This is a genomic window from Streptomyces sp. NPDC079141, assembly GCF_040686775.1.
GTDB lineage: Bacteria > Actinomycetota > Actinomycetes > Streptomycetales > Streptomycetaceae > Streptomyces.
In genome coordinates, this window is record NZ_JBFBLP010000012.1 from 223,234 (window position 1) to 274,299 (window position 51,066).

General features: G+C 70.9%; 46 protein-coding genes (1 of these 46 only partly in view). 28 read left to right on the plus strand and 18 right to left on the minus strand.

The features are described from left to right. On the minus strand, nucleotides 1-103 hold the beginning of the coding sequence (locus AB0Q90_RS29040; RefSeq protein ID WP_363160966.1) for a DUF5937 family protein. 1,001 nt of this gene lie to the left of the window's left edge; the window shows 103 of its 1,104 coding nt (coding positions 1-103); it begins with the start codon at nucleotides 101-103; its stop codon lies beyond the left edge, outside the window. A gap of 153 nt (nucleotides 104-256) precedes the next feature. Between AB0Q90_RS29040 and AB0Q90_RS29045 the strand changes: the two genes are divergently transcribed. Further along, complete coding sequence (locus AB0Q90_RS29045; protein ID WP_363160965.1) at nucleotides 257-460, plus strand: hypothetical protein; 204 nt, start codon at nucleotides 257-259, stop codon at nucleotides 458-460. Here AB0Q90_RS29045 and AB0Q90_RS29050 read toward each other — a convergent pair. After that, nucleotides 450-1,604, minus strand: coding sequence for a beta-eliminating lyase-related protein (locus tag AB0Q90_RS29050; RefSeq protein WP_363161169.1), 1,155 nt, complete (start codon nucleotides 1,602-1,604; stop codon nucleotides 450-452). The genes AB0Q90_RS29045 and AB0Q90_RS29050 overlap by 11 nt on opposite strands. Nucleotides 1,605-1,875: 271 nt before the next feature. Here AB0Q90_RS29050 and AB0Q90_RS29055 point away from each other — a divergent pair, with 271 nt between their 5' ends. The 10 genes from AB0Q90_RS29055 (at nucleotide 1,876) to AB0Q90_RS29100 (ending at nucleotide 10,178) form a co-directional block, all read left to right on the plus strand. Continuing rightward, nucleotides 1,876-2,796 (plus strand): DUF2520 domain-containing protein, encoded by a 921-nt coding sequence (locus tag AB0Q90_RS29055; RefSeq protein ID WP_363160964.1) that lies wholly within the window; start codon nucleotides 1,876-1,878, stop codon nucleotides 2,794-2,796. After that, the gene (gene panC, locus AB0Q90_RS29060; RefSeq protein ID WP_363160963.1) at nucleotides 2,793-3,794 is read left to right on the plus strand and encodes a pantoate--beta-alanine ligase; all 1,002 of its coding nucleotides are present in this window, start codon (nucleotides 2,793-2,795) and stop codon (nucleotides 3,792-3,794) included. The genes AB0Q90_RS29055 and panC overlap by 4 nt, the downstream gene beginning before the upstream one ends. After that, nucleotides 3,791-5,503, plus strand: coding sequence for an L-aspartate oxidase (locus AB0Q90_RS29065; protein ID WP_363160962.1), 1,713 nt, complete (start codon nucleotides 3,791-3,793; stop codon nucleotides 5,501-5,503). The genes panC and AB0Q90_RS29065 overlap by 4 nt, the downstream gene beginning before the upstream one ends. Before the next feature lie 5 nt (nucleotides 5,504-5,508). Continuing rightward, the gene (gene nadC, locus AB0Q90_RS29070; RefSeq protein WP_363160961.1) at nucleotides 5,509-6,495 is read left to right on the plus strand and encodes a carboxylating nicotinate-nucleotide diphosphorylase; all 987 of its coding nucleotides are present in this window, start codon (nucleotides 5,509-5,511) and stop codon (nucleotides 6,493-6,495) included. A 16-nt stretch (nucleotides 6,496-6,511) separates the two neighbouring features. Beyond that, nucleotides 6,512-7,309, plus strand: coding sequence for a type III pantothenate kinase (locus tag AB0Q90_RS29075; protein ID WP_363160960.1), 798 nt, complete (start codon nucleotides 6,512-6,514; stop codon nucleotides 7,307-7,309). Between the two features lie 174 nt (nucleotides 7,310-7,483). Continuing rightward, nucleotides 7,484-8,143: a hypothetical protein gene (locus AB0Q90_RS29080; RefSeq protein WP_363161168.1), complete on the plus strand. Its 660-nt coding sequence runs from the start codon at nucleotides 7,484-7,486 to the stop codon at nucleotides 8,141-8,143. Between the two features lie 125 nt (nucleotides 8,144-8,268). Next, nucleotides 8,269-8,445 (plus strand): hypothetical protein, encoded by a 177-nt coding sequence (locus AB0Q90_RS29085; protein WP_363160959.1) that lies wholly within the window; start codon nucleotides 8,269-8,271, stop codon nucleotides 8,443-8,445. A 179-nt stretch (nucleotides 8,446-8,624) separates the two neighbouring features. Continuing rightward, nucleotides 8,625-9,065: a BlaI/MecI/CopY family transcriptional regulator gene (locus tag AB0Q90_RS29090; RefSeq protein WP_363160958.1), complete on the plus strand. Its 441-nt coding sequence runs from the start codon at nucleotides 8,625-8,627 to the stop codon at nucleotides 9,063-9,065. A 9-nt stretch (nucleotides 9,066-9,074) separates the two neighbouring features. Further along, nucleotides 9,075-9,623, plus strand: coding sequence for an amino-acid N-acetyltransferase (locus tag AB0Q90_RS29095; protein ID WP_363160957.1), 549 nt, complete (start codon nucleotides 9,075-9,077; stop codon nucleotides 9,621-9,623). Nucleotides 9,624-9,842: 219 nt separating this feature from the next. Continuing rightward, the gene (locus AB0Q90_RS29100; protein WP_363160956.1) at nucleotides 9,843-10,178 is read left to right on the plus strand and encodes an Lsr2 family protein; all 336 of its coding nucleotides are present in this window, start codon (nucleotides 9,843-9,845) and stop codon (nucleotides 10,176-10,178) included. Here the strand turns inward: AB0Q90_RS29100 and AB0Q90_RS29105 are convergent. Beyond that, the gene (locus AB0Q90_RS29105) at nucleotides 10,157-10,768 is read right to left on the minus strand and encodes an SCO3374 family protein (protein ID WP_363160955.1); all 612 of its coding nucleotides are present in this window, start codon (nucleotides 10,766-10,768) and stop codon (nucleotides 10,157-10,159) included. The genes AB0Q90_RS29100 and AB0Q90_RS29105 overlap by 22 nt on opposite strands. 430 nt (nucleotides 10,769-11,198) lie before the next feature. Between AB0Q90_RS29105 and AB0Q90_RS29110 the strand changes: the two genes are divergently transcribed. Then, on the plus strand, nucleotides 11,199-13,724 hold the full coding sequence (locus AB0Q90_RS29110; RefSeq protein WP_062033414.1) for an ATP-dependent Clp protease ATP-binding subunit: 2,526 nt from the start codon (nucleotides 11,199-11,201) through the stop codon (nucleotides 13,722-13,724). Between the two features lie 51 nt (nucleotides 13,725-13,775). Here AB0Q90_RS29110 and AB0Q90_RS29115 read toward each other — a convergent pair whose 3' ends face one another. The 3 genes from AB0Q90_RS29115 to AB0Q90_RS29125 all read right to left on the minus strand — a co-directional run bounded on the left by AB0Q90_RS29115 (nucleotide 13,776) and on the right by AB0Q90_RS29125 (nucleotide 20,733). After that, nucleotides 13,776-16,820 carry an NACHT domain-containing protein gene (locus tag AB0Q90_RS29115; RefSeq protein ID WP_363160954.1) on the minus strand — a complete coding sequence of 1,015 codons (3,045 nt, stop codon included), beginning with the start codon at nucleotides 16,818-16,820 and terminating at the stop codon, nucleotides 13,776-13,778. A 60-nt stretch (nucleotides 16,821-16,880) separates the two neighbouring features. Beyond that, a complete protein-coding gene (locus AB0Q90_RS29120) occupies nucleotides 16,881-17,513 on the minus strand; it encodes an HAD family acid phosphatase (protein WP_363160953.1) in 633 nt (210 codons plus the stop codon). 112 nt (nucleotides 17,514-17,625) lie between these two features. Beyond that, nucleotides 17,626-20,733, minus strand: a complete 3,108-nt coding sequence (locus AB0Q90_RS29125; RefSeq protein ID WP_363161167.1) for an NACHT domain-containing protein — start codon at nucleotides 20,731-20,733, stop codon at nucleotides 17,626-17,628. Nucleotides 20,734-21,104: 371 nt separating this feature from the next. On the opposite strand from AB0Q90_RS29125, the gene AB0Q90_RS29130 reads away from it, so the two are divergent. After that, nucleotides 21,105-21,695: a M23 family metallopeptidase gene (locus tag AB0Q90_RS29130; RefSeq protein WP_363160952.1), complete on the plus strand. Its 591-nt coding sequence runs from the start codon at nucleotides 21,105-21,107 to the stop codon at nucleotides 21,693-21,695. 3 nt (nucleotides 21,696-21,698) lie between these two features. Here AB0Q90_RS29130 and AB0Q90_RS29135 read toward each other — a convergent pair whose 3' ends face one another. Further along, nucleotides 21,699-22,280 (minus strand): TetR/AcrR family transcriptional regulator, encoded by a 582-nt coding sequence (locus AB0Q90_RS29135; RefSeq protein ID WP_363161166.1) that lies wholly within the window; start codon nucleotides 22,278-22,280, stop codon nucleotides 21,699-21,701. A gap of 127 nt (nucleotides 22,281-22,407) precedes the next feature. Here AB0Q90_RS29135 and AB0Q90_RS29140 point away from each other — a divergent pair, with 127 nt between their 5' ends. Beyond that, a complete protein-coding gene (locus AB0Q90_RS29140) occupies nucleotides 22,408-23,973 on the plus strand; it encodes an MDR family MFS transporter (RefSeq protein WP_363160951.1) in 1,566 nt (521 codons plus the stop codon). Nucleotides 23,974-24,067: 94 nt separating this feature from the next. On the opposite strand, the gene cseC is transcribed toward AB0Q90_RS29140, so the two are convergent. The 5 genes from cseC to AB0Q90_RS29165 all read right to left on the minus strand — a co-directional run bounded on the left by cseC (nucleotide 24,068) and on the right by AB0Q90_RS29165 (nucleotide 28,663). Then, nucleotides 24,068-25,402 carry a two-component system sensor histidine kinase CseC gene (cseC, locus tag AB0Q90_RS29145; protein ID WP_363160950.1) on the minus strand — a complete coding sequence of 445 codons (1,335 nt, stop codon included), beginning with the start codon at nucleotides 25,400-25,402 and terminating at the stop codon, nucleotides 24,068-24,070. A 12-nt stretch (nucleotides 25,403-25,414) separates the two neighbouring features. Beyond that, on the minus strand, nucleotides 25,415-26,119 hold the full coding sequence (gene cseB / locus AB0Q90_RS29150; RefSeq protein WP_363160949.1) for a two-component system response regulator CseB: 705 nt from the start codon (nucleotides 26,117-26,119) through the stop codon (nucleotides 25,415-25,417). 141 nt (nucleotides 26,120-26,260) lie between these two features. Next, complete coding sequence (locus AB0Q90_RS29155) at nucleotides 26,261-26,932, minus strand: hypothetical protein (RefSeq protein WP_363160948.1); 672 nt, start codon at nucleotides 26,930-26,932, stop codon at nucleotides 26,261-26,263. Then, a complete protein-coding gene (locus tag AB0Q90_RS29160; RefSeq protein ID WP_363160947.1) occupies nucleotides 26,920-27,459 on the minus strand; it encodes a SigE family RNA polymerase sigma factor in 540 nt (179 codons plus the stop codon). Before AB0Q90_RS29160 ends, AB0Q90_RS29155 begins: the two co-directional genes overlap by 13 nt. 286 nt (nucleotides 27,460-27,745) lie before the next feature. Continuing rightward, a complete protein-coding gene (locus AB0Q90_RS29165) occupies nucleotides 27,746-28,663 on the minus strand; it encodes an A/G-specific adenine glycosylase (protein WP_363160946.1) in 918 nt (305 codons plus the stop codon). A gap of 308 nt (nucleotides 28,664-28,971) precedes the next feature. Between AB0Q90_RS29165 and AB0Q90_RS29170 the strand changes: the two genes are divergently transcribed. Beyond that, the gene (locus AB0Q90_RS29170) at nucleotides 28,972-29,808 is read left to right on the plus strand and encodes a hypothetical protein (protein ID WP_363160945.1); all 837 of its coding nucleotides are present in this window, start codon (nucleotides 28,972-28,974) and stop codon (nucleotides 29,806-29,808) included. A 69-nt stretch (nucleotides 29,809-29,877) separates the two neighbouring features. Here the strand turns inward: AB0Q90_RS29170 and disA are convergent, their stop codons facing one another. Together disA and radA are read right to left on the minus strand one after the other, a co-directional pair. Next, nucleotides 29,878-31,002 carry a DNA integrity scanning diadenylate cyclase DisA gene (gene disA, locus AB0Q90_RS29175; RefSeq protein ID WP_363160944.1) on the minus strand — a complete coding sequence of 375 codons (1,125 nt, stop codon included), beginning with the start codon at nucleotides 31,000-31,002 and terminating at the stop codon, nucleotides 29,878-29,880. A gap of 81 nt (nucleotides 31,003-31,083) precedes the next feature. After that, nucleotides 31,084-32,493, minus strand: a complete 1,410-nt coding sequence (gene radA / locus AB0Q90_RS29180; RefSeq protein ID WP_363160943.1) for a DNA repair protein RadA — start codon at nucleotides 32,491-32,493, stop codon at nucleotides 31,084-31,086. A gap of 242 nt (nucleotides 32,494-32,735) precedes the next feature. Between radA and AB0Q90_RS29185 the strand changes: the two genes are divergently transcribed. Next, complete coding sequence (locus AB0Q90_RS29185; RefSeq protein ID WP_363160942.1) at nucleotides 32,736-34,460, plus strand: hypothetical protein; 1,725 nt, start codon at nucleotides 32,736-32,738, stop codon at nucleotides 34,458-34,460. A 6-nt stretch (nucleotides 34,461-34,466) separates the two neighbouring features. Here the strand turns inward: AB0Q90_RS29185 and AB0Q90_RS29190 are convergent, their stop codons facing one another. Further along, nucleotides 34,467-35,315, minus strand: coding sequence for a hypothetical protein (locus AB0Q90_RS29190; RefSeq protein ID WP_363160941.1), 849 nt, complete (start codon nucleotides 35,313-35,315; stop codon nucleotides 34,467-34,469). Between the two features lie 83 nt (nucleotides 35,316-35,398). On the opposite strand from AB0Q90_RS29190, the gene AB0Q90_RS29195 reads away from it, so the two are divergent. From AB0Q90_RS29195 to ilvD, 4 genes are all read left to right on the plus strand, one after another. Continuing rightward, the gene (locus tag AB0Q90_RS29195) at nucleotides 35,399-36,331 is read left to right on the plus strand and encodes a Ppx/GppA phosphatase family protein (protein ID WP_363160940.1); all 933 of its coding nucleotides are present in this window, start codon (nucleotides 35,399-35,401) and stop codon (nucleotides 36,329-36,331) included. Nucleotides 36,332-36,999: 668 nt separating this feature from the next. Further along, complete coding sequence (locus AB0Q90_RS29200) at nucleotides 37,000-37,824, plus strand: sugar phosphate isomerase/epimerase (RefSeq protein WP_363160939.1); 825 nt, start codon at nucleotides 37,000-37,002, stop codon at nucleotides 37,822-37,824. Then, on the plus strand, nucleotides 37,821-38,432 hold the full coding sequence (locus AB0Q90_RS29205) for a TetR family transcriptional regulator (RefSeq protein WP_363160938.1): 612 nt from the start codon (nucleotides 37,821-37,823) through the stop codon (nucleotides 38,430-38,432). Before AB0Q90_RS29200 ends, AB0Q90_RS29205 begins: the two co-directional genes overlap by 4 nt. Nucleotides 38,433-38,548: 116 nt before the next feature. Further along, nucleotides 38,549-40,402 carry a dihydroxy-acid dehydratase gene (gene ilvD / locus AB0Q90_RS29210; RefSeq protein WP_363160937.1) on the plus strand — a complete coding sequence of 618 codons (1,854 nt, stop codon included), beginning with the start codon at nucleotides 38,549-38,551 and terminating at the stop codon, nucleotides 40,400-40,402. Nucleotides 40,403-40,457: 55 nt separating this feature from the next. Here ilvD and AB0Q90_RS29215 read toward each other — a convergent pair whose 3' ends face one another. Continuing rightward, entirely contained in the window at nucleotides 40,458-42,557 is a 2,100-nt protein-coding gene (locus AB0Q90_RS29215) for a serine/threonine-protein kinase (protein WP_363160936.1), read from the minus strand. Nucleotides 42,558-42,737: 180 nt separating this feature from the next. Between AB0Q90_RS29215 and AB0Q90_RS29220 the strand changes: the two genes are divergently transcribed. The 5 genes from AB0Q90_RS29220 to AB0Q90_RS29240 all read left to right on the plus strand — a co-directional run bounded on the left by AB0Q90_RS29220 (nucleotide 42,738) and on the right by AB0Q90_RS29240 (nucleotide 45,150). Further along, on the plus strand, nucleotides 42,738-43,052 hold the full coding sequence (locus tag AB0Q90_RS29220; RefSeq protein ID WP_363160935.1) for an SH3 domain-containing protein: 315 nt from the start codon (nucleotides 42,738-42,740) through the stop codon (nucleotides 43,050-43,052). A gap of 75 nt (nucleotides 43,053-43,127) precedes the next feature. After that, nucleotides 43,128-43,418 (plus strand): SH3 domain-containing protein, encoded by a 291-nt coding sequence (locus tag AB0Q90_RS29225; RefSeq protein WP_363161165.1) that lies wholly within the window; start codon nucleotides 43,128-43,130, stop codon nucleotides 43,416-43,418. 82 nt (nucleotides 43,419-43,500) lie between these two features. Then, nucleotides 43,501-43,785, plus strand: a complete 285-nt coding sequence (locus AB0Q90_RS29230) for an SH3 domain-containing protein (protein ID WP_363161164.1) — start codon at nucleotides 43,501-43,503, stop codon at nucleotides 43,783-43,785. A gap of 43 nt (nucleotides 43,786-43,828) precedes the next feature. Then, the gene (locus AB0Q90_RS29235; protein WP_363160934.1) at nucleotides 43,829-44,323 is read left to right on the plus strand and encodes an EamA/RhaT family transporter; all 495 of its coding nucleotides are present in this window, start codon (nucleotides 43,829-43,831) and stop codon (nucleotides 44,321-44,323) included. Nucleotides 44,324-44,382: 59 nt separating this feature from the next. Next, the gene (locus AB0Q90_RS29240; RefSeq protein ID WP_363160933.1) at nucleotides 44,383-45,150 is read left to right on the plus strand and encodes a class I SAM-dependent methyltransferase; all 768 of its coding nucleotides are present in this window, start codon (nucleotides 44,383-44,385) and stop codon (nucleotides 45,148-45,150) included. On the opposite strand, the gene AB0Q90_RS29245 is transcribed toward AB0Q90_RS29240, so the two are convergent. Continuing rightward, nucleotides 45,114-46,547 (minus strand): SulP family inorganic anion transporter, encoded by a 1,434-nt coding sequence (locus tag AB0Q90_RS29245; protein WP_363160932.1) that lies wholly within the window; start codon nucleotides 46,545-46,547, stop codon nucleotides 45,114-45,116. The genes AB0Q90_RS29240 and AB0Q90_RS29245 overlap by 37 nt on opposite strands. Before the next feature lie 296 nt (nucleotides 46,548-46,843). On the opposite strand from AB0Q90_RS29245, the gene AB0Q90_RS29250 reads away from it, so the two are divergent. The 3 genes from AB0Q90_RS29250 (at nucleotide 46,844) to proC (ending at nucleotide 49,430) form a co-directional block, all read left to right on the plus strand. Beyond that, nucleotides 46,844-47,710 (plus strand): ABC transporter ATP-binding protein, encoded by an 867-nt coding sequence (locus AB0Q90_RS29250; protein WP_363160931.1) that lies wholly within the window; start codon nucleotides 46,844-46,846, stop codon nucleotides 47,708-47,710. Beyond that, nucleotides 47,707-48,507, plus strand: a complete 801-nt coding sequence (locus tag AB0Q90_RS29255; RefSeq protein ID WP_363160930.1) for an ABC transporter permease — start codon at nucleotides 47,707-47,709, stop codon at nucleotides 48,505-48,507. Before AB0Q90_RS29250 ends, AB0Q90_RS29255 begins: the two co-directional genes overlap by 4 nt. 110 nt (nucleotides 48,508-48,617) lie before the next feature. Then, nucleotides 48,618-49,430, plus strand: a complete 813-nt coding sequence (proC, locus tag AB0Q90_RS29260; RefSeq protein ID WP_363160929.1) for a pyrroline-5-carboxylate reductase — start codon at nucleotides 48,618-48,620, stop codon at nucleotides 49,428-49,430. Between the two features lie 48 nt (nucleotides 49,431-49,478). On the opposite strand, the gene trpS is transcribed toward proC, so the two are convergent. Beyond that, the gene (gene trpS, locus AB0Q90_RS29265; RefSeq protein ID WP_363160928.1) at nucleotides 49,479-50,498 is read right to left on the minus strand and encodes a tryptophan--tRNA ligase; all 1,020 of its coding nucleotides are present in this window, start codon (nucleotides 50,496-50,498) and stop codon (nucleotides 49,479-49,481) included. Nucleotides 50,499-51,066: the final 568 nt, after the last annotated feature.

Below are 51,066 nucleotides of genomic sequence, written 5' to 3' on the forward strand. Positions count from 1 at the left end.
GCTCGGACAGCGCGTGCAGCGCCATGCCGAGCTCGGCCAGGGGTGAGGGCACGACGGCCACCCTCTCCGGCCGCAGCCCCGCGATGTCGATCGTCACGCTCATGCCCTCATGGTGCACCCCGCCACTGACAACGCCGATCCCGTTTGACGTCCGCCGTCAATCGACGCGACTTCGCGGCTTGAGGGGCGCAGGCTGGAAGCACCGGGGCAGCCGCGGAGCCTTCCGGAGCCATCACCACGTCCCGAAGAGGCCGCCATGAGCATCACCCAGCAGTACCTCCTCGACACCTACCGCGCACGGCAGCACGGCGAGCCCGACCCGCCGGCGCCCGGCGCCCACGACCGGCAGGTCGTGCGGGAGTGGCGAGAAGTCCGGCGGTTCCGGGCGGTCCTCGCCGGCCGTCCGGTCCGCGGGCGGTGGTGGTCGGCCCCGGGCCGCGGGCCCCGCCCTACCCGCTGACCTCCTCGGTCAGCCGGGCGACGAACTCCGCGACCGCCGTGCGCACGTCGCCGGCGGTCCACTCCAGGCCGGCGGCCCGCACGTACACCTCGGTGCAGGACAGACCCGGCCCCTGGGCGTCCCAGGCGTTGGCGAACAGAAGGGTCTCCGTCTCCTCGCCCTGCCGGACTGCCGCGCGGGAGAGGGCTTCGCTGTCGTACGGCAGCCAGACCTGGAACTCGTTGGTGTGCGGCTGCTCGGGGTGGACGCGCGCCCAGGGCACTCCGGCCGCCGCGAACCCCTCGCGCAGCGCGGTGGCCACCACGCGCGCGTGGCCCACGTACTCGGGCAGCCGCGGCAGCTCCCGCTCAAGGCCGGCCAGGGCGGTCAGCGCCGTGGGGAACTGCTGGAACACCGAGCCGCCGTAGCGGTGGCGCCATGCCTTGGCCTCCTCCACGAGCGTTGCCGGACCGGCGAGGGCAGCGCCTCCGTAACCGTCCAGGGACTTGTAGAACGACACGTAGACGCTGTCCGCCAGGTCCGCGATCTCGTCCAGCGGGCGGTCGAAGTGGACGGTGGACTCCCACAGGCGCGCGCCGTCGAAGTGCACCACCGCGTCGCGCTCCCGCGCCGCCTCGACGGTTTCGAGGAGCTCCTCCCAGGAGGGCAGGACGAAACCGGCGTCCCTGAGGGGCAGTTCCAGCATCAGCGTCCCGAAGGGCTCGTCGAGGTCACGTACCTCGTCGGCGGTCGGCAGCCGCGGTTCACCGGTCACCCGGACCGGGCGCAGTCCGCTGACCTGGCTCAACGCGTGACGCTCGTGCACTTCGGGATGGGCCAGCGCGTGCAGGGCGACGGTTGCGTTCCCGGTGCGGCCCGCCCAGCAGCGCAGCGCCACCTGCTGGGCCATCGTGCCGGTGGGGAAGAACGCGGCGGCCTCCTTGCCGAGCAGCCCGGCGACCTTCTCCTCCAGGGCGGCGACGACGCCGTTGCCGTAGAGGTCCGCCTGCTCGTCCAGGTCGTACAGCTCCTGCGCCTGTTCCAGCAGGGCAAGGCGCTCGCGGAGCGTGCCCAGAAAGCCGGGGCGTGCGAGTACATGCTTCGCGCCCCTGTACGCGCTGATGCGCCGCTCTCGTAGGCGCTTGCGCCGTTCCTCGTCGGACATCTGTTCCGATGGGGGCGCACTCGGCCCCGGCGTCTGCGCGCCCCGCTCCACCGTGTCCGTGCCCTGCTCCGCCGTATCACTCATGCTCGGATGATGGCGCCCTTCGACGGACCGGGGCACTCGCATTTCCGAGGGCCGCCGCTTCTTGTGGCGACGACTCTCGGAAACCCACAGCCTGTGGACAACCGGACGCCCCTCGAACCGATCGCGTTAACATGACGAGAAATCGTCCGGTACCCAGAGCGGACTGGAACGGGAAGGCCGCCGTCGCGTGAGTACAGTCCAACAGCCAGATCCGAAGGACCGCCCCGCGCGGCTCACCGTCGGCGTCGTCGGCGCCGGTCGGGTGGGCCCCGCGCTCGCCGCGTCCCTCCAGCTCGCCGGGCACCGTCCGGTGGCCGTCTCCGGAGTCTCGGACGCCTCCCGGAGAAGGGCCGCGCAACTGCTGCCCGACGTGCCCCTCGTGCCGCCCGCCGAGGTCCTCCGGCGCGCCGACCTGGTCCTGTTGACCGTCCCCGACGACGCCCTGCCCGGCCTTGTCACCGGCCTCGCCGAGACCGGGGCCGTACGCCCGGGCCAGCTGCTCGTGCACACCTCCGGGCGATACGGCGCGAAGGTCCTGGACCCGGCCCTGCGCGCGGGCGCGCTGCCGCTGGCCCTGCACCCGGCGATGACCTTCACCGGCACCCAGGTGGACGTCCAGCGCCTCGCGGGCTGCTCCTTCGGCGTCACGGCACCCGAGGAACTGCGGCTCGCTGCCGAGGCCCTGGTCATCGAGATGGGCGGCGAGCCGGAGTGGATCGCCGAGGAGATGCGCCCGCTCTACCACGCGGCCCTCGCCCTGGGCGCCAACCACCTGGTGACCCTGGTCGCCCAGTCCATGGAGCTGCTGCGCGCGGCCGGAGTCGAGGCGCCCGACCGGATGCTCGGCCCGCTGCTCGGCGCCGCCCTGGACAACGCCCTGCGGTCCGGCGATGCCGCGCTGACCGGTCCCGTCGCGCGCGGGGACGCGGGCACTGTTGCCGCGCACGTCACGGAGCTGCGCAAGCACGCCCCGCAGACCGTCGCCGGCTACCTGGCGATGGCGCGCGCGACCGCCGACCGGGCGCTCGCCCACGGCCTGCTCAAGCCGGAACTCGCCGAAGACCTGCTGGGTGTGCTTGCCGACAGCACCAAGGGAGACGCGGGATGACCACCACCCTGCTGCGCACCGCCGACGAACTGCACGCACGCGCGCGTGTCGGCCACCGTGCCGTCGTGATGACCATGGGAGCCCTGCACGAGGGCCACGCCACCCTGATCCGCACCGCGCGCGAGGTCGCCGGCCCGGACGGCGAGGTCGTGGTCACGGTCTTCGTGAACCCGCTGCAGTTCGGCGCGGGCGAGGACCTCGACCGCTACCCGCGCACCCTCGAAGCCGACCTCAAGATCGCCGAGGAGGCCGGTGCGGACGTCGTGTTCGCGCCCTCCGTGGACGAGGTCTACCCGGGCGGCGAACCCCAGGTACGCCTCAGCGCGGGCCCCATGGGGGAGCGCCTGGAGGGTGCCGTGCGCCCCGGACACTTCGACGGCATGCTCACCGTCGTCGCCAAGCTGCTCCATCTCACCCGCCCCGACGTGGCGTTCTTCGGCCAGAAGGACGCCCAGCAGCTCGCCCTGATCCGCCGCATGGTCCGTGACCTGAACTTCGGCATGGAGATCGTCGGCGTGCCCACCGTGCGCGAGAACGACGGCCTGGCCCTGTCCAGCCGCAACCGCTACCTCTCGCCCGCCGAGCGGCGCACCGCCCTCGCGCTGTCCCGGGCGCTGTTCGCCGGCCAGGACCGGCACGCCGCCCAGGAGGCGCTGCGCGCGCGGGCGCGCGAAGTACCCGCCACGCACGCGCGTGCCGAAGCGCTCAGCGCCCTCGGGGAGTCCCGCGCGGCCGCCGACACGCACGCCGTCGCGAAAGCCTCCCCCGGCGGCCCGACGGCCGTCCGCGCCGCCGCCCGCCTGGTGCTGGACGAGGCCGCCCGCCTCGACCCGCCGCTCGCCCTGGACTACCTCGCCCTCGTCGACCCCGACGACTTCACCGAGATCGACGACGACTTCACCGGCGAGGCCGTCCTCGCCGTCGCCGCCCGGGTCGGGACGACCCGGCTGATCGACAACATTCCCCTCAGGTTCGGAACCTTCGGAGCCGCCTCGTGACCAGCACAGGCATACGACTGCACGCACCCGCGCCAGGGTGGTCCATCGACGCGGACGTGGTGGTCGTCGGCTCCGGCGTCGCCGGTCTGACCGCGGCCCTGCGCTGCGAGGCCGCCGGCCTGACGACGGTGGTCGTCACCAAGGCCCGCCTCGACGACGGCTCCACCCGCTGGGCGCAGGGCGGCATCGCCGCCGCGCTCGGCGAGGGCGACACCCCCGAGCAGCACCTGGACGACACCCTGGTGGCGGGCGCGGGCCTGTGCGACGAGGAGGCCGTACGGATCCTCGTCACCGAGGGGCCCGACGCCGTGCGCCGGCTCATCGAGACGGGCGCCCACTTCGACGAGTCCGAGGAAGGCGGCCTGGAGCTCACCCGCGAGGGCGGCCACCACCGCCGCCGTATCGCGCACGCCGGCGGCGACGCTACCGGCGCGGAGATCTCCCGGGCGCTCGTCGAGGCCGTACGCGCGCGGGGCATGCGCGCCATCGAGAACGCGCTCGTCCTGGACCTGCTCACCGACGCCGACGGCCGCACCGCCGGAGTCACGCTGCACGTCATGGGCGAGGGCCAGCACGACGGCGTGGGCGCCGTGCACGCCCCCGCGGTCGTCCTCGCCACCGGTGGCATGGGCCAGGTCTTCTCCGCGACCACCAACCCGTCGGTGTCGACCGGCGACGGCGTGGGGCTCGCCCTGCGCGCGGGCGCGGAGATCTCCGACCTCGAATTCGTGCAGTTCCACCCCACGGTGCTGTTCCTCGGCCCGGACGCCGAGGGCCAGCAGCCGCTGGTCTCCGAGGCCGTGCGCGGCGAGGGCGCCCACCTGGTGGACGCCGACGGCGTGCGCTTCATGGTCGGCCAGCACGAACTGGCCGAACTCGCGCCCCGGGACATCGTCGCCAAGGGCATCATGCGGCGCATGCAGGAGCAGGACGCCGAGCACATGTTCCTCGACGCCCGGCACTTCGGCGCCGAGATGTGGGAGCACCGCTTCCCGACGATCCTGGCCGCCTGCCGCGCCAACGGCATCGACCCCGTGCACGAGCCCATCCCGATCGCCCCGGCCGCGCACTACGCCTCCGGGGGCGTGCGCACCGACTCCCACGGCCGCACGACCGTCCCCGGCCTGTACGCGTGCGGCGAGGTCGCGTGCACCGGCGTGCACGGCGCGAACCGGCTCGCGTCCAACTCCCTCCTGGAGGGCCTGGTCTACGCCGAGCGCATCGCCGCCGACATCGCCGCGAGCCATGCCGCGGACGGCCTCCACGCGCGCGTGCCGGAACCCGTCCCGTACCCCGAGACGCCGGCCCACCCCCTCCAGGCCGCCGAGGCGCGCTTCACGATCCAGCGGATCATGACGGACGGCGCGGGCGTGCTGCGCTCGGCCGAGTCCCTCGCCCGCGCCGCCGACCGGCTCCAGCAGCTGCACGCCGAGGCGCGCGACGCCCTCGACGAGAACGGCAAGACCGCCGAGCCCGGCGTCGACACCTGGGAGGCCACCAACCTCCTGTGCGTGGCCCGTGTCCTGGTCGCCGCCGCTCAGTTGCGCGAGGAGACGCGCGGCTGCCACTGGCGCGAGGACCACGCCGAGCGCGACGACACCAAGTGGCGCCGCCACATCGTCGTACGGCTGAATCCGGACCGCACACTCGCCGTACGCCCCACCGATACCGCAGACTTCCCCCCGACCCGGCAGCCCCAGGAGCAGTGACAGAAGTGAGCACCCCCGACCTCCCCCTCGCCCAGGACGGCGGCTGCGGCGACGGCTGCGCCTGTGGCGCGGACACCGAAGAGACGCACGAGTCGTACATGGAATGCGGGCTCGACCCCGCGCTCGCCGAGCTCCTGGCCGACGCCGGCCTCGACCCCGTTGAGGTCGAGGACATCGCCAACGTCGCCATCCAGGAGGACCTCGACCACGGTGTGGACGTGACGACGGTCGCGACCATCTCCGAGGAAGCGGTCGCCACCGCCGACTTCACCGCGCGCGAGGCGGGCGTCGTCGCGGGCCTCAGGGTTGCCGAAGCGGTGATCTCCGTGGTGTGCACCGACGAGTTCGAGGTCGAGCGGCATGTGGAGGACGGCGACCGGGTGGAGGCCGGGCAGAAGCTGCTGTCGGTCACCACGCGCACGCGTGACCTGCTGACCGCCGAGCGCAGCGCGCTGAACCTGCTGTGCCGCCTGTCGGGCATCGCGACCGCCACGCGCGCGTGGTCGGACGTCCTGGAGGGCACGAATGCACGCGTGCGTGACACGCGGAAGACGACGCCGGGGCTGCGGTCGCTGGAGAAGTTCGCGGTCCGCTGCGGCGGTGGCGTGAACCACCGGATGTCGCTGTCGGACGCGGCCCTGGTCAAGGACAACCACGTGGTCGCCGCGGGCGGGGTTGCGCAGGCCTTCAAGGCCGTACGGGAGGCCTTCCCCGAGGTGCCGATCGAGGTCGAGGTCGACACGCTGCACCAGCTGCGGGAGGTCGTGGACGCGGGTGCCGACCTGATCCTGCTGGACAACTTCACGCCCGGGGAGTGCGAGGAGGCGGTGGCGCTGGTCCACGGGCGGGCGGCGCTGGAGGCCTCCGGGCGGCTCACGCTGGACAACGCCAAGGCGTACGCGGACACGGGCGTCGACTACCTGGCCGTAGGAGCGCTGACGCACTCCTCGCCGATCCTGGACATCGGGCTGGACCTGCGAGCGGCGGAGTAGGGAGCGGGAACCGGCCATGCTGCTGACGATCGACGTAGGCAATACGCACACCGTCCTCGGACTGTTCGACGGCGAGGACATCGTCGAGCACTGGCGCATCTCCACGGACGCGCGCCGGACGGCCGACGAGCTGGCGGTGCTCCTCCAGGGCCTGATGGGCATGCACCCGCTCCTCGGAGAGGAGCTGGGCGACGGGATCGACGGGATCGCGATCTGCGCGACGGTGCCGTCCGTGCTGCACGAGCTGCGCGAGGTGACGCGCCGGTACTACGGCGACGTCCCCGCGGTGCTGGTCGAGCCGGGGGTGAAGACCGGGGTGCCGATCCTCACGGACAACCCCAAGGAGGTCGGCGCGGACCGGATCATCAACTCGGTGGCGGCGGTCGAGCTGTACGGCGGCCCGGCGATCGTCGTGGACTTCGGTACGGCGACGACGTTCGACGCGGTGTCCGCGCGCGGGGAGTACGTCGGCGGGGTCATCGCGCCCGGTATCGAGATCTCCGTGGAGGCGCTGGGCGTGAAGGGGGCGCAGCTTCGGAAGATCGAGGTGGCGCGGCCGCGGAGCGTGATCGGGAAGAACACGGTCGAGGCGATGCAGTCCGGGATCGTGTACGGGTTCGCCGGTCAGGTGGACGGGGTCGTGAGCCGGATGGCCCGGGAGCTTGCGGACGACCCCGAGGACGTGACGGTGATCGCCACGGGTGGGCTGGCGCCGATGGTGCTGGGCGAGTCGTCGGTGATCGACGAGCACGAGCCGTGGCTGACGCTGATCGGACTGCGGCTGGTCTACGAGCGGAACGTGTCGCGGATGTGAGGCGTGGGGTGGGCGCCGGGGCCGCGTCAGGAAGGGCCGTACGCGCTTGCCGCGCGCCCTCCGCCCCGGCTCAACCGGGTGGCTCCTCCGCGCCACACCCTCTCCCTATGTCGAGTTTGTCTGATTAGCGCGTATCGTCGCCGCATGCCCACGCCATACGGATCCCGCGGCGGCATGGCGTTCGGCGTGGAGGAGCTGCGTGTGCTCCGCCGCGCGCTCGCCCTCGCCCTGAACCCCGACCCCGCCCCGGCCGAGGACGTCCAGGACTGTCTCCGCCTCGCCGACTCCCTGGACGAAGCCATGCGCGAGGGTGCCCGGCTGCGCGCCTTCCTGGTGGCCGACCTCGCCCGGTACCGCGCCGCCCTTCCCGGCACCGCCGCCGGCTATCTCGCGCTCCTGGAGGAGGCGCTGGGGTCCGGGTACCGCCCGGAGGCGGACGATCTCGCCGGCCTGCGCGCCCTGCGCGGCAATCCCGTCGCGGCGGTTCTGCTGAGCCGCTGCCAGGTGATGGCCGAGCACGACGTACGCGCCCGTCTCGCGCGCTGCACCGGCCGCCAGGTCCCCGAGGTCCCCCCGACCGTCCCCGCGTCCCGTACCCGCCTTCTCGCCCTTCCGGGCGGCCTTTCCGCGGCACCCGTCGCCGACGCGGAACAGGATCCCGCCGAGAAGCCCGCCAAGGAGCCCGCGACGAGGCCCGCGGAGAAGCCGGCCACCCCTGAGCCCGCATCCCCCGAACCGGCCCGTCGGCCCATCCCCACCCCGGGCGAGGTCTTCCCCCGCCGCAAACCGGCCCCGCCGTCCGCGAACCCGCCCCAGCAGCTCGCGGCCGGCTGAGCGGCGCGGCCCCCGGCGGTGGGGGCACGGTCCCCACCGCCCTCCGCCCCGCCCCGACCAGCCCGAACTCCCCGACCCCCCAACCCCGCTCAACCCCGCCCTTTCCCCCTGGCTAACCTGGACGCATGGACTACGTCTCCGCGCTCGTGCCCCCGGCCGTCATGGCCGTGTTCTTCGTCGGTGTGATCCGGGTGATCGTGAAGACCCAGGGCGGGGCCAACAAGGCCAAGGAGGACGCGGCCGTCGACGCCGCGCTCGCGCGCGCGGAGGGTGCCCGGCAGGGCTCCGCCGCCGACTCCTGAGGCGCCCACCTCCGACGGCGCCGGCCACCGAGGCCGGCCGTTCCGTGGCGTACGACTCCCCGCGCATCCCGCGTTTTTCGAGTCGTACGCCCTTTTTGTTCCTGTTTGCCGTTGAAAGTGCACGTCCGGCACGCCAATCCCGGCATCTCCCACTATTGTGCTGAGTTGTGCCTCGCCCATTGGGAGAACTCGAAGACGCGGTCATGACGCGGGTGTGGAAGTGGAACCGCCCGGTGACCGTTCGAGAAGTCCTTGAAGATCTTCAGCAGGAACGGTCCATCGCGTACACCACGGTGATGACCGTTTTGGACAATCTCCATCAGAAGGGCTGGGTGCGCCGGGAGGCGGAAGGCCGGGCCTATCGATATGAGGCGGTGTCCACACGGGCCGCCTACGCCGCCGCGCTGATGAACGACGCGTGGTCGCAGAGTGACAACCCCGCAGCCGCCCTCGTCGCCTTCTTCGGCATGATGAGCGACGAACAGCGACAAGCCCTGTCGGACGCCGTGCGTATCGTCCAAGGCCCGGAAACACCGGAAGTGTCGCAGGGCACTCCGGATACCGGGCCGGATACGGCGGGACAGAACCCCGGCTCGGCGACGGAGGCCGACGGGCGATAGCGTCCGCTCATGTCTGCACAGAGCTCCTCCGCAGAGAGCCCCGAAGTCACCGCAAAAGCCATCACGGTCCGGCGGGCCCGTACCAGCGATGTCCCGGCCGTGCGCCGTCTCCTTGACGCCTACGTCCGCGGCGGCATCCTGCTCGACAAAGCCATGGTGACGCTTTACGAGGACATCCAGGAGTTCTGGGTCGCGGAACGTGACGACAACGCCGAGGTCGTCGGCTGCGGCGCCCTGCACGTGATGTGGGAAGACCTCGCGGAAGTTCGTACTCTCGCGGTGAAGCCCGGCCTGAAGGGTGCCGGTGTCGGGCACCAGTTGCTGGAGAAGTTGCTGCAGACAGCGCGCTGGCTCGGTGTTCGCCGTGTTTTCTGTCTGACCTTCGAAGTCGACTTCTTCGGCAAGCACGGCTTCGTGGAGATCGGTGAGACACCCGTCGACACAGATGTGTACGCGGAGCTGATGCGTTCCTATGACGAGGGCGTCGCGGAGTTCCTCGGTCTCGAACGAGTGAAACCGAACACCTTGGGCAACAGTCGGATGCTTCTGCATCTGTGATCGCCGGGTAAGCCGAACCACCGACCGCGGTGCCCTATGTCCGAAACGCGCATGTTTCCGGGCTGGGTACGGGCTGCGGGTCTCTCCCAGGGGTTTGTGTTTTTCCGGCAAAAGCGGTTTGCTTTCCGACGTACTGCAGTAGTGCATATAACAGGGGACGGCGAAACGGCGGACGCCGCAGACCCCAGGTCCTCAAAGTTATCGATGAAAGGAAATCCGGTGGCACAGAAGGTTCAGGTCCTTCTTGTCGACGACCTCGACGGCGGCGAGGCGGACGAGACCGTGACGTTCGCGCTGGACGGCAAGACGTACGAGATCGATCTCACGACTGCCAATGCGGACAAGCTCCGTGGCCTTCTCGACCCTTACGTGAAGGGTGGTCGTCGTACCGGGGGCCGTGCTTCGGGTGGGCGTGGGAAGGCGCGCGCCGCTTCCGGCGGCAGCCAGGACACCGCGCAGATCCGCGCGTGGGCGAAGGAGAACGGCTTCGAGGTCAATGACCGCGGCCGTGTTCCCGCCTCCATTCGCGAGGCCTACGAGAAGGCCAACGGCTGAGCGCACGCGCGCCGCAGCCGCAGCCGGTGGCACTGCGTGGCCACCGTGTCCAGAAGTCGTACGAGATCGGGGGCGCCCCCACCGCCCCCCACGGCCGACAGCGTCGGCAGCGAGGCCTCGACCTCGCTTTCCGGCTCGGGGGGCCGCAACCAGACGGCGGTCCCCTGCGGGGTGCCGGGGCGGCCCAGGGGAAGCGGCCGCCCGCCGGTCGCGCCCGCCGCCGGGGGCTCGGGCGCGTCCATGAGACCGCCCTCGCCGAGCGCCGTCAGATCGAGCGCCAGCGAGCCCCACTCCAGCCAGTCCAGCACGCCCGGCAGTTCCTCCGCGCTGCCCGCGGCCAGCAGCAGCCGCATCCGGTCGCCCCGCACCGCCACCGGAGAGCCCGGCGCCAGATGGCGCAGCGCGGCCCGGCCCGCCTCGGCCGGCACGTCCAGGACGTCGAAACGCAGGCCCACGACAAGTCGCAGGGGGCTCCCGGGCACCGTTTCCCACCCCAGTTCGTTCTCGTACCAACGGCGGACCTGATCGCTCGCATCGAGCGGCCGGCGAGGGAGCGGGACCGTGGTGACCGGGGGGAGGCTGGCAACCATGCCAAGTGCAACCGCCGGAAGGCCCTGCGGGTTACGCTGGGTGTTCTTGCGAATGCACAGAGTGCCGATGGAGGGGGCGTGCGGGGGTGCGGGGAGGCGCAAGGTTGTTCGCCCGTAGCGGAGGGAACCGGTGCGTGCGGCATGGACTGTCAGTCCGAGCGGGTAAGACATCCCTAGTGGGAGGGGGCGACACGCAGAAAAGGCCGTCTCACGTTCGCCATCGGCGTACTGATGGTGAGGGTAACTGCCTGGCCTGCGGGAACATCGTCTCGCACCATCGGGTTGGAGCAGATGTCGGCGTTCGGGGTCAGGAGGCCATCGACGGTGTCGGCAGTTGGAATGAGCGGTCCCCGCTTGCGGGACTAAGCTGCGGAAGGACAGGGAGGGGAAGTTCCCCCCACTGCCTGACCGCTCTGAGGAGCGATTAACGATGTTCGAGAGGTTCACCGACCGCGCGCGGCGGGTTGTCGTCCTGGCTCAGGAAGAAGCCCGGATGCTCAACCACAACTACATCGGCACCGAGCACATCCTCCTGGGCCTGATCCACGAGGGTGAGGGTGTCGCCGCAAAGGCCCTGGAGAGCCTCGGCATTTCGCTTGAGGCGGTCCGCCAGCAGGTGGAGGAGATCATCGGTCAGGGCCAGCAGGCGCCCTCGGGCCACATCCCCTTCACTCCCCGTGCCAAGAAGGTCCTGGAGCTGTCGCTCCGCGAGGCCCTTCAGCTGGGCCACAACTACATCGGCACGGAGCACATCCTGCTCGGCCTGATCCGCGAGGGCGAGGGCGTCGCCGCCCAGGTCCTCGTCAAGCTGGGCGCAGATCTCAACCGGGTGCGGCAGCAGGTCATCCAGCTGCTCTCCGGCTACCAGGGCAAGGAGACCGCCACCGCCGGCGGGCCCGCCGAGGGCACTCCTTCCACCTCCCTGGTCCTCGACCAGTTCGGCCGGAACCTCACCCAGGCCGCTCGTGAGTCCAAGCTCGACCCGGTCATCGGGCGCGAGAAGGAGATCGAGCGGGTCATGCAGGTGCTGTCCCGCCGTACCAAGAACAACCCGGTCCTGATCGGTGAGCCCGGCGTCGGCAAGACCGCCGTCGTCGAGGGCCTCGCCCAGGCCATCGTCAAGGGCGAGGTGCCCGAGACCCTCAAGGACAAGCACCTCTACACCCTGGACCTCGGCGCGCTGGTCGCCGGCTCCCGCTACCGCGGTGACTTCGAGGAGCGCCTGAAGAAGGTCCTCAAGGAGATCCGCACCCGCGGCGACATCATCCTGTTCATCGACGAGCTCCACACCCTGGTGGGTGCGGGTGCCGCCGAGGGCGCGATCGACGCCGCGAGCATCCTCAAGCCGATGCTGGCCCGTGGTGAGCTCCAGACCATCGGTGCGACCACGCTGGACGAGTACCGCAAGCACCTGGAGAAGGACGCGGCCCTTGAGCGCCGCTTCCAGCCCATCCAGGTCGCCGAGCCGTCCCTGCCGCACACGATCGAGATCCTCAAGGGTCTGCGCGACCGGTACGAGGCCCACCACCGCGTCTCCATCACCGACGAGGCGCTGGTCCAGGCCGCCACCCTGGCCGACCGGTACATCTCGGACCGCTTCCTGCCGGACAAGGCGATCGACCTGATCGACGAGGCCGGTTCCCGGATGCGCATCCGCCGGATGACCGCGCCGCCGGACCTCCGCGAGTTCGACGAGAAGATCGCCGGCGTCCGCCGCGACAAGGAGTCCGCGATCGACTCGCAGGACTTCGAGAAGGCCGCCTCCCTGCGCGACAAGGAGAAGCAGCTCCTGGCCGCCAAGGCCAAGCGGGAGAAGGAGTGGAAGGCCGGCGACATGGACGTCGTCGCCGAGGTCGACGGCGAGCTGATCGCCGAGGTCCTCGCGACCGCCACCGGCATCCCGGTCTTCAAGCTGACCGAGGAGGAGTCCTCGCGTCTGCTGCGCATGGAGGACGAGCTCCACAAGCGGGTCATCGGCCAGGTCGACGCCGTCAAGGCGCTGTCGAAGGCGATCCGTCGTACGCGTGCGGGTCTGAAGGACCCGAAGCGTCCCGGTGGTTCGTTCATCTTCGCCGGCCCGTCCGGTGTCGGTAAGACCGAGCTGTCCAAGGCCCTCGCCGAGTTCCTCTTCGGTGACGAGGACGCGCTGATCTCCCTCGACATGTCGGAGTTCAGCGAGAAGCACACGGTGTCGCGTCTCTTCGGTTCGCCCCCCGGTTACGTGGGCTACGAAGAGGGCGGCCAGCTGACCGAGAAGGTCCGCCGCAAGCCGTTCTCCGTCGTCCTCTTCGACGAGGTCGAGAAGGCCCACCCGGACATCTTCAACTCGCTGCTGCAGATCCTGGAGGACGGTCGGCTGACCGACTCCCAGGGCCGGGTCGTGGACTTCAAGAACACGGTCATCATCATGACGACCAACCTCGGCACCAGGGACATCTCCAAGGGCTTCAACCTGGGCTTCGCGGCCTCGGGTGACAAGAAGACCAACTACGAGCGGATGAAGAACAAGGTCTCGGACGAGCTCAAGCAGCACTTCCGGCCCGAGTTCCTCAACCGCGTCGACGACGTGGTCGTCTTCCCGCAGCTGACCCAGGACGACATCCTCGCGATCGTCGACCTGATGATCGGCAAGGTGGACGAGCGCCTGAAGGACCGGGACATGGGCATCGAGCTCTCCCAGTCCGCCAAGGAGCTGCTGTCCAAGAAGGGTTACGACCCGGTGCTGGGTGCGCGTCCGCTGCGTCGCACCATCCAGCGCGAGATCGAGGACACGTTGTCGGAGAAGATCCTCTTCGGCGAGCTGCGCCCCGGTCACATCGTGGTCGTGGACACCGAGGGCGAGGGCGAGACCCAGACCTTCACCTTCCGCGGTGAGGAGAAGTCGGCACTGCCCGACGTCCCGCCGATCGAGCAGGCGGCCGGCGGCGCCGGACCGAACCTGAGCAAGGAGGCGTAAGCCTCGGTCCGAAGGGGCCGGTGCCGATGAGGCGCCGGCCCCTTCGGCATGTCAGAAGCCGGACTCCACGGTGATCTCCGCGTTCGGGAAGACGTCGGCATACCAGTCGGCCTCGACCGTGCGGTCCCGTGCGGCCGCAAGGGTCACCCGGCGGACCCGCGGGCAGCAGAAGGCCAGCCTGGACAACTCCTCCCTGCCCCACAGGTGGGTCACCCGCAGCACCTCGACCCCGGGCATCGGCGGAGCCTGTTCAAGGCAGTCCAGCACCGAATGGTGCAGATACAGGTGGCTGAGCCGCGGCAGGCGGGCGATCGCCTCCCAGTCCCGTCGCCACAGGAGTCCGGGTTCCGGCCCCAGGCTCAAGGTGCGCAGCGTGGGCCAGTGGCCGATGTCCTCAAGCCCCCGGCTCTCCAGCGCCCCGTGGGCCAGGAACAGGTACTCCAGCGGAGCCGCGGTGGGCAGGAACCCGGACAGGGTGACGCCCCAGGCGAGTTCCCCGTCGAGCCCCAGGATCCGGAGCCTGTCGCATCGATCCAGGCCGACGAATCCCGGGTCGCTGCCGGACCAGCACAGATGCAGTTCGGCGAGCCCGGTGTCGGCGAGCGGGGACAGGTCCCTCGCCTTGGGGCAGCGGTGGAGGTGCAGGTAGTTCAGTTCCGGCAGGGAGCGCAGGGGAGTCAGGTCGGTCAGCCGGTCGTTGTCGTACAACACCAGGTGACTCAAGGCTTCTTCGTCCAGTGCCGTGAGCAGGGATGCCGGGTCGTGCGGGCCGTTGAAGCGGATCCGGGACCGACGGCCGATCCGGGGCAGGGCGCTGAGCTGTGCTTCCTCCCGCACCGTGAAGAAGAGGTCCGTGCCGTCGACATGCGCGAGTACCTCGTCGGCGTACTCCTCGGGATCGAACTGGCCCCAGGCCGCGACGAGTTGGCTGCGCACCGCGAGATCGGGGTGCCCCCGGAACCTCTTCAGGACAGGCAGCGCCCCGTCCGTCCCCACCAGCGCCGCCGTCCGCGTCACTTCCCCCGCCTCCGCCGCCGTAAGCCCCTCCGGGCCCGGCAGCAGTTCCAGGATCAGGGGGCCGGCCTCGGCGAGGACCTGGGACTCCGCCTTGGTCTGGGGCGGGATCAGCCGGGACGCCCGCATCTCGACCTCCGCCCGCACCTGTGGGTCGACGGATGTCGCGTGTTCCAGGCAGGCCAGGGCCAGCAGGTCGGTGCGGGTGCGGTCGAGGGAGAGCAGCTTGCGCAGGAGGTCGGCCCGTTCGTGCGGCCGGGCGTGGGCCACCGCCATGCGGATCACGTCCTCCCACTGCGGATCGTGGGCGTGACTCACGAGGACGTCGATGTGGCCCTCCTCCACGGCGGCCAGGGCGCCCAGGTAGTCCTGGAAGGTGCGGTGGACGAAGTCCACGATGTTCGGGGCCGGTTCGCGCAGCAAACCGCTGCGCAGCAGGAGGTGGCGGAAGATCGCCACGGTGTCGTGCTGCCCGGGGGCCGTTCCGATGGCGGGCAGCGCCCGTTCCACGACGGCCTGGGCGGCCTCCTGCTCCATTTCGGTACGGCCGCTCAGGATCAGCGCGTAGGCGATGCGCCGCAGCAGCTCCGAGCGGGCCGCCTGGCTGAGGTCGATGCCGTCGGGCGCCCCCATGCCGCGCTCCCGGTCGCGGCGGGCCAGCAGCATCGACAGGGCGGCGTCGTACAACTCCTGGCGGCTGATGGGCAGATAGCCGCGCCGTTCCCGGTGCAGTGCGCAGATCAGGCCGCACATCAGGGGGTTGGTGGCGAGGCGGGCCAGGTCGCGCTTGGTGCGTAACGCGTCCAGGAGGGGTGCCAGGTACTCGGGGGCCTGGGCCGCCTCGTGCCAGCGGCGGACGAAGGTGGTGACCTCGGTGCGGCGCATGGGGGCGAGGACCAGTTCGCGGAAGCCCTCCGCCGTGAGCCAGTCGGGGCGTACGGCGGTGGGGCGCGAGGTCAGCAGCCACTGGTTGCCGGGGAAGGCGTGGATCAGGGCGAGGAGCCAGGCGCGGGTGCGGTGGCGGTCCGCCGCCGGGATCTCGTCCAGGCCGTCGACCAGGATCAGGGCGCGCTTGGCGGTCAGTACCCGCTCCGCCCAGCCCTCCGGCGGGGACAGCGGACAGCTCACCGCCGTCAGGAAGTGCGCGGGCGTCGGGAGGGCGCCCGCGCGGATCAGGGTGCGCAGGGGGAGGACGTACGGGACGCGGTCGCCGTTGCGCGCGGCCGTGACCGCGAGCCACTGCACGAGGGTCGTCTTGCCCGAGCCCGCGTCCCCGCGCAGCAGCACGCAGTCGTGGTCCAACAGGGCTTCCTCGGCGGGGAGGTGGACGCTGAAGGTGCTCTCGGAGCGGATGCCGGGGGCGCCGCGCCCTTCGTCCCCCGTCGCCTCCAGGCTCAGATAGGCGACTTCGAGGGGCCAGCGGTCGGGGGAGTCGCGCAGGTCGATGCCGTAGATGGTGATGTGGTTGTGCTGCTGGGCGACGTACGACAGATAGCGGTGTTCGAACGCGGTGTCGCGGGCGTCGGGGCGGGGCGTGCGGGCGATCAGCTCGTCGACGCGGGCGATGAGTTCGGACTGTACGCGGCTGTGCTCGACCAGGGTGCGGGCGACAAAGGTGGACCGGCGGGTGAAGAACTCCAGGATGTGCAGGCAGGCCCACTGGGTCATGGAGTCGAGGAACACGCAGGCGTCCCCGGACAGGCCGTCGGGGGGTGTGGCCCTGCGGTGCAGTTTCTGGGCGAGTTCGTGGCTGCCCAGGCGTACGGCCTGGACGTCGTCCATGTCCAGGTCGCCCAGGGCGAGCAGCCGACGGGCGAGGGTGTCGGTGACGGCCTCTTCCTCGTCGGGCGGGAACGGCCGCTCGCCGGGCGAGGCGACGGCCTCCGCCACCAGTTTGCCGGCGAGCCTGCGGACCTCGGCCTCGCCGATCGTGCGCTTCTCGCCCCGGAACGACACCAGGTCGGTGAGGCGTACGGGCTTGTCGACCAGCCCGGCGCCGGGGGTCCCCGGCACGAACAGCTTCCGCACCAGTGGGCCGACCAGGCCGGACACCAGTCGGCCGCCCAGTACCGCGGGCTCCATCCGCCTCACCCCCGTGATCGTGCGAACGGGGGTGAGACTACCGGGAGTTGGATACAGCGGTCAGGAGAGCTGGCCGTCGTAGTCCGGGAGCTTGTACGTCTTCTCGGCGTGGCCGCCCGACAGGTCGGTGGCGCTGTTGCCGATGTTCGCGATGATCGTGTAGCCCTTCGACTCGATGTCGACGCGCTGGGCCGTCTTGTAGTCCGCGACGTTCTTGAAGAGGTCGAGGAAGCCTCGGACGTAGAGGCCGGAGACCTCGTAGCCGACGTGCTTGAGGTTGTAGTCGGTGAACGAGTAGATGATGCCGGGGCGGGCGGTGACGAAGAACAGGGCGACGCCGTGCTCCTGGGCGTACTCGGCGACCTCCAGGACGGGCTTGTTGGCCGGCTGGGGGTAGCTGAAGCCGAAGTCGGTCTCCAGAGTGGTGTTGTCGATGTCGAACACGATCGCCTGCTTCTCGCCCGGCTTGGTGTTCGCGATCCGCTGCTTCAGGTAGGGCAGCGCCTGGTCCATCACGGCCTGGCAGTCGTTCTGCCAGGTCGCGTAGTCGACGTCCGCGGCGGCAGCGGCAGTGGCGACGGTGGTCGTGCCGGTGCTCGGCGCGGCCTGGGCGGGGCCGGTGACGGCCACGAGGGCGGCTGCGGCGGCTGCGGTCGTGGCTATACGGAGCGCCCAGGGGCGTCGGGTGGTCATGTGTGTGGGGGTCCCTTCGCGTGGCCAGAGTGACGTGCGCATATTCCTGTTACTGGATGGCGCGAGGGGAACCGTAAGGTTACTGAACGGTAGGTGGCTAGAGGTGTTTGCGTCATACGACGCGGCGGATTGTCTCGAACGTACGGGATGCCGGGAGCGGAGCGAGAACGTCCGCCGGGACCTCGGTGACGTCCGGGGCGTGGACGACGGTGACCGAACGCAGCCGGGGGAACTGGGCCGGGACGGCCGAGAAGTCCTCTGCGCCCTGGACGTTGTTCAGGCGGAGGTGGGTGACCCCGGGCAGGGGCGGGCCCGGCCAGCCGCCGTTGCGCTGCCAGTCGATGTGCAGATGCCGCAACTCCGGGAGCCGGGCGACCTCTTCGCGGTCGGCGGGGGAGAGCCAGGTGTCCAGCTTGGCGAGGCTCAGCCGCTTCAGCGAGTGGAAGTGGCCGAGGCCACGCAGCCCGGTCCGCTCCAGCGCGGACTTGGTGAAGCGCAGATAGTGCAGGTTCAGGCCCCGCGGAAGTGCCTCGTCGAGGGAGTCGGCCTCCAGCGGGAGACCGAGGTCGAGTTGGTTCAGTGTCGGCGAGCCGGACAGGACGGACAGGTCCAGCCCGCGTGACAGCAGGTCCAGGGAGAGCCAGATCAGCGGGAGGCGGGCCAGCGCGGACAGGTCCTCCAGGTGGAAGCACCTGTTCACGTCCAGATAGCTCAGCTGGTGCAGGCTCGCCAGGCAGCTCAGATCACGCAGTTCGTCGTTGTCGCGGAGGACGAGCTCGGCCGTCGTCCCGGGGTTGAGCCCGGCGCCGATCTCCTCCGCCGGGATACCGCCGACGAGCTGGACGGAACGCCGTCCGCCGAGCCCTCGAAGGAAGCGCAGCTGCTCGGCCGAGCGCGCGCTGAAGAAGAGGCCCTCCTGGGGCAGATGGGCGACGATCTCCTCGCCGTACCGGCCTGTGGCGAACCGGGACCAGCTCCAGGAGAGCTGGGCCCGTACGTCGAGCGCGGGATGGGACCGGAATCGCGACAGCACCGGCAGCGCCGCCTCCGTGCCGATGAGGGACGCCGTGACGACGACCGCCCGCGCCTCCTCCTCGTCCAGGCCCTCCGGGCCGGGCAGCAGCTCCAGGGCGAGCGGGCCCACCGAGGCCAGGGCGCGGGCCTCCTCCGTGGTCCGGGGCGGGATCAGCGGGGCGGCGTTGCCCTCGACCTCCGCCCGCACCCGTGGATCCAGCTCCGTCGCATGCTCCAGGCAGGCCAGCGCAAGGAGCCGTATCCGCGCGCTCGCGGGGCCCTCGGCCCGCTCCGCCGCCGCGCTCAAGTCCCGCAGCAGTTCCGCCCGTTCGCGCGGGCGAGCATGTGCCACCGCCATCCGGATGACGTCCGCCCACTGCTCGTCGGGCGCGCCGCGCACCAGCAGGCCGAAGTCGCCGTCCTCCACGGCGGCCTTGGCGCCCAGGTAGTCCTGGAAGGTGCGGTGGACGAACTCCACGGTCCCGGCGGACGGTTCGCGCAGCAGGCCGCTGCGCACCAGCAGATGGCGCAGGATCTGCCCGGCGTCGCCCTGGTCCGCGGCGGCCGGGAGGGACGGCAGGACGTCGGCGACGATCCGTTCGGCGCGGTCGCGGTCCAGCTCGGACTGGTTGTTGCGGATCAGCCAGTACGCGAGGCGCTGAAGGAGCTGGATCTGCGGGGTTTCGGTGAGGAACACGCCCTCGGCGTCCCCTTGGGGGAACATGTCCCGTTCCTCGTCCCGCCGCGCGAGGAGCATCGACAGGGCCGCGTCGTACAACTCCTGTCTGCCGTGCGGGAGATAGCCCCGCCGGTCGCGGTGCAGGGCGCAGATCAGGCCGCACATCAGGGGGTTGGTGGCGAGGCGCCCGAGGTCGGGCTTGCTGCGGACCGCGTCGAGGAGGGAGCGCCGGTAGCCGTCCAGGCGCTCGGGATCGGGCGCGCCGGTGCGGGCGGCCGTGTGCCAGCGGTCGATGAAGGCGGCCACGTCGTCCTGGCTCATCGGGGTGAGCGCCAGCTCCGTGAAGCCGTCGGCGGCGAGCCAGTCCTCGCGTACGGCGGAGGGGCGGGAGGTGACCAGCCACCGGTTGCCGGGGTAGACGTCGAGCAGCTCGCGCAGCCAGCGGCGGGTGCGTTCCCGCTCGCGCTCGGGGATCTCGTCGATGCCGTCCACCAGGAGGAGCGCCCGCCCCGCCGCGAGGACACGGTCCGCCCAGCCGTCGGGCTGGCCCGAATGGAAGGGGAGGCGTACGGCGGACAGGAAGGCGTCGGGCGCCGGGAGGCCGTCGGGGCGGCGGACCAGGGTGCGCAGCGGCAGGACGTACGGGATCCGGTCGCCGCGCTCGCCCCGGGCGGCGGTCACCGCAAGCCACTGCACGAGCGTGGTCTTGCCGGACCCTGCCACTCCGCGCAGCAGCACCCGGTCGTGCTCGGCCAGGGCCTGCTCGGCGGGCAGGGAGACGGCGGCGGAGGCGGGGCCCGCGGCGCGGTCGTCCTCGGCGGGGCCGAGGGCCTGGAGGCTGAGGTAGGCGGCGTCCAGGGGCCAGCGGTCGGGGGAGTTGGCCAGGTCGATGCCGTAGATCGTGAGCTGGCCGTGCCTGGTGGTGACGTAGGACAGATAGCGCCGCTCGAACGCGGTGTCGGTGCCGCCGGGGCGGGGGGTGCGGGCGATCAGTTCGTCGACCTTGGCGATGATCTCGCGCTGCCGTCGGGTCTGTTCGACGAGAGTGCGGGCTACAAAGCTGGACCGCTGGGTGAAGAAGTGGACGACGTGCAGACAGGCCGTGGTGAGCAGCCGGCCGTAGAACTGGGCCGCGTCGTAGGACAGGTCCCGGTCGGGGTGGCCGCTCGCGGAGCGGAGGTGGGCGGCGAGGACCTCATGGCCCAGCTCCACCGCCTGTACGTCGGTCATGGTGAGGTCGCCGAGCGCGGACAGGGTGTCGGCGAGGGCCTCGACGACGGCCTGTTCCTCGTCGGCGTAGATGGCGCGCTCGCCGCCCTTGAGGGCCTGGGCGACCAGCTCGGCGGAGAGTTTGTGCAGGTCGGAGCGGTCCAGGGTGCGTTTCTCGCCCTTGAAGGACACAAAGCCGGAGATCCGGACCGGGCGGTCGACCAGGGCGGCTCCCGGCCCGTCCCGTACGAACAGCCTGCGCACCAGTGGACCGACCAGGCCCGACGCGAGCCTCGTGCCCAGTACTGCCGGGTCCAACCCGTCCACCCCCGTCGTCGCGTGACCGCTGGTCAGGGTAGTGCCGGTCACATTCCGGTGTCCCGCGATCTTGAGGGCCGGTGACATGCCGCACAGGCGATTTGTCCGTTACTAGGGTGCTTAGTGGAAAGGTCCGCTCGGGCAAAAAGGACTTTTGCCCTGGAACCCCCTAGGGGGATATGCCGTCATGGGCCTGTTCATCCCCGATGGGGGCTCTGTCAAGAAGCGGTCGGTTTTGGGGTGAAGTACTAGGTTCCGTCGTAGATCACGGTTTTGGGGGTGGATGGGGGTCGGGGTTACCAAGGGATGGCCCATCCGGCGGCCGTAAGAGTGCCGGGTGGTTTTTCTGTCCCCGACCCCCCGAGGTTCCGATGTTCCAGCGCTTCTCCGCCCGCTCTTCCCGTACGTCCAAGCTCCGCACCCGTGCCGCCGTCGTGGCCGGCGCCCTGGGTGCGTCGGTCGTGCTGGGGGCCGGAGTCGCGTCGGCCGCGGAGGCCACGTCGGCCAAGGCGGTCACTTCCGCCAAGGCGGCCACCTCGGCCACCAGCTGGGTCAAGCCGGTGAAGAAGTACACCAAGACCGCGAGCTACGCCCAGTCCGGCGCCATGTGGCAGTCCACCCACAGCGGCCAGGACTTCGCCGTCTCCACCGGCACCCAGGTCTACGCCGCGCACGGCGGCACCGTCGTCAAGGCCGGCTCGAACGGCGCCGGCGACGGCCCCGCCTACGGCAACGCCGTGGTCATCAAGCACGGCAACGGCACGTACTCCCAGTACGCCCACCTGTCGAAGATCCAGGTGAAGGCCGGCCAGATCGTCAAGACCGGCCAGAAGATCGCCCTGTCCGGCAGCACCGGCAACTCCAGCGGGCCGCACCTGCACTTCGAGATCCGTACGACGGCGAACTACGGCTCCGCCGTCGACCCGGTGGCCTTCCTGCGGGCCAAGGGTCTGACCATCTGACCCTTACGCCTTGGCGCCGCCGTGCGCCTGGGTGATCAGATCGATGGCGACCTCCAGGAGGGCCTTGCGCTTCTCCTCGGGGTCGCCTTCGAGTTCCCGCAGGACGAACATCCCGGCGTGCAGCGTGAAGAGGGCGCTGATGCAGCGGACCTGGTCGACCAGGTCCGCGTCCGGGTCGATGACGATCTCCCGCATGCCCATCATGCGGTTCTTGAACATCTCGCCGATGCTCAGATCCCGTACGGTCGCCTGGTTCCCCTGCATGAACTGGAACAGGGGTGCCGCCGTCGTCAGGACGTCGCTGTAGCGGCGTACGAGCTCCTGCTTGGTCTCCAGGGTCTGCGGCTGCCCTCTGCCCCAGTCGATCAGGTCCTCGATCGGCTTCGTCAGGTCCTCGAAGATGCTGACGACGATCTCTTCCTTGGTCTTGAAGTGGTAGTACAGCGCCGCCTTCGTGACCTCCAGGCGCTCGGCGATTTCCCGTAGCGAGGTCTTCTCGTAGCCCTGCTCGGCAAAGAGTTCGAGCGCCACGTCCTGGATGCGCTGACGGGTGTCCCCGCGGCGCCGCTGCCTGGTGCCGTCCATGCCGCTCATCCTCGTGCTCCTTGCGCTTGCCAGAAACTTACTTGACGCCCGGCTAGTTACGCCTCTACCTTCCCTCAGTGTAGACAACTAGCCGGGCGGCAAGTAAGTAGCTGGGGGAGTGGGAGTCATGGCGGACACACAGACCGCGGAGGCGGTACCGGAGGAGCGGCCGAGGAGCGTACGGGTCGTTCTGCTCGCGCTCATGATCACGATGATGCTCGCGATGCTCGACAACATGATCATCGGCACCGCGATGCCGACGATCGTGGGCGAGCTCGGCGGGCTCGAACACCTGTCGTGGGTCGTGACCGCGTACACGCTCGCCACCGCAGCCTCCACCCCGCTGTGGGGCAAGCTCGGCGACATGTACGGGCGCAAGGGCATCTTCATGAGCTCGATCGTGCTCTTCCTGATCGGCTCCGCGCTCAGCGGCATGGCCCAGGACATGGGGCAGCTCATCGGCTTCCGCACGGTGCAGGGCCTCGGCGCCGGCGGCCTCATGGTCGGCGTCATGGCGATCATCGGCGATCTGATTCCGCCCCGGGAGCGCGGCAAGTACCAGGGCATGATGGCCGGCGTCATGGCGCTGGCGATGATCGGCGGACCGCTCGTCGGCGGCACCATCACCGACCACTGGGGCTGGCGCTGGGCCTTCTACATCAACCTGCCGCTCGGCGTGGTGGCGCTGGCCGCGATCAGCGCCGTACTGCAGCTGCCGAAGAAGAGGTCGCAGGCGCGCATCGACTACCTGGGCGCCGGGCTGCTGACCGTCGGCATCACCGCGACCGTGCTGGTCACCACCTGGGGCGGCACCGAGTACGCGTGGACGTCCGCGCGGATCATGGAGCTCGCCGGGATCGGCGTCGCCGCGCTCGTCGGGTTCGTCTTCTGGCAGACCAAGGCCGCCGAACCGATCGTGCCGCTGCACATCTTCCGCAGCCGCAACTTCACGCTGATGTCCGTCATCGGCTTCATCGCCGGCTTCGTGATGTTCGGCGCGACCCTCTTCCTGCCGCTGTACCAGCAGGCTGTGCAGGGCGCCTCCGCGACCAACTCCGGGCTGCTGCTCCTGCCGATGCTCGGCGCGATGCTCGTGACGTCGATGGTGGCGGGACGGGTGACCACCAACTCCGGGCGCTACTACGTCTTCCCGGTCGTCGGCAGCGCGCTGATGATCGTCGGGCTGTATCTGCTGTCGACGATGGACACCGGGACCTCGCGGTTCACCTCGGGTGTGTTCATGGCCGTCGTCGGCCTCGGCATGGGCTGTCTGATGCAGGTCACCATGCTCGTCGCGCAGAACAGCGTCGAGATGAAGGACATGGGCGTGGCGTCCTCGTCCACCACGCTCTTCCGCACCCTGGGCTCCTCCTTCGGTGTCGCGATCATGGGCGCCCTGTTCAACAGCCGCGTCCAGGACGTCATGGCCGAGCGGGCCGGCGCGCTGGGCTCCAAGGTGACCGAGCAGTCCGCCCAGCTGGACGCGGCGAGCCTCGCCAAGCTGCCCGAGGCGGCACGGGAGGCCTATCAGCACGCGGTGTCGTCCGGCACGCACTCGGCCTTCCTGCTGGGCGCGGTGGTGACGCTGGTCTCGCTGGTCGCGGCGGTGTTCGTGAAGGAGGTGCCGCTGAAGGGGGCGGGACCGAAGGCCGACGCCCCGGCGGCCGAGGCCGCGGTGGCGGAGACCGTCTGACCCGGTGCGGAGACCGTCCGATCCGACGGGCCGGCGCGGGGCCGTTGTCAGTGCCCCGAGCCGGCCCATCGGCGTAAGGGCGGCGGCCGGCTCCTCAGGGCAGCATCGGATAGCTCCCGGTGTTGGTCGGCGCGTGCTCCGGCAGCCACAGCACCGCCACCGCGCCCTCCGCGGGTACGTCCTCCGGCGCCCCCGCCGGCCGTACGTTGCGGAACGTCAGCCGCGCGCCCAGCACCCGGGCCTGCCCGGCCGCGATGGTCAGCCCCAGTCCGTGACCGCGGCCGGCGCGGTCGCTGCTGCCGGTGCGGAAGCGGCTCGGGCCCTCGGCCAGGAGCGCCTCCGGGAAGCCGGGCCCGTGGTCGCGGACCCGTATCACCCGCCCCTCGACGGTGACCTCGACGGTCGGCCTGCCGTGCCGGGCGGCGTTGGCCAGCAGGTTGAACAGCACCCGCTCCAGCCGCCGGGGGTCGGTCGTGACCTCCGACTCGTGCACCACCCGCACCTCGACGTCCGGGTCCTTCGCCGCGACCCGCCGGGTGATGAACTCGCCCAGCATGATGTCCTGCAACTCCGCCCGCTCGGAGGCACCGTCGAGCCGCGCCACCTCCAGGACGTCCTCCACCAGCGTGCGCATGGCCTTCGCCCGGTCCAGCACCAGCTCGGTCGGCCGGCCCGGCGGCAGCAGCTCGGCCGCCGTCAGCAGCCCGGTGACCGGCGTGCGCAGCTCGTGCGCGATGTCGGCGGTCACCCGGCGCTCCGCCTCAATCCGCTGCTGGAGGGCGTCCGCCATCGCGTCCACCGCCCGCGCCACGTCGTCCGTCTCGTCCCGCACGACACCGCCGATGGCGTCCCGCACCCGCACGTCCGGCTCGCCCTTGGCGACCTGGCCCGCCGCGCTCGCCGCCTTGCGCAGCCGGCGTGACATCTGTCCGCCGATCAGCACACCGAGCGCGCTGCCGCCGAGGACCACCGCGATGGAGCCGATCACCAGGGCCTGGTCGAGGTCCTTGAGGATGTCGGCGCTGCGGTCGGTGAACCCGGTGTGCAGGGACAGCACCCGCCCGTCCTTGGCCATGACGGCCGCCCAGATGTCCGGCCCGCTCGGCGTGTCGGACACGTACGTCGCCCGCCGGCCGTCCCGGACCTTCTCCAGCAGCGGGTCCGGCAGATCCCGGTCGTCGACCTTGACGCTCGGGAAGTTGGGCCGCTCGGCCAGTTCGTAGTTGCGCTGCGCGATCTGGATGCGCTCGTCGGCGAGATCGCGCGCGTTGTCCAGCATCGACACCCGGGCCGCGTTGTGCACGACCAGGCTGAGCGCGATCGCCACCAGCGCGCCGACCAGCGCGATCGCCGCACTGAGCTTCCACTTCAGCCCGGTACGGATACCGACCGCGCGCAGGTCGGCGCGGCGCCAGGATATCCCCCGCATGTCCCCGCCCCGTCAGGCCTTCAACTTGTAGCCGAAGCCACGGACCGTCTCGATACGGTCCTGGCCGATCTTCGTGCGCAGCCGCTGCACATGCACGTCGACGACGCGGGTGTCCCCGCCCCAGCCGTAGTCCCACACGCGCTCCAGCAGCTTGTCGCGGGAGAGCACGGTGCCGGGCGCCGAGGAGAACTCCAGCAGCAGGCGCATCTCGGTCGGCGTGAGCGCCACCGGCCGCCCGGCCCGGCGCACCTCCATGCCCTCGGTGTCGATCTCCAGCTCGCCGAAGGTCAGCACACCGCCGGTGGCCGCCGCTCCCGGCTCCTCGGCCTGCGCGCCGCCGCCCGCGTGCCCGAAGCGGCGCAGCACCGCCCGGATCCGCGCGACCAGCACGGCACCGTCGAACGGCTTGGTCACGTAGTCGTCCGCGCCCGCCTCCAGGCCCAGCACGACGTCGATGGAGTCCGCGCGCGCCGACAGCATGATCACCGGCACGGTCGACTCGTCCCGGATGCGGCGGCACAGACTGACGCCGTCGAGCCCCGGGACCATGACGTCAAGCAGCGCGATGTCGGGGCGGTCCGCCCGGAACGCCTCCAGGCCCGACAGCCCGTCGGGCATGGCGGTGACCGCGAAGCCGTCCCGCTCCAGGGCGAGCTGGGTCGCCTCGCGGATGACGTCGTCGTCCTCGACGAACAGAACGTGGGTCTGGTCTGCCATCCCGGTGCTCTCAGTCCTCGTGATCGTGTGCTTGCTGGGCGTCCTACAGGAGATCGGCCGGAGCGGCCCGATCGGTTCACACGGCCGTCGGGTCAGCCCTTCATACGGCCGTCAGGTCGGTGCGTTCACACGGCCCTCGGGTCAGGTCTCCGGCACCGGTGACGGCTCGTCGCCGGTGACCGTGCCGTAGTCGTTGTGCCAGAAGTACGTCTGGGAGAAGCGCCCCGACGTCCACCGGTACGTGATCACGTTCTCGCCGGACGGACTCGACACCGGGTCGCCCTTCTCGTACACCTGCTTGGTCACCAGCAGCTCGCCGCGGTCTATCTGCGCATAGACCGGAGGCTCCTCGGCCTTGAACACATTCTCGTACGAGCCGTTTCGCTCGCGATACACATACGAGCCGACCCCGACCATGTCTCCGCAGGTCAGCACGTTGACGACGAGGTCGCTCGACGAGCCGCCGGTCAGCTCGCCGTACCCCACGTCGATGGGGTAGTCGTCGGCGACGCACGGCTTCAGATCGCGTTTGACCTCGGCCGAGACCAGTGGGTCGTGCTTGACGATCCGCACGACGTCGGCCTGGTCGGGGCGGCCGGTGAACGACGGCGCGGGGGAGGCGGACGGGGCGACGGCCGCGCCCGCGGCCGACTCGTCGTGCGCCGGGCCCTCGTCGCGGGCGCCGGTGCCGCCGGTGGCGCAGCCGGAGACGGAAAGGGCGAGGGCGGTGAGCACGGCCAGCGCCGTGATCACCGCCTGGAGGGTTCCGCGGGCCCCCGTTTTCCCTGTGGCCTCGTCGGCTAGGCCGCGCAACGCTCCCGCTCCTCACGCTCCAGCGCGCGTGCGTCCAGATCGCGGCTCTCCAGCTCCTCGCGGAGCCGGGCGAGCGCCCGGTGCAGCGTGCTCTTGACCGTTCCGGCCGACATGCCGAGGGCGGCGGCCGTCTCCTCCGTGGACATCTGCTCCCAGTGTCGCAGCACGACCACGCTGCGCTGCTTCGGGGCGAGCACCTTCATGACGTCCATCAACAGGGCGCGGTCCGCGTGCTGTTCGGTGGAGTCGTCGACCGAGGCGTCCGGGAGCTGCTCGGTCGGCACCTCCTCCAGCTTGCGGGCCCGCCACCACTCCGTGCGCGTGTTGATCATGACGCGGCGCAGATAGGCGTCGGCGAGCCGCTTGTCCTCGATGGTCTCCCAGCGGCCGTACGTCCGGACCAGCGCCGTCTGGAGGAGGTCCTGTGCGTCGACGGGGTCCGGGACCAGCCGGCGGGCACTGCGCAGCAGCGCTTCCTGCCGGGTGCGGACGTACTCCTCGAACCCGAGCACCTCGCCCTGCGCCATGTCGACCGCCTCCGCTTCCCCGTTTTGCTTCCTCGATGTGCCACCCCGTCGGGCACGCAAATGAAGCTACGGAGGCGTTGTCACGGAGCTGTGCGGAGCAGCCTGCGGCTGGCCCTCGGCTGTCCGTCGGTTGTGTAACGGAAGTAGGAAAGGGGTAAAGCGGTGCACCGAATGATGCTGGTGTGGGGCGATTTGGTAGTTGAGGCGGTTGGGTCGGGGCGGAGGTTTGTTACGGCTCGGGGGTGGGCGTCGGTTACGGCACGGGTGACGGCGGTCGCCGTACGGCTCAGGTCAGTGGCAGCCGGTACAGGCCGCCCGGGAGGGGCTCCACCAGGCCGTCCGCGACCAGGCCGTCCAGGGCGCGGGCGCGCTGCACCGGCTCGTGCCACACGCGGTCAAGGGCCGCCTGCGAGACGGGCGCGTGGGCCTCGCGCAGCACGGCGAGGAGCTTGCCGCGCACCTGGCGGTCGGTGCCGGCGTACGTCTGGCCGCGGCGCCGCGGCCCGTCGTGCTCCGGCTTGCCCGCGAGCCGCCAGGCGCACTGCGCGGCGATCGGACAGCGCACGCAGGACTCGTTCTTGGCCGTGCACACCAGGGCGCCCAGCTCCATGGAGGCGGCGGCCCAGCGCGCGGCGGTCGACTCGTCCTCGGGCAGCAGGGCGCGGGCGAGCTTGCGCTCGGCGGCGGTGGTGGCGTTCGGCGGGTACTGCACACCCGTGACGGCCCGCGCGAAGACCCGGCGGACGTTGGTGTCGAGCACGGCATGCCGTTGCCCGTACGCGAACGAGGCGACCGCAGCGGCGGTGTACTCGCCGATGCCGGGCAGCGCCAGCAGCTGCGCGTGGTCGGTCGGTACGTCGCCGCCGTGCCGTTCCGTTATCGCGACGGCCGCGCCGTGCAGCCGCAGGGCGCGGCGCGGGTAACCGAGCCGGCCCCAGGCGCGGACGGCCTCGCCGGGAGCCTCCGCGGCCAGGTCGGCGGGGCGCGGCCAGCGGGCCAGCCACTGCTCGTAGACGGGCAGGACGCGGTTGACCGGCGTCTGCTGGAGCATGAACTCGCTGACCATCACCCCCCACGGCCCGGCCTCGGGCCGCCGCCAGGGCAGGTCGCGGGCGTGCTCGTCGAACCAGTCGATGACAGGGGCGTGCAGCGGCTCTCCGCCGGGGGATTCGGAGAGGGCGTCGGACTTCGTGGGCGCAGTCATGGCCTTCCGATCCTGCCATGCGGGGGAGGGCGGACGGTGGCACCGCCACCCCTCAGGGGTATGGCGGCGGATCTGGCCCCGGGTCCGGGTCCGGCTTCCGCTTCGATGAATTCATGGCCAGAGGTGCAAGGGGCGCGATCGCGAACGCGTGCGCCGCCCTCGTGCGACCGTCGCGCGTTCGGCCCGGCGAACATCAGGGGTGGAGGCGCTGATTCCGGCCTGGTACCGGGATGATGATCCGGAAAAGTTGTGGCTCTTGGCGGCGGGTGGGGCAAGCGAACCCGCCGATCTCTCGTACAGTTTGCGCCGTGGGATCTCTGCGCAATCCGGTCGGGCCGCTTCCCTCCTCCATCTACTGGCGACGGAGGGCCGTACTGCTGTCTGTGGTCGCCCTGTTGGCGCTGCTGATCACCTGGGTGCTCACCGCGGGCGGCGGAGGCGGCAAGAACGGCGCCGACGGCAGCAACGGCAAGAATCCCGCCCCGTCGACCATCACCCCGGGCCCCTCCGGCTCTGGGCCGGCGATCAGTCAAGCGCCGGGCGGACGCGACGAGTCGGGCGACGGGGACTCCAGCGGGTCGGGCGACGGCTCCGGGGACACCTCCGGTTCGGGGTCCGGTGACGGGTCGGGCGACGGGAGCGGTTCCGGGTCCGGTTCCGGGTCCGACGGGAGCGCGGGCGGCGGTTCGCAGGGCGGTACGGGCGTCGGCGCGGGCGACGCGCTTCCGGCGGGCTCCTCGCTGCCCAACTGCACTGCCGGAGCCGTCAAGTTGACGCTGCGCAGCGTCCGCAACACCTACGAGCCCGGCGAGACACCCGCCTTCCAGCTCACCGCGACGAACTCCTCCGGCAGTGACTGCAAGGTCGATCTCGGCCCGAAGAACGCGGTGTTGACGATCACTCAGGCGGGTGCCGACGAGGACTACTGGTCCTCCGCCGACTGCCCCAAGACCGCCGCGAACCTGGTGTTCCGCGTCGCCGCCGACAGCAAGGTCACCTACACGGTGAAGTGGGACCGCAAGCCGAGTGCGCCCGAGTGCGCAACGCCTCCGGCGGGTTCGGCCGGCGCGGGCACGTACCTGGTGGAAGCAACGACCCCGGGCTTCGCCAAGGCACAGACGTCGTTCGTGCTGGAGAACGACTAGCGGGCAGGCGCCGCCGTCGCAGGCGGCGCCCCTTCGCGCCGGGCAGCGCGATGGTGCGCGCCCGCCGACTCAGACGTACCGCTCCAGAATCGACGACTCCGCCAACCGGGACAGCCCCTCGCGCACACTCCGCGCCCGGGCCTCGCCGACCCCGTCCACGGTCTGGAGGTCGTCCACGCTCGCGGCAAGCAGCTTCTGCAGCCCCCCGAAGTGCTCCACCAGCCGGTCGATGATGGCCCCGGGCAGCCGCGGCACCTTCGCCAGCAGTCTGAACCCCCGCGGCGACACAGCGGAGTCCAGCGCCTCGGGCGACCCGGTGTAACCCAATGCCCGGGCCACCGTGGGCAGTTCGAGCAACTCGGCGTGGGTGAGCGCGTCGAGCTCGTACAGCGCCTCCTCGACCGTGCGGGAGCGCTTGGCGGTGGGCTCCGGAACGTAGTCCCGCACGACCAGCTCCCGCTCGGGCTCCACCCCGGCGATCAACTCGTCCAGCTGGAGCGCCAGCAGACGCCCGTCCGTGCCCAGCTCCACCACATACTCGGCGATTTCGGTCGCAATGCGACGAACCATCTCAAGCCGCTGCGCCACCGCGGAGACGTCCCGGACCGTCACCAGGTCCTCGATCTCCAGCGCCGACAGCGTGCCCGCGACCTCGTCCAGCCGGAGCTTGTACCGCTCCAGCGTCGCCAGCGCCTGGTTCGCGCGGGACAGGATCGCCGCGGAGTCCTCCAGGACGCGGCGCTGCCCGTCGACGTACAGCGCGATCAGCCGCATGGACTGGGACACGGAGACGACGGGGTACCCGACCTGCTTGCTGACCCGGTCCGCCGTACGGTGCCGGGTGCCCGTCTCCTCGGTGGGGATCGTCGGGTCGGGCACCAGCTGCACGCCCGCCCGCAGGATCTTCGACAGGTCCGAGGACAGCACGATGCCGCCGTCCAGCTTGCACAGCTCCCGCAGTCGGGTCGCCGTGAACTCCACATCCAGGACGAATCCACCCGTGCACATGGCCTCGACGGTCTTGTCGGAGCCGAGCACGATGAGGCCTCCGGTGTTGCCGCGGAGAATCCGCTCAAGGCCGTCGCGCAGGGCCGTGCCGGGTGCCACGGCGCTCAGTGAGGCGCGCATCAGGCCATCGGCACCGGAGCTCCCACCGGACTTTCCGGGAGCTGCTGCCCGGTCGTTGGCTGCCACTGCACTCCTCCGGTCGCAGGTTCTGGGGCGCTCCCGTTTCGCACACTTGGTTCGTACGGACGGGCGAGACCAGGGCAAAGTCTACCGGCGGTCCTCCTCGTCCCGTGGGGCCTCTCGGCGACGCGAGCGCGGAAGGACCCGCAGAGCGTCCCCTATGTCGGCGACTTCCAGGACCTTCATGCCGGGAGGGATCTTGCCCGGATCGCCCGGCACGAGCGCGTGCGTGAAGCCCAGACGGTGCGCCTCCGCGAGCCGGCGCTGCACGCCTGTGACCCGTCTGACCTCGCCCGCCAGGCCTACCTCGCCGATCGCGACGAGGTTCTTGGGCAGGGGGGTGTCGCTGGCGGCACTGGCCAGCGCGAGGGCGATCGCGAGGTCCGCGGCGGGCTCCGAGAGCTTCACGCCGCCGACCGTCGCGGAGTAGATGTCCCGCTTGCCCAGGGCGCTGATCCGGCCCCGCTGTTCGAGGACGGCGAGCATCATCGAGACGCGGGAGGTCTCCAGACCGGAGGTGGTGCGGCGGGGGGAGGGGATCTGCGAGTCGACGGTGAGCGCCTGCACTTCGGCGACCAGCGGGCGGCGGCCCTCCAGGGTGACGGTCAGGCAGGTGCCCGGGACCGGTTCCGCGCGACGTGTCAGGAAAAGTCCGCTCGGGTCCGCAAGGCCCGTGATGCCCTCGTCGTGCAGTTCGAAGCAGCCGACCTCGTCCGTCGCGCCGTAGCGGTTCTTGACGCCGCGCACCAGGCGCAGGCGCGCGTGCCGGTCGCCCTCGAAGTGCAGGACGACGTCGACGAGGTGTTCCAGGAGTCGGGGGCCGGCGATGGCGCCGTCCTTGGTGACGTGGCCCACGAGCAGCGTGGACATTCCGCGGTCCTTGGAGGCCCGGATCAGCGCCCCGGCCACCTCCCGCACCTGCGCCATGCCGCCGGGGGCGCCGTCGATCTCCGGGGAGGCCACCGTCTGCACGGAGTCGAGGATGAGCAGCGAGGGCTTGACCGCGTCCAAGTGGCCCAGCACGGCGGCCAGATCGGTCTCGGCGGCGAGGTACAGGTGCTCGTCGAGAGCGTTGATGCGGTCGGCGCGCAGGCGCACCTGGCTCGCCGACTCCTCGCCGGTGACGTAGAGGGTGCGGTGCTCGTCGCTGGCCGACTTGGCCGCGACATCCAGCAGGAGGGTGGACTTGCCCACGCCGGGCTCACCCGCGAGAAGAACGACGGCCCCCGGCACCAGCCCGCCGCCGAGCACCCGGTCCAGCTCGGGCACGCCGGTGGAGCGGGCGGTCGCCTGACGCCCGTCGACCTGTCCGATGGGCACGGCGGAGGTGGTGACGCGCCCCGGAGCCGTCGTACGGACCGCGGGCGTGCCGTATTCCTCGATCGTCCCCCAGGCCTGGCACTCGGGGCAGCGACCGAGCCACTTGGCCGTCTGCCAGCCGCACTCGGTGCAGCGGTAGGACGGTCGCTCTTTGGCGGTCTTCGTACGGGCAGCCATGGACGAAACCGTAACCGCAGCCACTGACAACGCGGCCACGGCGCCTGCCCGCGGAGCCGCGAGCAGTCCAGGGCGCGCGATGGCGGCACCCTGCCGCACCCGTCGAGAACCGGCCACGACCACTTTGAACCGGCCATGGAACCGACCCCTCGTGTCCCCTTATGAGGGATCGTTTCACCCGTACGGATTAAAAGTGCTCAAGGGGGGAGAAGGGGCATCTCCCCGCCGCCTACGGTCCACGGGTGATGAGCAGCAGTCCGGAGACCTCGACACGCACCACCGGCGCACACCGAGCGCACGGGGAGGCGCGCGACCGAGCCGCCGCGCGCACGCTGGCACAGCGCCCGCCCGCGCGCTACGAGCCGTACCTGGACGGTCTGTTCACCTACTGCCTGTCCGTCCTGTGCGACCACGACGCCGCCACCGCGGCCCTCGGCGACGTCCTCGGGCTCGCCGAACGGCGCGGACAGCGCGTCCCGGAGTCCGCCGGCGACCGCCGGGCCTGGCTGTACGCACTGGCCCGCTGGGCCTGCCTGCGCAAGCTCGCCGAGGCCAAGCAGAAACGTCAGGCCACGCACGCCGCGGGCCGCCACGGCGCCCACCGGCAGACCGCCGCTGCGCCCGTCTCCGAGGCGGTCCAGGAGGAACGCAGGCGCGAACTCGCGCTGCTCGCCTGGCCGGAGGCCGCCGGCACGACGCCGGAGCAGCGCGAGGCGCTCGAACTCGCCGTGCGCCACCGGCTCGCCGCCCACGAGGTCGCCGCGGTCCTCGGCATGGACCTGGCCGCCGCCCGCGACCTGCTCGCCTCCGCCGCCTGCGAGGTCGAACGCACCCGCGCCGCCCTCGCCGTGGTCGAGACCGGCACCTGCCCGAGCGTCGCCCGCCTCACCGGCGACAACCAGCTCGTGCTCAGCACGGCCCTGCGCCGCGAGCTGGTGCGGCACGTCGACGACTGCCCGCGCTGCCGCCGCACCGCCGAGCGCGCCGTCCCCGGCCGCTGGCCCGGCGCCACCGTCACCCCGGCCGAGCTGCCCGTCCTGGAAGCACCGCGCGCGGCCCTGCACGTCGCCATGGCGCACCTCACGCGCGCGCGTGGCGCGGCTCCCCGCTTCGACCGGCGCGGCTTCCCCATGGACCCCAAGGACTGGGCCGCCCGCCGCGACCGCCTCCGCGCGCGTGCCGTCACCACGACCGTCGTCGCCACCGTCGTGGCCGCGCCCGTGCTCGCCCTGTGGGCCGCCTACCGCGGCACGCCGACCGGCGAGGGCACCGCGGGCCGCTCGGCCAGCGCGAGCGAGGCGCACGGTCCGGACGCCCTCGACGGCGAGGTCGCGGGCGGCGGCTACGAGAACGCCGGCAACGCCAGCAACCGCCCCGGCGGACGCTTCTCCAAGGGCGACAAGCCCGACGTCTCCGTGGAGGTCATCAGCGTCTCCGGCGCGGGCAGGAAGGGCGCCGGCCACCTCGACGTCACCGCCGGCCACCGCGGCGACACCACGCTCATCACCCTGACCGCCACCGGCGACGCCCCCGTCCGCTGGTCCGCGACCACCGGAGCCTCCTGGCTCTACCTGAGCCAGTCCTCGGGAACGCTCGAACCGGGCGAATCGTTGACGATCAAGGTGTACGTCGACCATCTGCGCGAGCCGTCCGGGTACTGGAGCGCACGGGTGGCCGTCTCACCCGCCGGCGCCGTCGTGTGCATCGACGGCTACGGCACCGCGCCCGCCCCGTCCGACCCCGGCCCCAGCACGCCCAGCGATCCGCCGCCCTCGTCGTCCGACCCGGACCCGACGCCCACCGATCCGGCCCCCACGGATCCCACACCGAGCGACCCCCCGCCCAGCGATCCGCCGCCCTCGTCGCCGGACCCGGACCCGACGCCCACCGATCCGGCGCCCTCCGACCCGGAGGGCTCGACGCCGCCGCCGAGCGACAGCGGCGACCCGAGCCCGTCCACGTCGTAACGCGTCCTAGTCGACGGGATCGGCCGGATGCGGTGCCAGCAGGGGCAGCTGCGAGGCCAGCCGCTCCTCGCACAGCTCGACCAGCCGGTCGTAGCCCGCCTTGCCCATCAGCTCGGTCAGCTCCGCCCGGTAGGAGACATAGACCGGGTCGCCCGCGCCGTGCGCCGAGGTCGCCGACGTGCACCACCAGTGCAGGTCGTGGCCGCCCGGACCCCAGCCGCGACGGTCGTACTCGCCGATCGACACCTGGAGCACCCGTGTGTCGTCGGGCCGGTCGATCCAGTCGTAGGTCCGCCGGACGGGAAGCTGCCAGCAGACGTCCGGCTTGGTCTCCAGCGGCTCGCGGCCCTCCTTCAGGGCGAGGATGTGCAGCGAGCAGCCCGCGCCGCCCGCGAAGCCCGGCCGGTTCTGGAAGATGCACGAGCCGTTGTAGGGGCGGGTCTGGCGGTCGCCGTCCTCGTCCTCCGAGATCCAGCCGTGCTCCATGCCCTCGTCATGGTGCTGCCAGATCTCCGGCGTGAGCCTCGCCACATGCTCCGCCACCCGCTTCTCGTCGTCCTCGTCGGAGAAGTGGGCGCCCAGCGTGCAGCAACCGTCGTCCGCGCGGCCTGCTTGGATGCCCTGGCATCCGCTGCCGAAGATGCAGTTCCAACGAGAGGTCAGCCATGTCAGATCGCACCGGAAGACCTGCTCGTCGTCTGCCGGATCGGGGAACTCCACCCACGCGCGTGCGAAGTCGAGTCCCTTCTCGTCGGCCGCCGAGGCCTTCTTCGACTTCTTCGGTGGCTTCACCTGCGAAGAACCGCTGGTTGATTTGGCCGTCTTCTGGCCCTTCGCCTTTTTCGTCTTTGGCACCCGTCCAGGGTAAGTCGCCCGGAGCCCCGGTCGGGACCGCTCCGGGGGCGGTGCACGGCTCCGCTGGCAGTAGCGTTCCGTACATGAGACTCGGTGTCCTCGACGTGGGATCGAACACGGTGCATCTGCTGGTGGTGGATGCGCACCCGGGCGCGCGACCGCTGCCCGCGCACTCGCACAAGGCGGAACTGCGCCTTGCCCAACTCCTCGACGAGGGCGGGGCCATCGGTCCCGAAGGGGTCGACAAACTGATCTCGGTCGTCCAGGAGGCGCTCCAGGCCGCCGAGGACAAGGGCGTCGAGAACCTGCTGCCGTTCGCCACCTCCGCCGTGCGGGAGGCCAGCAACGCCGACGACGTCCTCGCGCGCGTCAAGGCCGAGACCGGCGTCGAGCTCCAGGTCCTCACCGGGGCGGAGGAGGCCCGGCTGACCTTCCTCGCCGTGCGGCGCTGGTTCGGGTGGTCGGCCGGCAAGCTGCTGGTCCTCGACATCGGCGGCGGCTCGCTGGAGATCGCCTACGGCATCGACGAGGAGCCGGATGCGGCGGTGTCACTGCCGCTCGGCGCCGGCCGCCTCACCGCAGGCTGGCTGCCCGGCGATCCGCCCGACCCCGACGACATTCGCGCACTGCGTCGTCATGTCCGCGCCCAGATCGCCCGCACGGTCGGAGAGTTCAGCCGCTTCGGCGCCCCCGACCACGTGGTGGCCACGTCCAAGACCTTCAAGCAGCTGGCCCGCCTCGCCGGTGCCGCCCGCTCCGCCGAGGGCCTCTACGTCCAGCGCGACCTGAAGCGCGAGTCCCTGGAGGCCTGGGTGCCCCAGCTGGCCGGCATGACGGCCACGCAGCGCGCCGACTTGCCCGGCGTCTCCGAGGGCCGCGCGGGCCAGCTCCTGGCGGGCGCGCTGGTGGCCGAGGGCGCGATGGACCTGTTCGGCGTGGAGACCCTGGAGATCTGCCCGTGGGCGCTGCGGGAGGGCGTGATTCTGCGGAAGCTGGATCACCTGCCTACGGGGTGATGCGCGGGAGGGGGGCGCGGGGGCAGGAGCGGGAGCGGCGGGGGCCGGAGTGGCGTAGGGGCGCGGGATGCGGTGTGCGCCGCCCGCGCTGGGCGCACTCCGCACGCGACCGGCGTGCACATGTGAAGCGCGCTACCTGGCGCGCGGTGCAGGGCGCAGGGCGCACGGTGCGGAGTGCGCGCCGCAGAGCGCACACCTCAGGTCGCGGGGCGCAGCGCACGCCGCCGGTCGCGGAGACAGGGCGCACACCACGCGTTGCGCGCGGTGGCGCACACCACCCGTCACCAGGAACACCACTCGCCGCACAGCGCGCGGCCCGCACACCACCGATCGCCCAGGGCACGGCGCACACCACCCGTCCCACAGCGCACAGCGCGCACCACCCGCGTACGCACGTGAAGTACGCCACCCCCACCTCACCCCGCACCCCACCGACCCCCACCGCCGCGAACCCCACCCCGTGCCCCACCCCGACTCCCCGCAACCGGCACGCGCGCGTGCACCCCCGCCCGCAAATGCCCTGCACGCGTGCGCGTGCCCACCCCGCGCACCCCGGCCACCCCCACGCCCCGAACCCCCTCCACCTCCCTGGCCGGTTGTCGTACCCCACAGCCCGCGCACAGCGATCGGCTCCACGACGCCGAGCGAGTCCCCGTACTCTGTCCCTCGTGGCAGAACCAGCGGTGCGCATCCCGGATGCGAAGGTCGCCCTGTCGACGGCCTCCGTCTATCCGGAGTCGACGGCGACGGCCTTCGAGATCGCCGCGCGCCTCGGGTACGACGGGGTCGAGGTCATGGTGTGGACCGACCCGGTCAGTCAGGACATCGAGGCGCTGCGCAGACTCAGCGACTACCACCAGGTCCCGATCCTGGCCGTACACGCCCCTTGTCTGTTGATCACCCAGCGCGTGTGGTCGACGGACCCCTGGGTCAAGCTCCAGCGCGCCCAGGCGGCGGCCGAGAAGCTGGGCGCGAGCACGGTCGTCGTGCATCCGCCGTTCCGCTGGCAGCGCCAGTACGCGCGTGACTTCGTCGCCGGGATCTGGCGGATGGCGAACGAGACAGATGTGCGGTTCGCTGTGGAGAACATGTACCCGTGGCGCTACCGGGACCGCGAGATGCTCGCCTACGCCCCCGACTGGGACGTCACCAAGGACGACTACCGCCACTTCACGATCGACCTCAGTCACACCGCGACCGCCCGCACCGACGCGATCCATATGATCGACCGCATGGGCGACCGTCTGGGCCATGTGCACCTCGCGGACGGGCGGGGCTCGGCGAAGGACGAGCACCTGGTCCCCGGCCGCGGCACCCAACCCTGCGCCGAGGTGCTGGAACGTCTCGCCCTGACCGGTTTCGACGGCCATGTCGTCATCGAGGTCAACACCCGCCGGGCGATGTCCAGCGCCGAACGGGAGGCCGACCTCGCCGAGGCACTGGCCTTCACCCGCCTCCATCTGGCCTCCGCGGTGAAGGTGCCCCGGCCGTGACCGACACCGCAGCACCGCGCAGGGGCCGGGGCCGCCGTACCCGCAGCGAAGCCGCCGACACCCGCGCCCGGATCCTGGCCGTGGCCCGCGAGGAGTTCTCCCAGCGGGGTTACGAGAAGACGTCCGTCCGCGCGATCGCCAAGGCGGCCGGTGTGGACTCCGCGCTGGTGCACCACTACTTCGGCACCAAGGAACAGATCTTCGAGGCGGCTGTGGAGGTCGCCTTCGCACCCGCGTTCAGGGCCCGTGACACCGTCCTCGAAGGCTCCCTCGAAGGCGTCGGCGAGCGGCTGACCAGGATGATCTTCGGTCTCTGGGAGAACCCGGTGACCAGGGCCCCACTGCTCGCGATCGTCCGCTCGGCCGTCAACAACGAGAGCGCGGCCGGCGTCTTCCGCAAGCTGATCGCGGCCCAGCTGCTGCGCCGTATCGCCGAACAGCTCGACCTCCCGGACGCCGAACTGCGCGCCGAACTGGCGGCGGCCCAGCTGGTCGGCATCGCCATGCTGCGTTACGTCATCAAGATCGAGCCGATCGCCTCCACGGACCCGGAGCGGATCATCGCGAGGGTGGCACCGGTGGTGCAGGGCCACCTCACGAGCCCCTGAGGTGAGCGCGGCCGCCGGCCGAGACGTACATCCCGCATTCCGGACACCGTGTCCGGACCCTGGATGACCGGCGTACGCTCGATAACAGCCCTATCTGCCTGAAGGAGCGAGCGACGATGCCCGAGCTGAGGTCCCGCACAGTCACCCACGGCCGCAACATGGCGGGCGCCCGCGCCCTTATGCGCGCCTCCGGTGTACCGGGTGCGGACATCGGCCGTAAGCCGATCATCGCTGTTGCCAACAGCTTCACGGAGTTCGTGCCGGGCCACACCCACCTCCAGCCCGTCGGCCGGATCGTCAGCGAGGCGATCGTCGAGGCCGGTGGCATCCCGCGCGAGTTCAACACGATCGCCGTCGACGACGGCATCGCGATGGGCCACGGCGGCATGCTGTACAGCCTCCCCTCCCGCGATCTGATCGCGGACAGCGTGGAGTACATGGTCGAGGCCCACTGCGCCGACGCCCTGATCTGCATCTCCAACTGCGACAAGATCACCCCGGGCATGCTGAACGCGGCCCTGCGCCTGAACATCCCCACGGTCTTCGTCTCCGGCGGTCCCATGGAGTCCGGCCGCGCCACCCTCGTGGACGGCACGGTCCGCACGCTCGACCTGGTCGACGCGATCTCCGACGCCGTGAACGACAAGATCTCGGACGAGGACATCCTCCGTATCGAGGAGAACGCCTGTCCGACCTGCGGCAGCTGCTCCGGCATGTTCACCGCCAACTCGATGAACTGCCTGACCGAGGCCATCGGCCTCTCCCTGCCCGGCAACGGCTCCACCCTCGCCACCCACACCGCGCGCAAGCAGCTCTACGTCGACGCCGCCCGCACGGTCATGGACATCACCCGCCGCTACTACGAGCAGGACGACGAGACCGTCCTGCCCCGCAACGTCGCCACCTTCCAGGCCTTCGAGAACGCCATGGCCCTGGACATCGCGATGGGCGGCTCCACGAACACGATCCTGCACCTGCTGGCCGCCGCCCAGGAGGCGGGCGTGCCCTTCGGGCTGGAGCAGATCGACGCGGTCAGCCGCCGGGTCCCGTGCCTGGCGAAGGTGGCGCCGAACGTCGCCAAGGACCGTACGTACTACATGGAGGACGTGCACCGGGCCGGCGGCATCCCCGCCCTCCTCGGCGAGCTGCACCGCGCGGGCCTGCTGAACGAGGACGTGCACGCGGTCCACAGCCCGTCCCTCGCGGACTGGCTGAAGACCTGGGACGTCCGGGGCGGTTCGCCTTCGCCGGAGGCCGTCGAACTGTGGCACGCGGCCCCGGGCTGCGTCCGCTCCGCCGAGGCCTTCTCCCAGTCCGAGCGCTGGAAGGCCCTCGACGAGGACGCCGAGGGCGGCTGCATCCGCTCCGCCGAGCACGCGTACTCCAAGGACGGCGGCCTGGCGGTGCTGCGCGGCAACCTCGCGGTCGACGGCTGCGTCGTGAAGACGGCCGGCGTCGACGAGTCGATCTGGACCTTCGAGGGCCCGGCGGTCGTCTGCGAGTCGCAGGAAGCGGCCGTCGAGAAGATCCTCAACAAGCAGGTGACGGACGGCGACGTCGTCGTCATCCGCTACGAGGGCCCCAAGGGCGGCCCCGGCATGCAGGAGATGCTCTACCCGACGTCCTTCCTCAAGGGCCGCGGCCTCGGCAAGACCTGCGCCCTGATCACCGACGGCCGCTTCTCCGGCGGCACGTCCGGCCTCTCCATCGGCCACGCCTCCCCCGAGGCGGCGTCCGGCGGCACGATCGCCCTCGTCGAGGACGGCGACCGCATCCGCATCGACATCCCCAACCGCACGATCGAACTCCTCGTCGACGAGCCGGAACTGGCCCGCCGCGAGCAGGCGTTGAACGGCGTGTACGCCCCCAAGAACCGCGACCGCAAGGTCTCCGCCGCCCTGCGCGCCTACGCCGCAATGGCGACGAGCGCGGACAAGGGCGCGGTGCGGGACGTGACGAAGCTGGGCTGAGGCCCGGGTGGGTTTCCGGGGGCCGCCTCCCGTCGGGGGCGGCCCCTTCGTCATGTCACCAGGTGGCGGGGTTGCGGGCGTCCACGGCGAAGACGGAGCCGTTGGGGGCGGCTGCGTAGACGTGGTTGTTGGCGAGGACGGGGGAGGGGAGTTCGCCAGTGACGCTGTCCGCCTTCGCGGAGAGCCGAGGCGGCGTCTGACCGACCAGCGTTCCGCTCCGGGCGTCGACGGCTAGCAGCCGCCCGTCGGCACCAGTGATGTACACGTGCCGCGCGTCGGCGGCCGGTGCCGAGCCTCGGCTCACGGAGGTCTCAAGGGACCAGCGCCGCTTCCTGCGTTCCACGTCGACGGCCTCCAGGGCACCGCCCCTGGTCAGGAGGTAGACGACGTCGCCACGCACCGTGGCCAAGGGGTCCTGGCGAGGAACCGGCAGTGTCATTCGCTCCGAAACCTGGGACTCGGGGTTGTAGCGAACCAGGGCGGTTGTGTCCCCAAGGGGCCCGACCGAGAGGAAGAAGGCGGATCCGTCCTGGGTGCCGACGGGTTTCAGAGTGCCGCTCAGTCGTGCTTCCCACTGCGCGACACCTGTGGCCGGGTCGACGGCGGTGACGAGGGTGTTCGTGCCGTCGGCGGACGGGCTCGTCGCGAAGGCAAGTGGCTCCCCGGCGAACGACGAGAAGTACGGCGCACTCTGGCCGGGTATCCGGTGGCTCCACTGCGTGTCGCCCGAAGCAGCGTCCACGCTGGTGACGATGCCGTTCGAGCCGGTGAACAGGAGCATGCCCCCGGCGGATCGCTTACTGCTGTGGCTGGGCGCCTTCCGTTCCCAACGAGGCTTCCCCGAGACGGGATCGAGGCCTTCCAGAACGGGGTCCTGGACCGTCAGGGGTTGTACGAGTCCACCGGCGAGGACCGGCGGCGTGCTCCGGAGTGTCGTTGCGACGGAGTGGCGCCACAACACGTTGCCATCGGACGGATCCAGAGCGAACACCACGCCGGACTGCGCACAGAGCAACTTGCTCTCACCATACGAACACTGAGGCACGGACGCCGATTCGGACACCGACTCGGTCTCCCACGAGTTGAACGTGGCCGAGGTCTTCCCGACGTCGCTTCCCTCCGGGGCCGGGTCGCCGTTGCCCAGCAGTTGAATCGTAGTGAAGGTGCCGCCCACGACAAGTGCCAGTGCCGTGGCTGCCAGAACTGCCCGCCGCCCCAGGAACCTCCTCTGCCGGTGGGCCTCCTGCTTCTCGAAAGAGAGGGGCTTGGGCGGCCTGGGCTCGACACTCGCCCGCTGGGCCGGAATGAACGCCTGCGTGTCGTACGAGGCGGCCACGGACCGCAGGGACCGCATCAACTCGTCGGGAGTGGGTCGGTCCTCGGGCTCTTTGGCGAGACACTGCTGAATCAGTGGCGCGAGGTTCTCCGGTACGCCGGTGAGGTCAGGCTCGTCATGGACGACCTGATAGGCGACGACGTACGGACTGTCCGAGTCGAACGGTCCACGCCCCGTGGCCGCGTGCACCATGACCGACCCCAGCGCGAAAATGTCGGCGGCGGGCCCCACCTCGCGCGGCCGTCGGAACTGCTCGGGCGCCATGAACGGCGGCGTGCCGATCAACTTCCCCGTCTCGGTCCGCAGCTCGCTGTCCTTTGGCCGAGAAATGCCGAAGTCGATGACCTTGGGCCCGTCTTCCGCGAGCAGTACATTGCTCGGCTTGAGGTCCCGGTGTACGACCCCAACCCGATGGATGTCACGCAGCGCCTCCGCCAGCCCGGCCATCAGTCGGCGCAATTGCTCCGGGGCCATGGCGCCGTTCCGCTTCACATGCTCGGAGAGCGTCGGCCCGGGGATGAACAGCGTTGCCATCCAAGGCCGTTCGGCATCCGGATCGGCATCGACGACGGATGCAGTGAAGGCCCCGCTCACCCTGCGAGCCGCAGCGATCTCCTGCCGGAACCGCCCCCTGAACTCGCGGTCTCTGGCGAACTCGGCATGGATGACCTTCACCGCGAGCTTCATCCCCGAGGTGCTGCGCGCCAGATGCACGACGCCCATCCCGCCGGAGCCCAGGCATGACTCCAGCCGGTAGTGACCGGCGTATTCGGGAAGTTCCGCTTCCGCGCCCGCTCCGGCATTCCGCTGTGGCGCCATGGGACCACCCCCGTGCTGTTCGTCCGCGCGCGCGACGCACGGAGCCTAGTCGATAACTCGTACGAGACAGAGGCGGCTTGCTAGCCTCTGCGTGCGAGTTGCGCACTTGTGTTTCATGGCGCGATTCAGGGGAATCAACGGGGCCCACGGCATGCGTGGGTGTCAACGGGGGAGGGTTTTATGGCTGTTGACCGTGTAGAAGAGGCCGAGGGCGGGGAGCAGGTGGAGGCACTGGCCACCGCGTCCTACCGCTACTACTCGATCGCTCCGGGCGTCCGACTCAATGTTCGCAACGGACCCGGCACGAACTACGACATCGTGCGTGTCCTACCCGAAGGCTCCCGCGTCCCGATCTACTGCCAGACGCCTGGCGCGACGGTGACGGGCCCGTACGGCACCACCAAGATCTGGGACAACATCAGTAACGGCGAGTACGTCTCGGACGCGTACGTGAACACCGGCAGCGACGGCTACGTGGCCTCGCGCTGCGCCTGACCATCGAACGAGGAACCGACATTGACATCGCACACCCGTAGATCCGTCCTGCTCGCAGGCGCCGCCGGTGGCTTCATCACCGTCCTGGGCGCGGCATCCACCGCCTCCGCGGATCTGCGCTACTACGACGTGGCCCCGGGCGTCCGCCTGAACGTCCGCAGGGGCCCGGGCACCCAGTACCCCATCGTCCGAGTCCTGCCCGAGGGCGCCAAGGTCGCGATCTACTGCCAGACACCGGGCGAGACCGTGACCGGCCCCTACGGCACGTCGAACATCTGGGACAACATCGACGACGGCGAGTTCGTCGCGGACGCCTACGTCCAGACGGGCAGCGACGGCTACGTCCGTCCGCGCTGCGCACTCTGAACCCATCCCGACCAAGAGGACACGCATGATCTCCCGGAGACGGACAGCCGCCCTGCTCGCCGCGGCTGTGGGTGCCTTTCTCATGGTGCTCGGCGTATCACCGACGGCCACCGCGGCTTACCGCTACTACGACATTGCGCCGGGCGTCCGCCTGAACGTCCGCAGCGGACCCGGTACGGGCTACAGCATCGTGCGCATCCTGCCCGAGGGCTCCCGCGTCACGATCTACTGCCAGACGCCCGGCACCACAGTGACGGGCCCCTACGGCACCTCCAACATCTGGGACAACATCAGCAACGGCGAATTTGTCTCAGACGCCTACGTGAACACAGGCAGCGACGGCTACATCGCCTCCCGCTGCGGCTGAGCCCGAAGGACCCCGTGGCCGCCCCCGGAGCCATAATCAACGCGTGAGCGACGAACCCGGCACCCCGCCCCCGGCCACGGGCCCCCACCCCGACCCCCTCCGTTTCTTCGGCACGACCTGGGTCGACCACACGAACGGCTACTCAGCCCGCCGCGCAGGCATGGCCGTCGGCTCCCTGGTCGCCGCGGTGGTCTCCTGCCTCGTCCTCCGTTTCGCCTACCAGGGTCTCCAGATCGCGGACGTCGGCAGTTTCGTCACGCTTCTGATGGTCGTGATGTTCGCGATCTGCAGCGCGCTCGCGTTTCGCCACACCTGGGACGGCTTCACGAAGCGCCCGGACCTCGACCGCCAGGCCTCCCTGCGCGGTCTGCTGGCCATCGGCTTCGTCGGCTCGCTCCTGGCGTACTTCTTCCGCTCCCTCGTCGAGGCCCCCGGTGAGAAGCTGCACCGCGAGGAGTACGAAACGGCCCTGAAGCAGCACGAGAAGCGCAGCACCCGCCGCTCGGGCAACCCCTCGAAGAAGCGCCGCCGCTCCTGAACAGGCCGCTTACCGGTAATCACCCCACTTCGCGGCCCGCCCGCGGCCACCATGGCCGTATGACGGCAGCCTCTTCGCACACCACCCGGGCCCATTCCTTCAACGCCGCCGCGGCCCAGTACGCCGCCAACCGCCCCTCCTATCCGGCCGCCCTCTTCGACGCCGTGGAAGACCTGGCAGGCCGCCCCCTCACCGGCTCCCGCGTCGCGGACGTAGGCGCCGGCACCGGTATAGCGACCGCTGTGCTGCAGGCCCGCGGCGCCCGGGTGATCGCGGTGGAGCCCGGCGAGGGTATGGCGGTGCAGTTCCGCCGCGCCCACCCCGGCATCCCGATCGTCCTCGGCAATGGCAACGCCCTCCCTCTCGCCGGCTCCTCCACCGATTTCCTCACCTACGCCCAGGCCTGGCACTGGACCGACCCCGAGCAGTCGATCCCGGAGGCCCTGCGCGTGCTGTGCCCGGGCGGTGCGCTCGCCCTGTGGTGGAACACCAACGCCCTCGACGTCCCCTGGATCGCGGCGCAGGCGGCCCGCATGGCGAGCTTCTTCGGCATCGATCCCGTCGCGGAGAAGCACGGGGCGAGTGAACGGGCCGCCGACCCCGCCCACCGCCTCGACTTCGCCCGCCGCAAGGTCCGCTGGAGCCGCCGCGTCACGATCGACACGCACCTGGCGAACATCGGCAGCCACTCGGTCTTCCTCGTCCACGGCGAGGAGGCGAGCCGCGCCTTCCTCACCGCGGAGCGCGCGCACTTGACGAAGGACTTCCCGGACGGGAACGTCGAGGAGACCTACGACGTCGACCTGCTGGTCGCCATCAACTCCTGACCACGTGCCGCGGCCCACCCCTCCAGGGCCGCGGCACACGCATGGTCCAGATGCCGCAGCCCGCCCAGCTCCAGCCGCACCTCCCGGTCCCTCGGCAGCGCTTCCAGCGCGTCGAGCAGCTTCGGCAGCCGCAGGAACGTCGCATGGCCGAGGACCCGTACGACGATTCCGGCCTCCCCCCGGTCCTCGGTCTCCACGTGCACATGGCTCGCGTCCCACGCGGTCTTCGCCACGGCAAGCGCCAGCCCCACCAACACCCCCTCGAACAGATTCCCGATCACGATCGCGGTGCCCGTCACCACCAGGATCACGGCCTCCCCCCGATGCGTCCGCCACAGCACCGCCAGCTCCCGCAGCGGCACGAGCTTGCAGCCGGCGTGCACCAGCAGCGCGGCCAGCGCCGCCACCGGAACCACCCCGAGCACACCCGGCACGACGGCCGTGAACAGCAGCAGCCACGCCCCGTGCAGCACCCGCGAGGCCTTGGTCCGCGCCCCGGCCTGCACATTCGCCGCACTGCGCACGATCACCGCGGTCATCGGCAGCGCCCCGAGCAGCCCGCACACGGTGTTCCCCGCGCCCTGCGCGATCAGCTCCCGGTCGTAGTCCGTACGCGGCCCCCGATGCAGCCGGTCCACCGCCGCCGCGCTGAACAACGACTCCGCCGACGCGATCAGCGCGAACGCGACAACGGTCCCCACCACCCCCACTTCCGTCAGCCGCCCGAAGTCCGCCCACTCCGGAACCCGTACGGCATCCAGCAGTCCCCGCACCTCCACCCGCCGCACCGCCAGGTCGAACACCCCGGTCACCAGCGAGGCCACGGCCACCGCCACCAGCGGCGCAGGCACCAGCCGAGCCCCCCGCCGCCACCGCGGCCACAGCAGCAGTACGGCCATGGTGGCAGCCCCCACTGACAACGCCACCGGATCCACCCGCCCGGGCAGCGACACCAGCCCGGCCAGCTGCCCGAGCCCGTCGCCGGGCGCCGCCGCGTCGCCCAGCGCGTACACCTGCCCGGCAACCAGCACCAGCCCGATTCCGGCGAGCATGCCCTGCACCACGGCCACGGAGACGGCCCGGAACCACCGCCCCAGGCGCAGCGCCCCGAGCCCGAGCTGGAGCAGCCCGGCCCCGAGGACCAGCACCCCGAGCACCTCGACCCCATGGGCCTGTACGGCCTCGTACACCAGCACGGTCAGTCCCGCCGCCGGCCCGCTGACCTGGAGGCTGCTCCCGGGCAGCACCCCGGCGACCAGCCCACCGACGATCCCGGTCACCAGCCCCAGTTCGGCGGGCACGCCGGAGGCTACGGCCACTCCCACGCATAGCGGCAGCGCGACGAGGAACACGACGAGAGAAGCGAAAAGATCGGCCTTGCCTACGCCACGGCGCATGTGAGCAGCACCTCCGGTTGAGAACGCCGAGAACGCCGAGAACGCCTCGGCCCTTCGAGCGGGAGATGCGTGGGTGCCGCACCGGGGGAGGGCGCGGCGGACGTGCGTGGCATATGACCTCGCACTGAAATCCATTGTCGAGAAAGGAAGCCGACCGCGCAGCAGCTTGCCGCCACCTCCTGAGGCCGACGGAGGCGTGCAAACCGGACCGCCCGCCTCCGATCGCACCTCCGTGCGCCTGCGCCATCGAGCGCCACCACTTGACGGCACCCCTCGCATGGAGAGTTAATCCGCACATGATGAATATCCCTTCTGGATCAACAGCCCCAGACACACCGCCACCCTCAGCCACATCACCCACCCACGGAGCCGGGAACACCCCCCGCCCCACCGACGACACACCCGCCGTCCGCGCCGAAGGCCTCACCGTCGTCCGCGGCACCCGTACCGTCCTGCGCGGCATCGACTTCACCGTCCCGCGCGGCCAGGTCACCGGCCTCCTCGGCCCCTCCGGCTGCGGCAAGTCGACCCTCATGCGCTCGATCGTCGGCACCCAGGCCAAGGCCACCGGCACCCTCGACGTCCTGGGCCACCGAGCCGGCCACCCCACCCTGCGCACCCGCATCGGCTACGTCACCCAGGCGCCCTCCGTCTACGACGACCTGACAGTCCGCCAGAACCTGGACTACTTCGCGGCGATCCTCACCCCCGGCCACCACGCCGCCGGCCTCCGCCACGAGAACGTCACCCGCGCCATCGAGGACGTCGACCTCACCAGCCACGCCGACGCCCTCGCCGGGAACCTCTCCGGCGGCCAGCGCAGCCGCGTCTCCCTCGCCGTGGCACTCCTCGGCACCCCCGAGCTCCTGGTCCTCGACGAACCCACGGTCGGCCTGGACCCCGTACTCCGCCGCGACCTGTGGAACCTCTTCCACGACATCGCCGCCCAACGCGGCGCAACCCTCCTCATCTCCTCCCACGTCATGGACGAGGCCGAGCGCTGCCACCGCCTCCTCCTCATGCGCGAGGGCCAGATCCTCGCCGACGACACCCCGGACGCCCTGCGCATCCGCACCGGCTCCGAAACCGTCGAGTCGGCCTTCCTGCACCTGGTCGACGAGGCCGTCGCGGCCGCCGCACGCGAGAAGGAGACCACCCGATGAGCACCACAACCGGCACCCCACGCCCCACCGGCACGGCCGCCCCCGCACCGACGAGCCCCCTGAACTTCTCCCGCACCACCGCCACCGCCGCCCGGGTCCTGCGCCAACTCCGCCACGACCCGCGCACCATCGCGCTGATGATCCTCGTCCCCTGCGTGATGCTCTTCCTGCTGCGCTACGTCTTCGACGGCGACCCGCGCACCTTCGACAACATCGGCGCATCACTCCTGGGGATCTTCCCCCTGATCACGATGTTCCTGGTCACCTCCATCGCCACCCTGCGCGAACGCACCTCGGGCACCCTCGAACGCCTCCTCGCCATGCCCCTCGGCAAGGGCGACCTCATCGCCGGCTACGCCCTCGCCTTCGGCACCATCGCGATCGTCCAGTCGGCCCTCACCACGGCCCTCGCCCTGTGGGGCCTCGGCCTGGACGTCATCGGCAGCCCCTGGCTGCTCCTGCTGATCGCCCTCCTCGACGCCCTCCTGGGCACCGCACTCGGCCTCTTCGTCTCGGCCTTCGCCGCCTCCGAGTTCCAGGCCGTTCAGTTCATGCCGGCCGTGATCTTCCCCCAACTCCTCCTCTGCGGCCTGTTCACCCCGCGCTCCAACATGCACCCGGTCCTGGAGGCCATCTCCAACGTCCTCCCCATGTCCTACGCCGTCGACGGCATGAACGAAGTCCTCAGGCACACCGACATGACCGCCAACTTCGTACGCGACGTCCTGATCGTCGCGGGCTGCGCCCTCCTCGTCCTCACCCTGGGAGCCGCCACGCTCCGACGCCGCACGGCCTAGCCCCCACCAGCTACTCCCCGGTGTCCCGCCCACCGGACACCCCACCCACACTCAAGTCCCCGATGGGAGGATGAACCCCGGACGACGCAACCCCGGAGGGCACCCCAGCCATGACTCAGAAAGTCGCAGTCCTCGGCACCGGCAAGATCGGCGAAGCCCTGCTCAGCGGAATGATCCGAGCAGGCTGGGGCCCGGACGACCTCCTGGTCACCGCCCGCCGCCAGGAACGGGCCGACGAGCTCCGCGAGCGCTACGGGGTCACCCCCGTCACCAACGCGGAAGCCGCCAAGACCGCAGACACCCTGATCCTCACGGTCAAGCCGCAGGACATGGGCACCCTCCTCGACGAACTCGCCCCGCACGTCCCCGCCGACCGCCTGGTCATCAGCGGAGCCGCGGGCATCCCCACCTCCTACTTCGAGGAGCGCCTCGCTCCGGGCACCCCCGTCGTCCGTGTCATGACGAACACGCCCGCCCTCGTCGACGAGGCCATGTCCGTCATCTCCGCCGGCACCCATGCCACCGAGGACCACCTCACCCACACCGAGGAGATCTTCGGCGCCGTCGGCAAGACCCTCCGCGTCCCCGAGTCCCAGCAGGACGCCTGCACCGCCCTCTCCGGCTCGGGCCCGGCGTACTTCTTCTATCTGGTCGAAGCCATGACCGACGCCGGCATCCTCCTCGGCCTGCCCCGCGACAAGGCCCACGACCTGATCGTCCAGTCCGCTATCGGCGCCGCCACGATGCTCCGCGACAGCGGCGAGCACCCCGTCAAGCTCCGCGAGAACGTCACCTCGCCGGCCGGCACCACCATCAACGCCATCCGCGAACTGGAGAACCACGGCGTACGGGCCGCCCTCATCGCCGCCCTCGAAGCCGCCCGCGACCGCAGCCGCGAACTGGCCTCCGGCAACAACAGCTGAACCCCTGGCCGCCCCCTGCCCGCAGAGGGCGGCCAGGCGCACGCCCGGCTAAGCAGTCACGCCGATATCCGCAGCCGCCGGCAGCAGTCCGATCGCGCGATAAGCGGCATCCACGGTCGGCCGGGCCATCGCCCGAGCCCTCTCCGCACCATCCCGCAGCACCCCCTCCACATAGCCAGGATCAGCGCACAGTTCCCTGTGCCTCTCCTGCACGGGCCTGAGGACCTCGACCACAGCCTCCGCGGTGTCCTTCTTCAAGGCGCCGTACGACTCATATACACCGCTCAGGTCCGAAGGGTTCCCACCTGTGCACGCGGCGAGGATCTCCAGCAGATTCGCCACCCCCGGCCGGCCGTCCCGGTCGTACACGACCTCCCGCCCGCTGTCGGTCACGGCCCGCATCACCTTCTTGCGCACCACGTCCGGCTCGTCGAGCAGATAGACGATCCCCGGCCCGACGTCGTCGCTCTTCCCCATCTTCGCCGCCGGCTCCTGGAGGTTCATCACCCGCGCCGCCACCCCCGGGTGCGTCGCCCGGGGCACCACGAACGTGTTCCCGTACCGCTGGTTGAACCGCACCGCGATATCCCGCGCCAGCTCCACATGCTGCGTCTGGTCGTCCCCGACCGGCACCTCATCGGTCTCGTACGCCAGGATGTCCGCCGCCATGAGCACGGGATAGGTCAGCAGCGACAGCCGCACACTCCCGCCCCGCTCCCGCTCACGCCCGGCCTTCTCCTTGTACTGGATCATCCGCCGCATCTCGCCGTCCGTGGCCACGCACTCCAGCAGATAGGACAGCCGCGCGTGCTCGTCCACATGACTTTGTACGAACACGGTGCACAGCTCCGGATCCAGCCCGGACGCCAACAGCAGGGTCGCCGCCTGCCGGCTCAGCCGCCGCACCCGCGCCGGATCGTGCTCCACGGTCAGCGCGTGCAGGTCGACGATGCAGAACAGGGCGTCGGACCGGTGCTGATCGACGTCGGCCCACCGCCGCATGGCCCCCAGGTAGTTCCCCAGCGTCAGATGCCCGGTCGGCTTGACCCCGCTGAAGACCCGCGTCATCTCTCCACCTCCTGGTCGAGACCGCCGCGCCCGGCCGGCCGACCCTCAGGAGGGAGATACGAGAACGGCCGCCGAGGCGGCGGCCGTTGAGTGCATACGTGACTACGGCCGCCGTCAGGCGGCCCACCACAGCTGGGCGCACGTACGCGTTGTCATGCCGTCCACAGTACGCCTCCAGGGGGCAGCCCGGACTGGAGTTGACACGCCTCGACCCCATCCGTAGTGTTCTCCGAGTTGTCCGACGTGAGCGCCGACTCCGGTCGGTCCCCGGACAGCCATTCCGCAAGTACCAGTCAACAATCGACAACGGGTCGATCGATCCGTCGTCGCGTCATTGGCATGCGTATTTGCGAAATGAGGAATCCGCGTTCGAAAGGACGCAGCCCCGATTAGCTCGGGGGCCAGGAATCCGCTAAAGTCTCACTCGTCGGAACGGCCCAACAGCCGCGAAGACAAGCCCCGCTGACTGGGAGTCAGGCCCGAAAGGATCTGATAGAGTCGGAACCGCCGGAAAGGGAAACGCGAAAGCGAGAACCTGGAAAGCACCGAGGAAATCGGATCGAGAAAA

Bases quoted from the DNA above. Each gene is read 5' to 3' on its own strand.
- AB0Q90_RS29250 (WP_363160931.1), top strand. From the start codon at position 46,844: ATGATGAATATCCCTTCTGGATCAACAGCCCCAGACACACCGCCACCC.
- cseC (WP_363160950.1), bottom strand. From the start codon at position 25,402: ATGCGGGGGATATCCTGGCGCCGCGCCGACCTGCGCGCGGTCGGTATC.
- AB0Q90_RS29165 (WP_363160946.1), bottom strand. From the start codon at position 28,663: ATGACTGCGCCCACGAAGTCCGACGCCCTCTCCGAATCCCCCGGCGGA.
- cseB (WP_363160949.1), bottom strand. From the start codon at position 26,119: ATGGCAGACCAGACCCACGTTCTGTTCGTCGAGGACGACGACGTCATC.
- panC (WP_363160963.1), top strand. From the start codon at position 2,793: ATGACCACCACCCTGCTGCGCACCGCCGACGAACTGCACGCACGCGCG.
- AB0Q90_RS29095 (WP_363160957.1), top strand. From the start codon at position 9,075: ATGTCTGCACAGAGCTCCTCCGCAGAGAGCCCCGAAGTCACCGCAAAA.
- radA (WP_363160943.1), bottom strand. From the start codon at position 32,493: ATGGCTGCCCGTACGAAGACCGCCAAAGAGCGACCGTCCTACCGCTGC.
- AB0Q90_RS29075 (WP_363160960.1), top strand. From the start codon at position 6,512: ATGCTGCTGACGATCGACGTAGGCAATACGCACACCGTCCTCGGACTG.
- AB0Q90_RS29230 (WP_363161164.1), top strand. From the start codon at position 43,501: ATGGTGCTCGGCGTATCACCGACGGCCACCGCGGCTTACCGCTACTAC.
- AB0Q90_RS29120 (WP_363160953.1), bottom strand. From the start codon at position 17,513: ATGACCACCCGACGCCCCTGGGCGCTCCGTATAGCCACGACCGCAGCC.
- trpS (WP_363160928.1), bottom strand. From the start codon at position 50,498: ATGACGCGGGTCTTCAGCGGGGTCAAGCCGACCGGGCATCTGACGCTG.
- AB0Q90_RS29045 (WP_363160965.1), top strand. From the start codon at position 257: ATGAGCATCACCCAGCAGTACCTCCTCGACACCTACCGCGCACGGCAG.
- AB0Q90_RS29130 (WP_363160952.1), top strand. From the start codon at position 21,105: ATGTTCCAGCGCTTCTCCGCCCGCTCTTCCCGTACGTCCAAGCTCCGC.
- AB0Q90_RS29245 (WP_363160932.1), bottom strand. From the start codon at position 46,547: ATGCGCCGTGGCGTAGGCAAGGCCGATCTTTTCGCTTCTCTCGTCGTG.
- AB0Q90_RS29195 (WP_363160940.1), top strand. From the start codon at position 35,399: ATGAGACTCGGTGTCCTCGACGTGGGATCGAACACGGTGCATCTGCTG.
- proC (WP_363160929.1), top strand. From the start codon at position 48,618: ATGACTCAGAAAGTCGCAGTCCTCGGCACCGGCAAGATCGGCGAAGCC.
- AB0Q90_RS29220 (WP_363160935.1), top strand. From the start codon at position 42,738: ATGGCTGTTGACCGTGTAGAAGAGGCCGAGGGCGGGGAGCAGGTGGAG.
- AB0Q90_RS29050 (WP_363161169.1), bottom strand. From the start codon at position 1,604: ATGTCCGACGAGGAACGGCGCAAGCGCCTACGAGAGCGGCGCATCAGC.
- ilvD (WP_363160937.1), top strand. From the start codon at position 38,549: ATGCCCGAGCTGAGGTCCCGCACAGTCACCCACGGCCGCAACATGGCG.
- AB0Q90_RS29115 (WP_363160954.1), bottom strand. From the start codon at position 16,820: ATGGAGCCCGCGGTACTGGGCGGCCGACTGGTGTCCGGCCTGGTCGGC.
- AB0Q90_RS29240 (WP_363160933.1), top strand. From the start codon at position 44,383: ATGACGGCAGCCTCTTCGCACACCACCCGGGCCCATTCCTTCAACGCC.
- AB0Q90_RS29135 (WP_363161166.1), bottom strand. From the start codon at position 22,280: ATGGACGGCACCAGGCAGCGGCGCCGCGGGGACACCCGTCAGCGCATC.
- AB0Q90_RS29215 (WP_363160936.1), bottom strand. From the start codon at position 42,557: ATGGCGCCACAGCGGAATGCCGGAGCGGGCGCGGAAGCGGAACTTCCC.
- AB0Q90_RS29255 (WP_363160930.1), top strand. From the start codon at position 47,707: ATGAGCACCACAACCGGCACCCCACGCCCCACCGGCACGGCCGCCCCC.
- AB0Q90_RS29085 (WP_363160959.1), top strand. From the start codon at position 8,269: ATGGACTACGTCTCCGCGCTCGTGCCCCCGGCCGTCATGGCCGTGTTC.
- AB0Q90_RS29160 (WP_363160947.1), bottom strand. From the start codon at position 27,459: ATGGCGCAGGGCGAGGTGCTCGGGTTCGAGGAGTACGTCCGCACCCGG.
- AB0Q90_RS29080 (WP_363161168.1), top strand. From the start codon at position 7,484: ATGGCGTTCGGCGTGGAGGAGCTGCGTGTGCTCCGCCGCGCGCTCGCC.
- AB0Q90_RS29110 (WP_062033414.1), top strand. From the start codon at position 11,199: ATGTTCGAGAGGTTCACCGACCGCGCGCGGCGGGTTGTCGTCCTGGCT.
- AB0Q90_RS29140 (WP_363160951.1), top strand. From the start codon at position 22,408: ATGGCGGACACACAGACCGCGGAGGCGGTACCGGAGGAGCGGCCGAGG.
- AB0Q90_RS29105 (WP_363160955.1), bottom strand. From the start codon at position 10,768: ATGGTTGCCAGCCTCCCCCCGGTCACCACGGTCCCGCTCCCTCGCCGG.